Annotated in this window: 54 protein-coding genes and 1 pseudogene; 27 read left to right on the top strand and 28 right to left on the bottom strand. The window is 70.2% G+C overall.

Annotation, left to right across the window (positions count from 1 at the left end):
• On the bottom strand, positions 1-741 hold the full coding sequence (locus IEX91_RS09255) for an FAD-dependent oxidoreductase (protein WP_188878530.1): 741 nt from the start codon (positions 739-741) through the stop codon (positions 1-3).
• A gap of 84 nt (positions 742-825) precedes the next feature.
• Here IEX91_RS09255 and IEX91_RS09250 point away from each other — a divergent pair, with 84 nt between their 5' ends.
• A complete protein-coding gene (locus IEX91_RS09250; RefSeq protein WP_188878528.1) occupies positions 826-1,392 on the top strand; it encodes a type II toxin-antitoxin system RatA family toxin in 567 nt (188 codons plus the stop codon).
• A gap of 292 nt (positions 1,393-1,684) precedes the next feature.
• Here IEX91_RS09250 and IEX91_RS09245 read toward each other — a convergent pair whose 3' ends face one another.
• From IEX91_RS09245 to IEX91_RS09235, 3 genes are all read right to left on the bottom strand, one after another.
• The gene (locus IEX91_RS09245; RefSeq protein WP_188878526.1) at positions 1,685-1,882 is read right to left on the bottom strand and encodes a hypothetical protein; all 198 of its coding nucleotides are present in this window, start codon (positions 1,880-1,882) and stop codon (positions 1,685-1,687) included.
• Positions 1,883-2,456: 574 nt separating this feature from the next.
• Positions 2,457-3,323 (bottom strand): 2-oxoacid:ferredoxin oxidoreductase subunit beta, encoded by an 867-nt coding sequence (locus IEX91_RS09240; protein WP_188878524.1) that lies wholly within the window; start codon positions 3,321-3,323, stop codon positions 2,457-2,459.
• Positions 3,320-5,071 carry a 2-oxoacid:acceptor oxidoreductase subunit alpha gene (locus tag IEX91_RS09235; RefSeq protein WP_188878522.1) on the bottom strand — a complete coding sequence of 584 codons (1,752 nt, stop codon included), beginning with the start codon at positions 5,069-5,071 and terminating at the stop codon, positions 3,320-3,322. Before IEX91_RS09235 ends, IEX91_RS09240 begins: the two co-directional genes overlap by 4 nt.
• A 212-nt stretch (positions 5,072-5,283) precedes the next feature.
• Here IEX91_RS09235 and IEX91_RS09230 point away from each other — a divergent pair, with 212 nt between their 5' ends.
• Positions 5,284-5,802 (top strand): NUDIX hydrolase, encoded by a 519-nt coding sequence (locus IEX91_RS09230; protein WP_188878520.1) that lies wholly within the window; start codon positions 5,284-5,286, stop codon positions 5,800-5,802.
• Positions 5,803-5,840: 38 nt separating this feature from the next.
• On the top strand, positions 5,841-6,959 hold the full coding sequence (locus IEX91_RS09225; protein WP_188878518.1) for an aminotransferase class V-fold PLP-dependent enzyme: 1,119 nt from the start codon (positions 5,841-5,843) through the stop codon (positions 6,957-6,959).
• Here the strand turns inward: IEX91_RS09225 and IEX91_RS09220 are convergent.
• Positions 6,956-7,633, bottom strand: a complete 678-nt coding sequence (locus IEX91_RS09220; protein ID WP_188878517.1) for an acyl-CoA synthetase family protein — start codon at positions 7,631-7,633, stop codon at positions 6,956-6,958. The genes IEX91_RS09225 and IEX91_RS09220 overlap by 4 nt on opposite strands.
• Positions 7,634-7,772: 139 nt before the next feature.
• On the opposite strand from IEX91_RS09220, the gene IEX91_RS09215 reads away from it, so the two are divergent.
• A complete protein-coding gene (locus IEX91_RS09215) occupies positions 7,773-8,615 on the top strand; it encodes an aldo/keto reductase (protein ID WP_188878515.1) in 843 nt (280 codons plus the stop codon).
• A gap of 158 nt (positions 8,616-8,773) precedes the next feature.
• On the opposite strand, the pseudogene IEX91_RS09210 reads toward IEX91_RS09215, so the two are convergent.
• Both IEX91_RS09210 and gfcR read right to left on the bottom strand, forming a co-directional pair.
• A pseudogene (locus IEX91_RS09210) lies at positions 8,774-9,118 on the bottom strand (glutaredoxin family protein); the annotation flags it as partial.
• A 170-nt stretch (positions 9,119-9,288) separates the two neighbouring features.
• Positions 9,289-9,960 carry a transcriptional regulator GfcR gene (gfcR, locus tag IEX91_RS09205; RefSeq protein ID WP_188878512.1) on the bottom strand — a complete coding sequence of 224 codons (672 nt, stop codon included), beginning with the start codon at positions 9,958-9,960 and terminating at the stop codon, positions 9,289-9,291.
• A gap of 140 nt (positions 9,961-10,100) precedes the next feature.
• On the opposite strand from gfcR, the gene IEX91_RS09200 reads away from it, so the two are divergent.
• The 3 genes from IEX91_RS09200 to IEX91_RS09190 all read left to right on the top strand — a co-directional run bounded on the left by IEX91_RS09200 (position 10,101) and on the right by IEX91_RS09190 (position 13,204).
• Positions 10,101-11,312 carry an HAD family hydrolase gene (locus IEX91_RS09200; RefSeq protein WP_188878510.1) on the top strand — a complete coding sequence of 404 codons (1,212 nt, stop codon included), beginning with the start codon at positions 10,101-10,103 and terminating at the stop codon, positions 11,310-11,312.
• Between the two features lie 48 nt (positions 11,313-11,360).
• Entirely contained in the window at positions 11,361-12,599 is a 1,239-nt protein-coding gene (locus IEX91_RS09195; protein WP_188878509.1) for a mandelate racemase/muconate lactonizing enzyme family protein, read from the top strand.
• A gap of 233 nt (positions 12,600-12,832) precedes the next feature.
• Entirely contained in the window at positions 12,833-13,204 is a 372-nt protein-coding gene (locus tag IEX91_RS09190) for a hypothetical protein (RefSeq protein ID WP_188878508.1), read from the top strand.
• Here the strand turns inward: IEX91_RS09190 and gatB are convergent, their stop codons facing one another.
• Complete coding sequence (gatB, locus tag IEX91_RS09185) at positions 13,205-14,680, bottom strand: Asp-tRNA(Asn)/Glu-tRNA(Gln) amidotransferase subunit GatB (RefSeq protein WP_188878507.1); 1,476 nt, start codon at positions 14,678-14,680, stop codon at positions 13,205-13,207.
• Between the two features lie 148 nt (positions 14,681-14,828).
• Here gatB and IEX91_RS09180 point away from each other — a divergent pair, with 148 nt between their 5' ends.
• From IEX91_RS09180 to IEX91_RS09170, 3 genes are read left to right on the top strand one after another with little or no spacing between them, the layout of a single operon-like run.
• On the top strand, positions 14,829-15,173 hold the full coding sequence (locus tag IEX91_RS09180; protein ID WP_188878506.1) for a DUF7518 family protein: 345 nt from the start codon (positions 14,829-14,831) through the stop codon (positions 15,171-15,173).
• A gap of 18 nt (positions 15,174-15,191) precedes the next feature.
• Complete coding sequence (smc, locus tag IEX91_RS09175) at positions 15,192-18,767, top strand: chromosome segregation protein SMC (protein WP_188878505.1); 3,576 nt, start codon at positions 15,192-15,194, stop codon at positions 18,765-18,767.
• The gene (locus tag IEX91_RS09170) at positions 18,760-19,812 is read left to right on the top strand and encodes a segregation and condensation protein A (protein ID WP_188878503.1); all 1,053 of its coding nucleotides are present in this window, start codon (positions 18,760-18,762) and stop codon (positions 19,810-19,812) included. Before smc ends, IEX91_RS09170 begins: the two co-directional genes overlap by 8 nt.
• Here the strand turns inward: IEX91_RS09170 and IEX91_RS09165 are convergent.
• Complete coding sequence (locus IEX91_RS09165; protein WP_188878502.1) at positions 19,809-20,513, bottom strand: DUF7504 family protein; 705 nt, start codon at positions 20,511-20,513, stop codon at positions 19,809-19,811. The two genes, IEX91_RS09170 and IEX91_RS09165, sit on opposite strands and share 4 nt — an antisense overlap.
• Before the next feature lie 69 nt (positions 20,514-20,582).
• On the bottom strand, positions 20,583-21,284 hold the full coding sequence (locus tag IEX91_RS09160; RefSeq protein WP_188878501.1) for a phosphoribosyltransferase: 702 nt from the start codon (positions 21,282-21,284) through the stop codon (positions 20,583-20,585).
• Between the two features lie 132 nt (positions 21,285-21,416).
• Between IEX91_RS09160 and IEX91_RS09155 the strand changes: the two genes are divergently transcribed.
• The 6 genes from IEX91_RS09155 to IEX91_RS09130 all read left to right on the top strand — a co-directional run bounded on the left by IEX91_RS09155 (position 21,417) and on the right by IEX91_RS09130 (position 28,066).
• On the top strand, positions 21,417-21,647 hold the full coding sequence (locus IEX91_RS09155; RefSeq protein ID WP_188878500.1) for a hypothetical protein: 231 nt from the start codon (positions 21,417-21,419) through the stop codon (positions 21,645-21,647).
• A gap of 65 nt (positions 21,648-21,712) precedes the next feature.
• Positions 21,713-22,612: a PhzF family phenazine biosynthesis protein gene (locus tag IEX91_RS09150; protein WP_188878498.1), complete on the top strand. Its 900-nt coding sequence runs from the start codon at positions 21,713-21,715 to the stop codon at positions 22,610-22,612.
• Positions 22,613-22,720: 108 nt separating this feature from the next.
• Entirely contained in the window at positions 22,721-24,964 is a 2,244-nt protein-coding gene (gene ppsA, locus IEX91_RS09145; RefSeq protein ID WP_188878497.1) for a phosphoenolpyruvate synthase, read from the top strand.
• A 114-nt stretch (positions 24,965-25,078) separates the two neighbouring features.
• On the top strand, positions 25,079-26,149 hold the full coding sequence (gene mfnA, locus IEX91_RS09140; RefSeq protein ID WP_188878496.1) for a tyrosine decarboxylase MfnA: 1,071 nt from the start codon (positions 25,079-25,081) through the stop codon (positions 26,147-26,149).
• Positions 26,146-26,730: a YqaA family protein gene (locus tag IEX91_RS09135; RefSeq protein WP_188878495.1), complete on the top strand. Its 585-nt coding sequence runs from the start codon at positions 26,146-26,148 to the stop codon at positions 26,728-26,730. Before mfnA ends, IEX91_RS09135 begins: the two co-directional genes overlap by 4 nt.
• A 148-nt stretch (positions 26,731-26,878) precedes the next feature.
• On the top strand, positions 26,879-28,066 hold the full coding sequence (locus tag IEX91_RS09130) for a cytochrome P450 (RefSeq protein ID WP_188878494.1): 1,188 nt from the start codon (positions 26,879-26,881) through the stop codon (positions 28,064-28,066).
• On the opposite strand, the gene IEX91_RS09125 is transcribed toward IEX91_RS09130, so the two are convergent.
• Complete coding sequence (locus IEX91_RS09125) at positions 28,063-28,251, bottom strand: DUF5786 family protein (protein ID WP_188878493.1); 189 nt, start codon at positions 28,249-28,251, stop codon at positions 28,063-28,065. The genes IEX91_RS09130 and IEX91_RS09125 overlap by 4 nt on opposite strands.
• A 209-nt stretch (positions 28,252-28,460) precedes the next feature.
• Between IEX91_RS09125 and metG the strand changes: the two genes are divergently transcribed.
• Entirely contained in the window at positions 28,461-30,536 is a 2,076-nt protein-coding gene (gene metG / locus IEX91_RS09120; protein ID WP_188878492.1) for a methionine--tRNA ligase, read from the top strand.
• A 70-nt stretch (positions 30,537-30,606) separates the two neighbouring features.
• Here metG and IEX91_RS09115 read toward each other — a convergent pair whose 3' ends face one another.
• Positions 30,607-32,451, bottom strand: coding sequence for a S9 family peptidase (locus tag IEX91_RS09115; protein WP_188878491.1), 1,845 nt, complete (start codon positions 32,449-32,451; stop codon positions 30,607-30,609).
• 202 nt (positions 32,452-32,653) lie between these two features.
• Here IEX91_RS09115 and IEX91_RS09110 point away from each other — a divergent pair, with 202 nt between their 5' ends.
• The gene (locus tag IEX91_RS09110; RefSeq protein ID WP_188878489.1) at positions 32,654-33,697 is read left to right on the top strand and encodes a glycosyltransferase; all 1,044 of its coding nucleotides are present in this window, start codon (positions 32,654-32,656) and stop codon (positions 33,695-33,697) included.
• Here IEX91_RS09110 and IEX91_RS09105 read toward each other — a convergent pair.
• From IEX91_RS09105 to IEX91_RS09095, 3 genes are all read right to left on the bottom strand, one after another.
• Positions 33,694-34,332 (bottom strand): class I SAM-dependent methyltransferase, encoded by a 639-nt coding sequence (locus IEX91_RS09105; RefSeq protein WP_188878488.1) that lies wholly within the window; start codon positions 34,330-34,332, stop codon positions 33,694-33,696. The two genes, IEX91_RS09110 and IEX91_RS09105, sit on opposite strands and share 4 nt — an antisense overlap.
• On the bottom strand, positions 34,325-36,778 hold the full coding sequence (gene folP / locus IEX91_RS09100) for a dihydropteroate synthase (protein WP_188878487.1): 2,454 nt from the start codon (positions 36,776-36,778) through the stop codon (positions 34,325-34,327). The genes IEX91_RS09105 and folP overlap by 8 nt, the downstream gene beginning before the upstream one ends.
• 144 nt (positions 36,779-36,922) lie before the next feature.
• Positions 36,923-38,509 (bottom strand): formyltransferase family protein, encoded by a 1,587-nt coding sequence (locus tag IEX91_RS09095; protein WP_188878486.1) that lies wholly within the window; start codon positions 38,507-38,509, stop codon positions 36,923-36,925.
• 169 nt (positions 38,510-38,678) lie between these two features.
• Here IEX91_RS09095 and purB point away from each other — a divergent pair, with 169 nt between their 5' ends.
• The gene (gene purB, locus IEX91_RS09090; RefSeq protein WP_188878485.1) at positions 38,679-40,049 is read left to right on the top strand and encodes an adenylosuccinate lyase; all 1,371 of its coding nucleotides are present in this window, start codon (positions 38,679-38,681) and stop codon (positions 40,047-40,049) included.
• A 44-nt stretch (positions 40,050-40,093) separates the two neighbouring features.
• Positions 40,094-40,330, top strand: a complete 237-nt coding sequence (locus IEX91_RS09085; RefSeq protein ID WP_188878484.1) for a zinc ribbon domain-containing protein — start codon at positions 40,094-40,096, stop codon at positions 40,328-40,330.
• Between the two features lie 12 nt (positions 40,331-40,342).
• Here IEX91_RS09085 and IEX91_RS09080 read toward each other — a convergent pair whose 3' ends face one another.
• The 6 genes from IEX91_RS09080 to dapA are packed head-to-tail and all read right to left on the bottom strand — an operon-like array spanning position 40,343 to position 45,971.
• A complete protein-coding gene (locus tag IEX91_RS09080) occupies positions 40,343-41,416 on the bottom strand; it encodes a M20 family metallopeptidase (protein WP_188878483.1) in 1,074 nt (357 codons plus the stop codon).
• Complete coding sequence (dapF, locus tag IEX91_RS09075; protein WP_188878482.1) at positions 41,413-42,210, bottom strand: diaminopimelate epimerase; 798 nt, start codon at positions 42,208-42,210, stop codon at positions 41,413-41,415. The genes IEX91_RS09080 and dapF overlap by 4 nt, the downstream gene beginning before the upstream one ends.
• Positions 42,207-43,469 (bottom strand): diaminopimelate decarboxylase, encoded by a 1,263-nt coding sequence (lysA, locus tag IEX91_RS09070; RefSeq protein ID WP_188878481.1) that lies wholly within the window; start codon positions 43,467-43,469, stop codon positions 42,207-42,209. Before lysA ends, dapF begins: the two co-directional genes overlap by 4 nt.
• Complete coding sequence (locus IEX91_RS09065) at positions 43,466-44,314, bottom strand: 2,3,4,5-tetrahydropyridine-2,6-dicarboxylate N-succinyltransferase (RefSeq protein WP_188878479.1); 849 nt, start codon at positions 44,312-44,314, stop codon at positions 43,466-43,468. Before IEX91_RS09065 ends, lysA begins: the two co-directional genes overlap by 4 nt.
• Entirely contained in the window at positions 44,311-45,081 is a 771-nt protein-coding gene (gene dapB, locus IEX91_RS09060) for a 4-hydroxy-tetrahydrodipicolinate reductase (protein WP_188878478.1), read from the bottom strand. Before dapB ends, IEX91_RS09065 begins: the two co-directional genes overlap by 4 nt.
• Positions 45,078-45,971: a 4-hydroxy-tetrahydrodipicolinate synthase gene (dapA, locus tag IEX91_RS09055; RefSeq protein WP_188878476.1), complete on the bottom strand. Its 894-nt coding sequence runs from the start codon at positions 45,969-45,971 to the stop codon at positions 45,078-45,080. The genes dapB and dapA overlap by 4 nt, the downstream gene beginning before the upstream one ends.
• Before the next feature lie 275 nt (positions 45,972-46,246).
• Here dapA and IEX91_RS09050 point away from each other — a divergent pair, with 275 nt between their 5' ends.
• Together IEX91_RS09050 and IEX91_RS09045 are read left to right on the top strand one after the other, a co-directional pair.
• On the top strand, positions 46,247-46,888 hold the full coding sequence (locus tag IEX91_RS09050; protein WP_188878475.1) for a metallophosphoesterase family protein: 642 nt from the start codon (positions 46,247-46,249) through the stop codon (positions 46,886-46,888).
• A gap of 116 nt (positions 46,889-47,004) precedes the next feature.
• Positions 47,005-47,502: a LabA-like NYN domain-containing protein gene (locus IEX91_RS09045; protein ID WP_188878474.1), complete on the top strand. Its 498-nt coding sequence runs from the start codon at positions 47,005-47,007 to the stop codon at positions 47,500-47,502.
• On the opposite strand, the gene IEX91_RS09040 is transcribed toward IEX91_RS09045, so the two are convergent.
• The gene (locus IEX91_RS09040) at positions 47,499-47,681 is read right to left on the bottom strand and encodes a hypothetical protein (RefSeq protein ID WP_188878473.1); all 183 of its coding nucleotides are present in this window, start codon (positions 47,679-47,681) and stop codon (positions 47,499-47,501) included. The two genes, IEX91_RS09045 and IEX91_RS09040, sit on opposite strands and share 4 nt — an antisense overlap.
• Positions 47,682-47,767: 86 nt before the next feature.
• On the opposite strand from IEX91_RS09040, the gene IEX91_RS09035 reads away from it, so the two are divergent.
• From IEX91_RS09035 to IEX91_RS09025, 3 genes are all read left to right on the top strand, one after another.
• Positions 47,768-48,241: a PUA domain-containing protein gene (locus tag IEX91_RS09035; protein WP_188878472.1), complete on the top strand. Its 474-nt coding sequence runs from the start codon at positions 47,768-47,770 to the stop codon at positions 48,239-48,241.
• 112 nt (positions 48,242-48,353) lie between these two features.
• A complete protein-coding gene (locus IEX91_RS09030; RefSeq protein ID WP_188878471.1) occupies positions 48,354-48,740 on the top strand; it encodes a nascent polypeptide-associated complex protein in 387 nt (128 codons plus the stop codon).
• Complete coding sequence (locus IEX91_RS09025) at positions 48,737-49,462, top strand: tRNA (adenine-N1)-methyltransferase (RefSeq protein ID WP_188878470.1); 726 nt, start codon at positions 48,737-48,739, stop codon at positions 49,460-49,462. The genes IEX91_RS09030 and IEX91_RS09025 overlap by 4 nt, the downstream gene beginning before the upstream one ends.
• 237 nt (positions 49,463-49,699) lie before the next feature.
• On the opposite strand, the gene IEX91_RS09020 is transcribed toward IEX91_RS09025, so the two are convergent.
• The 3 genes from IEX91_RS09020 to IEX91_RS09010 all read right to left on the bottom strand — a co-directional run bounded on the left by IEX91_RS09020 (position 49,700) and on the right by IEX91_RS09010 (position 51,176).
• Complete coding sequence (locus IEX91_RS09020; RefSeq protein ID WP_188878469.1) at positions 49,700-50,014, bottom strand: transcription factor S; 315 nt, start codon at positions 50,012-50,014, stop codon at positions 49,700-49,702.
• Positions 50,015-50,063: 49 nt separating this feature from the next.
• Positions 50,064-50,321 carry a DUF5789 family protein gene (locus IEX91_RS09015; RefSeq protein WP_188878467.1) on the bottom strand — a complete coding sequence of 86 codons (258 nt, stop codon included), beginning with the start codon at positions 50,319-50,321 and terminating at the stop codon, positions 50,064-50,066.
• A gap of 81 nt (positions 50,322-50,402) precedes the next feature.
• Complete coding sequence (locus IEX91_RS09010) at positions 50,403-51,176, bottom strand: enoyl-CoA hydratase/isomerase family protein (protein WP_188878466.1); 774 nt, start codon at positions 51,174-51,176, stop codon at positions 50,403-50,405.
• Between the two features lie 105 nt (positions 51,177-51,281).
• Here IEX91_RS09010 and IEX91_RS09005 point away from each other — a divergent pair, with 105 nt between their 5' ends.
• Positions 51,282-51,779, top strand: a complete 498-nt coding sequence (locus IEX91_RS09005) for a DUF5797 family protein (RefSeq protein ID WP_188878465.1) — start codon at positions 51,282-51,284, stop codon at positions 51,777-51,779.
• On the opposite strand, the gene IEX91_RS09000 is transcribed toward IEX91_RS09005, so the two are convergent.
• From IEX91_RS09000 to IEX91_RS08990, 3 genes are all read right to left on the bottom strand, one after another.
• A complete protein-coding gene (locus IEX91_RS09000; RefSeq protein WP_188878464.1) occupies positions 51,766-52,536 on the bottom strand; it encodes a hypothetical protein in 771 nt (256 codons plus the stop codon). The genes IEX91_RS09005 and IEX91_RS09000 overlap by 14 nt on opposite strands.
• Before the next feature lie 101 nt (positions 52,537-52,637).
• Positions 52,638-53,720 (bottom strand): DUF5787 family protein, encoded by a 1,083-nt coding sequence (locus tag IEX91_RS08995; protein ID WP_188878463.1) that lies wholly within the window; start codon positions 53,718-53,720, stop codon positions 52,638-52,640.
• Position 53,721: 1 nt separating this feature from the next.
• Positions 53,722-54,147 (bottom strand): bis(5'-nucleosyl)-tetraphosphatase, encoded by a 426-nt coding sequence (locus tag IEX91_RS08990; RefSeq protein ID WP_188878461.1) that lies wholly within the window; start codon positions 54,145-54,147, stop codon positions 53,722-53,724.
• 124 nt (positions 54,148-54,271) lie between these two features.
• Between IEX91_RS08990 and IEX91_RS08985 the strand changes: the two genes are divergently transcribed.
• Positions 54,272-54,604, top strand: a complete 333-nt coding sequence (locus tag IEX91_RS08985) for an uS10/mL48 family ribosomal protein (RefSeq protein ID WP_188878460.1) — start codon at positions 54,272-54,274, stop codon at positions 54,602-54,604.
• Positions 54,605-54,668 lie beyond the last annotated feature (64 nt).

Below are 54,668 nucleotides of genomic sequence, written 5' to 3'. Positions count from 1 at the left end.
TCACTCGTCGTCGGCGACGCTCGGATGCATCGTCGGTTCGTCCGGGTGGCGCTCGGCGAACGCCGCACGCATCCGCTCCATCGAATCGCGTTCGCGTGCCTCGCGCTCGGCCTCGTCGATCTCCTCGACACCCGGCGGCACCTCGCGCCCCCGGCCGGTGAAGTAGCCCTCCGGGGCGACCCAGTCGTGGTAGTACGGTACCTCGGAGTCCTCGACGACCGTCAGGCCGACCTTCGCGCCGTGGCCGGCAACGACCGTCGTCTGGTGGGGTTCGGCCGCGAGCCGCCCCGCGACGTAGAGCCCGTCGACGCCTGTCCGACCGCGCTCGTCGACGTCGACGTACGTCTTCGATCCCTGCCGGTCGAGCGCGAGGTCGAAGGCGTCGAGGTAGCCCGGGTTGGACTTCGTCGCGGCGATCGCGTAATCGCCCTCGTAGACCGCCTCGTCGGTCTCGGCGACGAACTGCCCGTCGAGTTCGTCGAGCGTCGTCACCTCGCCGGTGACGCGCGCCGCACCGGCGTCCGCGACCTGCTCGTCGAGGAGGTCGAGGAACGTCCGGGGGTTCACGCCGCCCGGGAACCCGGGGACGTTTTCCAAGTGGCCGTTGCGCCGGAGGATGGACTCCCCGGCGTTCACTACGGTCGTCTCGAAGCCCGCGCGTGCGGTGTAGAGCGCGGCGTTCAGACCGGCGACGCCACCGCCGACGACGATCACGCTCGGTGCGTCCTCTGGATGGCTCATACTCCCGTCTCGGATCGCCCGCACCACAACGGTTCCGGAACGCCGACGCCACCACTTATGCCGCCCGCGCGTCCACGTCGTCGTGTGAAGACCGTCGAGGTCGCGACGACCGTCCGCGCGCCGCCGGAGGAAGTCTACGACTTCCTCCTCGACTTCCCGGGGTACGCGGCGTACTCGAAACACCTCGAGTCCGTCCGCGCTCACGGCGACGGCGGGCCCGGGACCGAGTACCGACTCACCTTCGCGTGGTGGAAGCTCGATTACACCGCTCACACGCGCGTCACAGGCGCGGAGCGCCCGACGCGCATCGACTGGCGCGTGACGCGCGACCTCGACGCCTCCGGGCAGTGGCTCGTCGACCCGATCGAGGAAGGCGACGACGACACCGCCGACGCGGTCGAGGATGGCGGCGACGGAGCGGCCGATGTCGACGTCGACGGTGCCGACGCCTGTCGCGTCCGCTTCGTCGTCACCTACGATCCCGGGTCCGCCGAGGGCGTCCTCGACCTCCCGCTGTTCGCCTCGCTCGACTGGGTGATCGAGAAGGCCTCCGAGCTCGTCGTCGAAGAGGGCCGTCGCGTCGTCGAGCGCGTCGTCGCCGACCTCGAAGGCCGACGCCGCGACGTCGAGTTGGACGTCTCCGTCTACTAACCCATCTTTTTCCGGGTCGGGTGCGCTCCGCGTCGTTCGAAAGGCGCTACGCGCCTTTCGTGATGAGGAGAGAGCTTCGCTCTCTCGAACCACACCCATCCCCGCAAAAACATGGGTGAAAAAGGCCGAGCGACGAAGTCGCTCGGTGGCTTCGCGAGTTCGCACCGCGAACGAGCGTGACCGGAGCGGCTTTGCCGCTCCGGAAACCCGCCCTTCGGGCGAGTACGCTAGACCGCGCCGCGACCGCCGGTATTAGATAGAGACGTACAACCTCTCAGTCACCGAGATCGACTTACCAACCATATAGCAGGTACGAGATCGATAGAAATGCGAGGACTGAGCCGGCGATAAACCCGACTAAACCGAGAGTGCCAGACCCAAGTGACCCGACGAAATTCCCGGATACGAAACCAGCGGTTGTGGAACCGATGACGAGGAGCGCACCGGTCTGCCACTCTTTGAGGAACCCGACGACGTCCTGTTCATTCATGACTAATTAGTCACTTCACGCCCATATCATTCCCCCGCCACATACGCGCATAGACCGAACGATCTACGCAGGCTAGCGTCCGCGAGCGAGTGGTCCGTCAGGACCCGAGCGACGTGGTTCACTCGCGGCGAAGCCGCGAGGTCCAAAGACCCCCAGAGGGGGGGGGTCTGACGGACATTTTGGCCGAGCTTTTGCCAGTGAGCCGTAGGCGAGCGCAGGAAAAGGTCGCGGGTAGATCGAACGGCCCGTTTACGACACAGAGAGACTACGCAAACCACGTACGCTAGCGTTCGCCGGGCGAGTGGCTTGAAAAGCCCGAACGAGGAGGTTCACCCGCCCGGAGGGTGAGGCGCGAGCGCGACCAACGAGGGACGGCTTCGCCGTCCCTCTGGCCTGCGGGCAACTCACGGGTCGCCCGCAGACACCGCGGCCCTTCGGGCCGCGACGGGAGCGCGCTGCGCTTTTGGTGGAGCTTTTACCGAGCGCGGCGAAGCCGCGCGTGGTTCGAAACGGCGAAGCCGTTTCGTCATCCCGCGAGACGCGACACGTCTCGCTTACGACAGAGTAAAAGGTCCTAGTAGAACTCCCGAACGAGGTCGGTCGCGCCCTCGGGCGCCCCGGACTCGTTGATGTCCGCCATGTTGCCCTCGACGCCGTGGGCGGTGTTGTAGTCGACGGCGTCCTCGTCCTCCCAGAGCACGCCGATGTACTCCTTCTCGCTGTCGAGGATCTTCTCTTTCGCGGCCTCGCGGTCGGTCGGGTCGTGATCCTCCTCGTCGAGGTCGACGATGGAGTCGCGGAAGTAGTCGTAGGTGTCGACGTCGTTGAAGGTCACGCACGGGCTGAAGGTGTTGACGATGGAGAAGCCGTCGTGCTCGATGGCCTTCTGGACGATCTCCTGGTGGCGCAGGGCGTTCGAGGAGAACGACTGGGCGATGAAGCTTCCGCCGGCGGAGAGCGCGAGCGCGAGGGGGTTGACCGGGGGCTGTTTGGGGCCCTCGGGCGTCGTCGCCGTCTCGAAGTCCGGTCGGGACGTCGGCGAGGCCTGCCCCTTCGTGAGCCCGTAGATGCGGTTGTCCATCACGACGTACGTGATGTCGATGTTCCGGCGGACGGCGTGGATGAAGTGTCCGGCACCGATGGAGTAGCCGTCACCGTCGCCGCCCGCGACGACGACCTCGATGTCGGGGTTGGCGATCTTCACCCCCGTGCCGACCGGCAGCGCGCGCCCGTGGACGCCGTGGAGGGCGTAGGAGCGCAGGTACGTGCCGATCTTGCCGCTGCAGCCGATGCCGGCGACGACGAACGTATCGTCGGGCGAGTTGCCGGTCTCGGCGAGTCCCTTCATGATGCCGTTCATGGTGCCGAAGTCACCGCATCCGGGACACCACGTCGGCTGTTTGTCGGTTTTGAAGTCGGTGAATCGAACGTCTGAGCTCATGCGATGACCTCCTTGATGTCGGCGGCGAGTTCGTCCGCGTTGAAGCGGACGCCGTTGTACTTGTTGATGCGATCGACGCGTTCGAGCACGTCCTTCTCGATGACGTCGGCGAACTGGCCGGTGGCGTTACACTCGACGACGACGGTCGTCTCCGCGCTCTCGACGGCGTCGGTGAGATCGGGACGCGGGAAGATGTAGGGGACGGAGAGGACGCGGACGTTCACGCCGTCCTCGTCGAGGAAGTCGAGGGCTTCGACGAGCGCGCCCTCGTTGGACCCCCACGAGACGACGAGGGTGTCCGCGTCCGGGTCCCCGTACTCGACGGGGCTGAAGTCCTCCTGCTCCTTCGCCGTCTCGACCTTCCGCGAGCGCTTATCGACCTGTTCGATGCGCTCGTCGGTGTCCTCGGTCCGGCGGCCGAGTTCGTCGTGTTCGAGCCCCGTGCTCATGTGGACGCCGCCCTCCGTGCCGGGGAACGCGCGCGGGCTGACGCCGTCGTCAGTGACGGCGTGAGGTTTGAACTGGTCCTTCTCGTTCTGCCACTCGGAGATCTCGGACTCGTCGACGACCTTCCCGCGGTCGATCTCCACCTCGTCCATGTCGAACTCCTCGGGGGCGAACGTCTCCTCGGTGACGGCCATGGCGAGGTCGGAGGCGATGTAGACCGGCGTCTGGTACTTCTCGGCGAGGTTGAACGCCTCGACGGTCTTGTGGAAGCAGTCCGCGACCGTCGTGGGCGCGACGACGAAGCGCGGGATCTCGCCGTGGCCGCCGTAGAGGAGCATGTTCAGGTCGCCCTGCTCCTGCTTCGTCGGCATCCCCGTTGAGGGGCCAGAGCGCATGACGTCCGCGATGACGAGCGGCGTCTCGGAGGTGGCGACGAGGCCGAACGTCTCGCTCATCAGGTCGATTCCCGGACCGCTCGTGGCGGTCATCGAGCGGGCGCCGGCGCGCGCGGCGCCGAGCGCCATGTTGATCGCGGAGAGTTCGTCCTCCGCCTGAACGACGTGCCCGCCGAACTCGTCGATGCGGCCCGTGAGGTACGTCATGACGTCCGTCGCGGGCGTGATCGGATAGCCGGCGTAGAACCGACAGCCGGCGGCGATGGCGCCCATCCCGATGGCCTCGTCGCCGTTCAGGAGGACGTAGTCGTTGTCCGTCGTCTCGAGCTCGTAGTCGAGCGCGCCGATGTCGTCGGCGTAGTGCTCGTCGACGTAGTCGGCGCCGAGGCGCGCGGCCTCCTTGTTGTTCTCGACGATCTTCTCGCCCTTCGAGCCGAAGCGCTTACGCAGCGACTCGTCGAGGTTCTCGATCGGGAACGCGGCGACCTCACAGACGGCGCCGAGCGCGACGACGTTGCGCATGAGCGCGCCGCCCGCGTCCTCGGCGAGCGACTTCAGCGGGATGTCGAGGCCCACCATCCCGTCGGGGACCTCGAAGTCGCTGAACTCCGTGCGTTCGCCGTCGTAGATGATGACGGAGTCGTCGTGGAGTTCGTCCATGTTCTCCTCGACGGTGCGCTCCGTGAGCGCGATCAGGATGTCGAGGCGATCAACGACGCTCTGTACCTTCTCAACCGAGGTACGGACCTTGTAGGCGGTGTAGCCACCCCGGATTCGGGACGCGAAGTCCTTCGAGGTGAAGACGTGGCGACCGGCGCGAGAGAGTGCCTGCGCGAACACCTTCCCGGTCGAGTCGATTCCATCGCCGGCTTCGCCGCCGATGGCCCAGTTCAGGTCGTCGTGCATGTATCCGACGGTTCAAAGCGGGCAAGCAAAAGGCTTCTGAAGCGGCAATCAAGGCGTGAGATGACCGAATACGGCCTCAATGGGTGGTCTCCGGACCGTCCGTCCATCAGGGATAATCGGGTACATCACGGATGCTCATTGTCAACCGCATAATCGGACGATTGGAGACGCGACCCCAACAGCTTTTGCCGACGAACCCGCTACGGAGCGGTATGTCGCGACAGGGGAGCGCGGCTGTCGGTGAAACCATCGAACAGCTGCGAGGTGCGTACGGAGGGTTCCCCGTCGTCGAGGATCGCACCACCGTGCCGCGCCGGGCGCTCGTGGAGTGCATGGCGAGCGCGAGCGAGGGGCGGCTCGGCGGTGCGCGCGCGTTGCTCGAACGCGACGGGCGGACGCTCTTAGTCCGCTACCGCGAGAACCCCGACGTCTGGGACCTCCCCGGCGGAAGCCTCGCTCGCCACGAGAACCACGAACAGACCGCGAAACGCCACGTCGCCGAGCAGGTGGGCATCGAATGTGCGCTCACGGGCGCGTTCCACGCGCGCCGTCAGACGTTCGCGCTCGTCGACGGCGGCGAGGGCACGAGCGGCCTCTGGGTCCACTTCGAGGGCGAACCGCTCGGCACCGAGATCGAGCTCGACCCGAGCGACGAGATCGTCGAGGCGCGGTGGTTCGACACCGCGCCCGACGCCGTCGCGGCGCCGCTCCGCGAGCGCCTCGCCGAGTAACCCCCAAGGTTTCTGTCCCGCGGCGGCGGAGTGTGCGTATGGATCCGGACGCGCTCCGCGCCGACATCCCCGCACTCGACGGCGTCACGTATCTGAACACCGGGGCGAGCGGGCCGTCGCCGCGTCGGGTCGTCGACGCCGAACGGGCCGCGATCGAGCGCCACGAGTACGAGGCGCACGCCACCGAGAACCCCTACGCCTCGGCGGCCGCGCTGTTCGACGACGCCCGTGAGCGTCTCGCCGCGTTCCTCGACACCGAGCCCGCGTCCGTCGCGCTCACGCAGTCCACGACGGACGGCGTGAACCGGATCGCCACCGCGCTCGACTGGGAGGCCGGCGACGTCGTCGTCCGAACGGACGTCGAGCACGCGGCGGGCGTCCTCCCGTGGCGCCGCCTCCGCGACGCCCGTGGCGTGACGACGCGCGTCGTCCCCACCACCGAGGGCCGGATCGACCGCGACGCCTACAGCGAGGCCGTCGCGGACGCCCGTCTCGTCTGTCTCTCCGCGCTGACGTGGACGCACGGCACGCGCCTCCCCGTCTCCGATCTCGTCGCGGAGGCGCACGACGCCGGCGCGGAGGTGCTCGTCGACGCCGTTCAGGTGCCCGGGCAGGCGCCGATGCCGGTCGAGTCGTGGGGCGCGGAGTACGTCGCCGCCGCGGGCCACAAGTGGCTCTGCGGACCGTGGGGCGCGGGCTTCCTGTACGTCGATCCCGACGCCGCCGAGCGCCTCGACCCCCTCCACGTGGGCTACCGGAGCGTCCGCGACCCGGAGGGGGCGGAGTACGAGTTCCACGCGGGCGCGCGGCGCCTCGAAGTCGGGACGGTCTCGCCGGGTCCGCACGCCGGCCTGATCGAGGCGCTCGACGTCGTCGAGGCGGTGGGCCTCGACGCGATCCGATCGCGGATCGAGGCGCTCACCGACCGCTTCAAGGACGGCCTCGCGGACGACCGACTCGTCGGCCCGCGCGAGTACGAGTCCGGCCTCGTCGCTTTCGAGAGCGACCGTCCAGAAGCGCTCGTCGAGCGCCTACGGGAGCGCGACGTCGTCGTCCGCGCGCTCCCCACGGGTACGGTGCGGGCCTCCTTCCACGCCTTCAACACCGCCGACGACGTCAATCAGCTCTTGGAGGCGATGGCCGCGGTCGAGGACTAAGCCGGGAGCACGCGGTCCTCGGGTGCGGACGCGTCGTCGGCGACGAGAGCGACGTCACCGGTCTCCCCGTCGTCGGGCAGGAGGACCGTCGCGCCGGCGCGGAGCGCGCCTAAGACGCCGACGACGGTCGCGTCACGGGCGAACGGCGCGCGGACGGCGACGACGTCGCTCTCGTCGAGCGTCGCGGCGGCGTCGGCGGCGCGTGAGAGCAGGGCCTCTTGGCTCGGGCCGTCCGCGTCGCGGAGCGCGGGCGCGTCACCGTCGAACGAGACCGGCGGGAAGGCGGGATTCTCGCTCCAGACACCGCCCTCGAAGTGGCCGTCCGCGGGGTTCTCGGGGCGCTCGCCGTAGCCGACGCGCTGGCCGCCCGGCCCGAGATCGTAGGTATCGAGCGTCGGGGTGGGGGCGATCACCGCCCGACCGTCGAACGATCGGGGCGGGTCGAACGTGACGGGCGCGGCGAGGAGGGTCGATCCGAGGAAGGCGAAGACCGCCTTCGGGTCCGGGTCGTCGGCGACGCCGACCGCGGAGCCACGGTGGACGCCGCGCGATCGGAGGTAGTTCCCGACCTTGTACGACGTCGCGCGGACCTCGCGGGCGGGGAGCGACGCCGGCGGTGCACGGAGCGTCGCGCTCGCCGGGAGGTCGGCGAGCAGTTCGTAGACCGTCTCCATACGCACCCTACGGCACCCGATACACAAAGGGGGTGCGTTCGCTCGCAATGCGGGACAGTACCGTGTCACACGATCGCCGTCGGTGGTGGGCCTCGCCGCCGCCCGAACGCCTTTGGCGCTTCCGGGATAGGTGTCGGACATGTCGGAGTTCACCAGCGACGACGTTCCGCGCGCGAACGGCATGCCCCGACTCGGACTCGGGACGTGGGAGAACACGGATCCGGACGCGTGCGCGAACGCCGTCGAGACGGCGCTCGAAACCGGATATCGACACATTGACACCGCACAAGCGTACGGCAACGAGGAGTCCGTGGGTCGCGGTATCGCAAACGCCGACGTCGACCGCGAGGACGTGTTCCTCGCGACGAAGGTGTGGATCGACCACGCCGATCGCGACGGCGTGATCGAGAGCACCGAGGAGAGCCTCGACAAGCTCGGCGTCGACTACGTCGATCTCCTCTACATCCACTGGCCGGGCCGGACGTACGACCCCGAGGAGACCCTGCCGGCACTGGAGGAGCTGAAGGCCGAGGGCACGATCGAGCACATCGGCGTCTCGAACTTCGAGCGCCGGCACGTAGAGGAGGCCCGAGAGATCATGGACGAACCGATCTTCGCCAATCAGGTCGAGATGCACCCGTTCCTCCAGCAGCGACAGCTGCGCTCGTTCATGGACGAGACGGACATCGAGCTCGTCGCGTACTCGCCGCTCGCACGCGGCGAGGTCTTCGGCGACGACGTGCTCGGCGACATCGCGGCCGACCACGACGCCAGCGAGGCGCAGGTCGCGCTCGCGTGGCTCCGCGAGAAGGGCGTCACGGCGATCCCGAAGGCCACCTCCGCGGACCACATCGCGGACAACTGGGGGAGCCTCGGCGTCGAGCTGAGCGACGCCGAGATCCGGCGGATCGACGCCATCGACGCCGCGGAGCGCCGCGTCGATCCCGGCTTCGCGCCGTGGAACGCGCTCCCGGATCAGTAACGCCGACGCCGTCGCTCCGGGCGACGTGAGCGGCTTCGAGAGACGGAGAGACGACGGAGACGTTAGAAGGGCGCGTCGAGGTCTTCGTCGCTGCCGCCGTCCGGTGCGGTCGTCGCGTCCTCGCTCGTCGCGCTGGCCTTCTCGTCCTCGCCGGCGTCCGCGGCGTTCAGCGTCGCCGCGAGGTCGCCTTCCTCGTCGAGTTGCGCGAGGACGTCGCTCCCGCCGACGAACTCGCCGTCGACGTACGTCTGCGGGATCGTCTCCCAGCCGGAGTGCTCGTTCAGCGCCTCGCGGAACGCCCCGAGGTTCTGGAGCGTGTCGACGGCCTCGAAGTCCTCGCGGTATTGGGTGATGAGACCGACCGCGCGCTTCGAGTAGCCACACTGGGGCATCACGGGCGTCCCCTTCATGAAGAGGACGACCTCGTTGTCCTCGATGGCCGCGTCCACCGTCTCTCGCACCTCGTCGTCGTCCAGCCCCTCGCTCATCGGATCGAACGTCATGCACACCGGTTGGTGGTGTGTGGGGAAAGGCGTTGTGCTGGGGGCGACTCGTCGCCCCCGAACGAGCGAACGGTGACACCGTGAGCGACAGGCGGCACCGAAGGTGCCGCCGAACGACGAGCGGGGAGGCACGACCCGCGAGCGGACGACGTAGTCGTCCCCGAACGGCCTTACTCGTCGGCCCCGACGTCGCCGTCGCCGTCGTTTCCGACGCGGATGACCTGCATGAGCGCGTCGACGGGAACGCCGTCGACGTCGCCGACGCCCTGTTTGTCGACGAGAACGGACGCGGCGATGGCGTGCCCGCCGCTCTCCTCGATGGCCTCGATTGTCTCGTTGATCGTGGTGCCGGAGGTGATGGTGTCGTCGACGATGAAGCAGTCGCGGCCCTCGACCTGCGCGAAGTTGCGGCTGAAGCTCCCGCCGAGGTCCTCGATGTCCCCCTCCTCCCACTGGTGCTTGCGGGGGGTGTACGTCCCGAGGTCGGTCTCGAGCTCGCGCGCGACGGCGGTGGCGAGCGGGACGCCGGCCTTCTCGACCCCGATGACGAGGTCGACGTCGTGGCTATGCTCCCGGAGGAGGTCGGCGAGCGCGGCGCCGACGGCGGAGAGGCGCGCGCCCGCCTCGCCGATCGCGCTCCAGTCGACGTGGACGTCCTGCGGGCCGCCGGTCGCCGCGCTCCCCGTCTCGGTCTCGGCGGCGCCGGTGCTCCGGCCGGCGCGCTCGACGAGCCAGCTCGCCGTCTCGCGCGAGACGTTCAGTTCGTCCGCGATCTCGCCCCGCGAGAGCCCGCGGGCGGCGAGGTCGCCGGCGCTGTCGATGAGGTCGTCGACGTTCTTCATGTCGTGCGGCTTCGGGGGCCGGTTGTATGGTCGTTTCGTTGCCGACAGACGAGCGACCCCCGGCACCGACGACGGGGCACGGCGCCGCGCGATGGGACGCGACCGGGGCCATTTATACGGCGACGGCGACGACACGGACCATGGAGCGGTACGACGAGCTGTACGCGCTGTACGAGACGTTCGACACCGACACGCTCCGCGCGTATCAGGACTTCATCGACCTCTTCCCGCCGGTCGACTCGCGGGTGGCGCTGGAGTACTGGGAGGAGGCGAGCGACGAGCTCGCACAGCGCCGGGACGCGGTGGCGGACGCGCACGGCGAGACGTACGCGTCGCTCGCCGCGCACGCGACGCGCGAGCAGGCGTTCACCGCTCTCGACCTCCACAGCAAGCACGAGCGGCCGGTGAACGTCCTCGTGCTCGACGTCGACGAGACGCTGCGTTCGGCGGGCAGCACGGACAACGAGATCCCGCGCGAGACACTCCACCTCCTCACCGTCTTCCACGAGCACGACGTCCCGATCGTCGTCTGTACGGGTCAGACGCTGGAGAACGTGAAGGGGTTCCTTAATCAGGGGCTCGGCAACGAGTTCGTCCACTCGGGGGACGTCTCCGTGGTCTACGAGGCCGGCAGCGGCGTGTTCACGCCCGGCCACGGATCGGAGACGAAGCGCCTGCTCTACGAGGACCTCGACGAGCGCGTCCGTGACGTCTTCGGGTACGTCCGCTCGCGCGTCCTGCCCGACGCGCCCGAGGGCGTCCGACGGGGGTGTCACCTGCAGGGCAACGAGTTCAACGTCACCCTGAAGCCGAACCACGAGACGGGGAGCGAGGCCGCCGTCGAGATCATCGACGACGCCATCGTTTACGTCACCGAACTCCTCGCGGCGGCGATCGACGGCGCGACGCCCGCGGACGTGCGCGCCTACTACGCGACGCGCGACCCGGAGATCGCGGCGGTCCTCGACGAGGCGGGCGTCCTCCCCGACGGAGAGGCCGTCCCGGAGGGGGTGGAGAACGTCCTCGGACGGGTGCAGCTCGCCTACTACGAGGGCGACGCGGCGGAAGTGACGGCGCGCGAGCTCGACAAGGTCGCGGGCGTCGAGGCCGCACTCGACGTGCTCGGGATCGACGACCCGTTCACGCTCGTGATGGGCGACTCGAAGAGCGACCTCCGCGTGATGGAGTGGGCGGCGGCGAACGACGCGGGGATCGCCGCGGCGCCCGAGCACGCCTCGATGCGCGTCCTCGATCACGTCCGGGAGACCGACGGCCTCACGTACGCGCAGGGCGCCGCCGGCAACGTCCTCCGGACGGTCTACGCCCTCAACCGACTCGCGGACGGAGACTAACAGGAAAGACTCACAAGATTTACCCTACGCCGAGTGAACCTCGCCACTATGGCGAAGGACTACCGAGACCTCCACGATCCGAACGCGGAGTACACGATGCGCGAGCTCTCCGCGGAGACGATGGGCGTCACGGCGGAGCGCGGCGGCGGGCGCGACGTCGAGATCACCGACGTGCAGACGACGATGGTCGACGGGAACTTCCCGTGGACGCTCGTCCGGATCTACACCGACGCCGGCGTGGTCGGCACGGGCGAGGCCTACTGGGGCGCGGGCGTCCCCGAGCTGATCGACCGGATGGCGCCGTTCGTCATCGGCGAGAACCCCCTCGACATCGACCGGCTCTACGAGCACCTCGTCCAGAAGATGAGCGGCGAGGGGAGCGTCGAGGGCGTCACCGTGACCGCCATCGCCGGCATCGAGGTCGCGCTTCACGACCTCGCGGGCAAGATCCTCGACGTCCCCGCGTATCAGCTTCTCGGCGGGAAGTACCGCGACGAGGTGCGGGTGTACTGCGACTGTCACACCGAGTCGGAGGCCGATCCGCAGGCCTGCGCCGACGAGGCCGAGCGCGTCGTCGAGGAGCTCGGCTACGACGCCCTCAAGTTCGACCTCGACGTCCCGAGCGGTCACGAGAAGGACCGCGCGAACCGCCACCTCCGGCCGGGCGAGATCCGCCACAAGGCCGAGATCGTGGAGGCCGTCACCGAGCGCGTGAAGGACCGCGCGGACGTCGCCTTCGACTGCCACTGGACGTTCTCCGGCGGGTCGGCGAAGCGCCTCGCGTCCGCGATCGAGGAGTACGACGTCTGGTGGCTCGAAGACCCCGTTCCCCCGGAGAACCTCGAGGTCCAAGAGGAGGTCACGAAGTCGACGCTGACGCCGATCACGGTCGGCGAGAACAGGTACCGAGTGACGGAGGAGCGTCGCCTCATCGAGAACCAGGCGGTCGACATCGTCGCGCCCGACCTCCCGAAGGTCGGCGGGATGCGCGAGACGCAGAAGATCGCCGACGTGGCAAACCAGTACTACGTCCCGGTGGCGATGCACAACGTCTCCTCGCCGATCGCCACGATGGCGTCCGCGCAGGTCGGCGCCGCCATCCCGAACGCGCTCGCCGTCGAGTACCACTCCTACGAGCTCGGCTGGTGGGAGGACCTCGTGGAAGAGGACGTGATCGAGGACGGCCGAATCAAGGTCCCCGAGACGCCCGGCCTCGGCCTCACGCTCGACATGGACGCCGTCGAGGCGCATATGGTCGAGGGCGAGACGCTGTTCGACGAGGCGTGAAACGGCTCGTCGAGCACGTGACTCTCCGATTCGCGGAGTTCGACGAAGTCTGAAAGGCTTCGTCGAGCATGCAGGACTTCGTCCTGCCCAGTTCGACGAGGCGTGACCCCACTCGTCGGGCACGCGAACCACCGATCCACGGGATTCGACGAGGCCCGAACGGCATCGTCGAACCGGACGAGACGCGGCGGCGTGGGCGAACGTTCTTCGTCGGCCGCGTCGAACGCCCGTGTATGGTCCACGTGCGTTACTTCGGCTACCTCGGGGGAGTCCTCCTCGCACTCACCGCCGCGTTCGTCGTCGGCTTCGGACTCGACGCGCTCCACGGACTCGTCGCCGTCCAACTCGGCCTGCTCGCGCTCGCGGGCCTCTGCTGTGTCGCCGGCGGCTTCGCGAACCCGCTCCGCGAGCGCGTCGGCGCGCTCCGGCTGGTGGGGTTCGGCGACGTCGTTCTCGGGGCTTCGATGGCGGTCAGCGCCCTCACGGTCGGCGAGGGCGTCCTCCCGCGGGTCGTTCCCGTCCTCGGCGGTCTCTGCATCGCCCTCATCGGCGTCAACTACGTCGCGGACGGGCGGTTCTTCGAGGTCGGCGGCGTCGAGGTCTGATTACTCCAGCTCCTCGCGTAGCAGGCCGTTGACCTGCCCGGGGTCCGCGCTCCCGCCGGTCTTCTGCATCACCTGTCCCACGAGGAAGTTGATCGCGCCCTCGTCGCCGGACTCGTAGTCGGCGACGGCGTCCGGGTTCTCCGCGATGGCGGCCTCGACCGCGGCCTGCACCTCGTCGCCGCTCGTCTTCCCGAGGTCCTCGGCCTCGACGATCTCGTCCGGCGTCTGGCCCTCGTCGAGCATCCCGCGCAGGACGACCTCGCGCGCGTTCTTCTCCGTGATCTCGTCCTCGGCGACGAGTTCGACGAGGCGCTCGAACTTACTGAGACGCCCGCCGAGGTCCGTCACCGCCATGTCCCGATAGTTGAGTTCGCCGAGGAGGTTGTCGGCGACCCACGTCGCCGCGAGGTCGGGGTCGTACTGCTCGGCCACGTCCTCGAAGAAGTCCGCGACCTCCTTCGTGGAGGTGAGTTTGCTCGCCGCCTCCGCCGAGAGGCCGTACTCCTCGCGGAAGCGCTCGCGGCGCGCGTCGGGGAGTTCGGGGATCTCCAAGCGCTCCTTCCAGTCCGAGACCTCGAGGGGCGGGAGGTCGGCCTCCTCGAAGTAGCGATAGTCCTTCTCGGCCTCCTTCGAGCGCATCGAGACCGTGATCCCCCTGCTCTCGTCCCAGTGGCGCGTCTCCTGCTCGACCTCCCGCCCACGCTGGATGGCGTTGCGCTGGCGCGTCACCTCGTAGGCGAGGGCCTGTTGAGCGCCCTTGTGACTGGAGATGTTCTTCACCTCGGTCCGGTTCGCCTCTTCGAGGAGGGACGCGTCGACGTCGCCGTCCAGCTCGTCCGCGGGGACCATCGAGATGTTCGCGTCGACGCGGAGGCTCCCGTCGCGTTCGGCGTCGTAGACGCCGAGGTATTCGAGGACCTCCTCCAGTTTGGCGAGGAAGGCGCGGGTCTCGTCGGGGGAGCGGAAGTCGGGTTCGGTGACGATCTCCACCAGCGGAGTCCCGGCGCGGTTGTAGTCGACTTTCGTGTAGTCGGCGGTGTCGATCTGTCCGCCGACGTGCTGGAGGCTCCCCGGGTCCTCTTCGAGGTGCGCGCGCGTGATGCCGATCTCGCGGCGTCGGTCCTCGACGCGGACCTCGAGCTCGCCGTCCTGACAGATCGGCGCGTCGTACTGGGTGAGCTGGAAGCCCTTCGGGAGGTCGGGGTAGAAGTAGTTCTTCCGGTGGAAGGTCGTCCGCTCGGGGATGTCGGCGTGGAGGGCCTTCCCCAAACGGACGGCGGCTTCGACCGCACCCTCGTTGAGGACCGGGAGGGCGCCCGGAAGGCCGAGACACGTCGGGCAGGTGTGCGTGTTCGGCTCGGCGTCCGCGGCGTCGGTCGAACACCCGCAGAAGATCTTGGTGTCCGTCTCCAGTTGCACGTGGACCTCCAGTCCGATGACGGCGGCGAGGTCCTCCGTGGCGGCCTGCGTGCTCATTACGGGTGGATTCGACGCCCGGCGGCTTAGTCGTGACGAAGGCACGCCCGCGCTCGCCGTACGCCCCGCACCCAGCAGCCAGTCGTCTGCCGTACGTCTGACGCGCGGCCGCCACACGCTTATAATCGGGGAGTCCCTGTGTGCGTCTATGTCGAACGATAGCGAGGACGTCGCCGCGCTCGAAAACCGCGTGAAGGAACTCGAGGCCACGGTCCGCGGGCTGACCGAGGAACTCGTCGACGCGAACGAGCGCATCCGAGAGTTGGAGAACTACCACGACGCCCACGAGAGCGCGGGTCGCCCCGAGAGCGAACCGCTCGCCGCCGGCGCGCCCGACGAGGGCGGCGCCGCGGAGCGGAGCGCCACGACTGAGGCCGCCGGCGGCGACGCGGACGCCGCAGACGCCGCGGCCGCCGAACCGGAAGACACACCCGCGGAGGGTGCCGAGGAGACCGACGAGGAGTCCGACTTCGACGACATCATCGTCGCCTGAGGCTCCGCGTCCCACCAGATGTACATCGACGAAATCGTTCTCGAGAACTTCAAGAGCTTCGGGCGGACCACGCGCATCCCGTTCTACGAGGACTTCACGACGATCAGCGGCCCGAACGGCAGCGGGAAGTCCAACATCATCGACGCCGTCCTCTTCGCGCTCGGTCTCGCGCGCACCCGCGGCATGCGCGCCGAGAAACTCACCGACCTCATCTACAACCCGAGCCACGACGGCGACGGCGAGGACGTGGGGCCGCGAGAGGCGAGCGTCGAAGTCGTCCTGAACAACGCCGATCGGACGCTCTCCCGCTCGCAGGTCGTCAACGCCGCCGGAAGCGACGACATCGGCGACGTGGAGACGATCACGGTGAAGCGCCGCGTGAAACGCACCGAGGACAACTACTACTCCTACTACTACCTCAACGGCCGCTCGGTGAACCTCTCCGACGTCCAGGACCTGCTCGCGCAGGCCGGCATCACCCCCGAGGGGTACAACGTCGTCATGCAGGGCGACGTCACCGGCATCATCAACATGACGCCCGGCGAGCGCCGGGAGATCATCGACGAGATCGCCGGCGTCGCCGAGTTCGACGCGAAGAAGGACGACGCCTACGAGGAGCTCGACGTCGTCGAGGACCGCATCGAGGAGGCGGACCTCCGCATCGCCGAGAAACGCGATCGACTCGATCAGCTCGAAGGCGAGCGCGAGACGGCCCTGGAGTACCAGGAGCTCAAAGAGGAGAAGTCCGAGTACGAGTCCTACCGCAAGGCCGCCGAGCTGGAGGAGAAACGCGCCGATCTGGAGGCGACCGAGGCCGACGTCGCGGAGCGCACGGCCGAGCTCGCGGAACTGCGAGACGAACTCGACACGCGCCGCGGGCGGGTCGCGCGCCTCGACGAGGAGCTCGACGAGCTGAACGCGGAGATCGAGCGCACCGGCGAGGACGAGCAGCTCGCCGTCAAGCGCGAGATCGAGGAGGTCAAAGGCGACATCAGTCGCCTGGAGGACAAGATCGAGTCGGCCGAGGAGCGCCGCGAGCGCGCGGAGAACGAGCGCCGCGAGGCGTTCGTCGCCATCGACCGGAAGAACGAGGAGCTCGACGACCTCGAAGGTGAGATCCGCGAGGTGAAAGTCGAGAAGGCCTCCGTGACGGCCGACATCGAGGAGGTGGAGGCGCAGATCGAGGAGGTGGAGGCGCAGATCGACGACGTCGACACCGAGTTCGACGAGCTGAAGGCCGAGCTGGAGGCGGAAAAGGAGGGGCTGGAGGCGGAAAAGGAGGCGCGAAACGACCTCCAGCGCGAGAAGGACCGCCTGCTCGACGAGGCGCGGCGTCGCTCGAACGACGTGAGCGAGGCCGAATCGGACCTGGAGGCCGCGCGCGCGGAGCTCCCGGAGTTCGACCAGCGCCTCGACGACCTGCGGGACGAGCTCGAAAAGGCGGAGGCGAACGAGGCGCAGATCGAGGAGGTCGTCGCCGACCTCAAGGCGCAAAAACGGGAGCGACAGGCCGACCTGAGCGACGTCGAGGACGACCTGCAGGAAGCGCGCGAGGAGTACGCGCGACTGGAGGCGAACGCCGAGGAGTCCGGTGATTCGTCGTACGGGCGGGCGGTCTCGACGATCCTGAACAGCGACGAAGCGGGCGTCCACGGCACCGTCGCGCAGCTCGGCGGCGTCGAGGGCCGGTACGCGACGGCCGCGGAGACGGCCGCCGGCGGACGGCTGGCGCACGTCGTCGTGGACGACGACGGCGTCGGGCAGTCCTGCATCGAGTACCTCAAGTCGCGCAACGCGGGGCGCGCGACGTTCCTGCCGCTGACGGAGATGCACGAGCGCTCGCTCGGGCGCGCGCCCGACGCCCCCGGCGTCGTCGACTTCGCGTTCAACCTCGTGGACTTCGACCGCCAGTACGCCGGCGTCTTCTCGTACGTGCTCGGCGACACGCTCGTCGTCGAGGACATGGAGACGGCGCGCGACCTGATGGGCGACTACCGCCTCGTCACGCTCGAGGGCGAGCTCGTCGAGAAGTCCGGCGCGATGACCGGCGGCTCCCGCTCGGGGTCGCGCTACTCCTTCTCGAAGTCCGGGAAGGGCCAACTCGAACGGGTCGCGGCACGGATCAACGACTTGGAGGACGAACGGCAGTCGATCCGGGACGACGTCCGGGCCGTCGAGGAGCGCCTCGACGGCGCGCGCGACCGGAAGTCGGACGCGCTGGACACCGTCCGCTCGCTCGAAACCGACATCGAGCGCGTGGAAGCCGAGAAGGAGGACACCGAGGCGCGGATCGAGGAGCTCGAATCTCGGATCGCGGAGCTCGAGTCGGAGCGCGCCGACGTCGACGAGCGGATGGGCGAGCTCGACGAGGAGATCGCCGAACGCGAGGACGAGATCGCCGAACACGAAGCGGAGATCGAGGCGCTGGAAGCGGAGCTCGCCGACTCGGAGATCCCCGAACTCACCGCGCGCCGCGAGGAGTTGGAAGCCGAGGTCGACGACCTCGAGGACCGGCGGTCCGCGCTGGACGGCGAACTCAACGACCTCCAACTCCAACACCAGTACGCCGAAAACGAGATCGACGATCTCCACGACGACGTCGAAGCGGCCCAGAACACGAAGGCGGAGCAGGCGGAGAAGATCGACGCCTTCGAGGCCGAGATCGAGTCGAAGCAGGAGACGCTCGCCGAAAAGGAGGCCGAGGTCGAGGAGCTGGAAGCGGAGCTCGCGGAGTTGAAGGAGGAGCGCGCGGCGCTCAAGTCGGACCTCAGGGAGGCCCAGCGCGCCCGCGACGAGCAGGCGCAGAAGGTCGAGGCCGTCGAGAGCCGCGTCGAGAGTTTGGAGAGCGCGGCCGAGCGCCTCGGCGAGGAGATCGCGGGGCTGGAGGACGCCGTCGGCGACTACGACCCCGCGGAGATCCCCGATATCGACGAGGTGGCGCAGACGGTGGCCCGCCTCGATCGGGAGATGGAGGCCTTGGAGCCGGTCAACATGCTCGCCATCGAGGAGTACGACGAGGTCGCGGCGGACCTCGAAGACCTTGAGGAGAAACGCGAGACGCTCGTGGAGGAGGCCGAGGGGATCCGCGAGCGCATCGAGAGCTACGAGTCGCAAAAGCGCGAGACGTTCATGGACGCCTACGAAGCGATCGACGGGCACTTCCAGCGGATCTTCTCGCGGCTCTCCGCGGGCTCCGGCGAGCTCGTCCTCGAAAACGAGGATGACCCCTTCGAGGGCGGACTGACGATGAAGGCGCAACCGGCGGACAAGCCGGTCCAGCGCCTCGACGCGATGAGCGGCGGCGAGAAGTCGCTGACCGCGCTCGCGTTCATCTTCGCCATCCAGCGGCACAACCCCGCGCCGTTCTACGCGCTCGACGAGGTCGACGCGTTCCTCGACGCCGTGAACGCAGAGCGCGTCGGCGAGCTCGTGGACGAGCTCGCGGAGAACGCGCAGTTCGTCGTCGTCAGCCACCGCTCGGCGATGCTCGAACGCTCCGAGCGCGCCATCGGCGTGACGATGCAGGGCGACAACGTCAGCGCCGTGACGGGGATCGACCTGACGAGCGGGGAGGAGGCCCCGGCGGATGACTAGCGAGACGCCTCGGGAAGGCGTCTCGGAGAGCGCGAGCGGCGAGCGCGGCGAACCGCGAGCGGACCCCGAGGACAGTGAGGCGCGCGCGGACGAGAACCGGCGACGCCGGCGCTCGGAAACACGGGTGACGCGCGTGCGTCGGGACCACCGCGACCCACGGACCGACGGGGGGAATCCGGAGGACGCGTTCACCATCTCGGGCCACGAGTCGTCCGACGACTCGCCCCCCTCTCTCGACGACGGCCCGGACGACCCGGGGCGGGACGGGAGCGACGAGACGGACGAGGAGGTCGAGCCGGTCGAGTTGCTCGTCCAGTTGGCGAAGGACGGCGAGATCGAGCCGTGGGACATCGACATCGTGGACGTGACGGACGCGTTCCTCGACAGGCTCGACGAGGCGGACCTGCGGACGTCGGGGCGAGCGCTGTTCTACGCCTCCGTGCTGTTGCGGATGAAGTCGGACGCCCTCCTCGAACCGGACGAGCCCGAGGAGCCCGAGGGGGAGGCGACGGGGTGGGACGACTGGGAGCCGGGAATGGACGAGCTCCCCGAGGACGCCCCCGGCGTCGACCCGATCGCGGCGTTGGAGGACGAGATGGATCGGCGCCTCGAACGCAAACCCCAGCGCGGGACGCCGGAGACGCTGGACGAGCTCGTGCGTTCGCTCCGCGAGGCCGAGCGGGGATCGTGGTGGAAGGAGTCGCGGACGTACGACACCGCAGAGAGCCCGCAGGGGTTCCAACGCGGCGTGCAGGAGCTCGACTACCGGAGCGGCGACGAGTTCCGGACCGACGCGGAACCGACGGCTGCGGACGTCACGGACACCGCGCACGGCGAGGACATCGAGGCGACGATCGACGACGTCGAGGACGCGCTCGCGGCGCACTACGATCGCGGGCGCGAGGAGGTGCTGTTCGCGGAGGTGGCGGACGCGGGCGACTCGCGCGTCGAGTCGTTCCTCGCGGTGCTCTTTCTCGCCCATCGGGGCCGCGTGACGCTGGCGCAGGACGACCTGTTCGGCGACCTCTGGGTCGTCGACGGTTAGTCGAGGGGGAACCAGTCGGTCTCGATCCCGGCGTCGGTCAGCTCCCAGCGCTGGCGGACTCCGCCGGTGTCGGCGTCGACGTGGACGGTGGCGTCGAAGAGCGGTTCGAGGGTGGCGAGGGGGTCGCGTCGCGGGTCGCTCGCGGTGTGGACGTGACCCATCCCACCGGCCTTCCGGACGGTGCTCGTGAGGAGGTGGACGAACCGGAAGAGCGCCTCGGAATCGACGGCGTCGAGGAAGGGATCGAGGGCGTCGAGACAGAACCGGAGCTCCCCGGGGTCGGCGTCGTCGTGGGCGACGCGGCGGACGTGGTCCTCGACGAGCGCGTAGAGCGCCGTGAGATCGTCGAGCGCGTCGACGGCGTCGTACCACGCGCGGGCGGCGGGCGACGGCTCGCTCCCCGCGGGCGCGCTGGCGGCCGCGGAGCGAGTCGGGATCGCGCTCGTCGCGTCGACGACGCCGAGACTGTCGGGATCGCGTTCGTGCGTCCCGGCGGCGCGACGCGCGAGCAGGTCGTCGACGGGCGCGTCGGTCGTGAGGAAGACGTGGCGGCGCTCTAAGCCGCCACCGCCGAGCAGTCGCTCGCAGGCCGCCGTCGATCCGCGGCCGCGATCGTCGACGACGAGGACCGCGCATCCCCGACGCTTGAGCGCGGCGAGTTCGCGCGAGAACGCCGTCGAGCCGGTGTCCGGGACACCCATTACTAATACCTGTTACTCTCCGGCCATTATTTAGAGCTTTCCGTGGCGTCGGGACGCGTCGCCGTGAGGTCAGGCGCCCTCGCGCAGGCGCCACTCGTCCTCGGCGGTCCGCACGAGCACGTCTCGTCGCGTCATCTCTTCGAGGACCTCCCCGAGGCGGTCCGGTTGGGCGATCTCCATCTCGATGCGCTCGATGTCGTGGTGCTCGGCGAGGAGGTGACGGATCCCGGCCTTCGTGTAGGGGCCGTCGCCGTCGGCGTCCATGGCGCCGCTGATGAGGTCGACCATGTCCTCGATGAAGTTCCACGGGTAGACGACCCAAGCCCACTGTTCGAGGCGCTCGCCGACGTAATCCGGGTCGAACGCGCTCGTACCGAGCAGCTGGAGGGTGGCGGTCCGGACCTCGTCGGCGCCGCGCTCGTCGACGTACTCGTGGGCGCGCTCGATGGAGCCGCCGGTGTCGGCGATGTCGTCGATGACGAGGACGTCCTTCCCCTCGACGGTGTCCTCGGGCATCGGATAGCGGACCTCCGGTTCGTCGCTCTTCTCAGCGGCGCCGACGTAGTGTTCCATCTTCAGGCTCGTGAGGTCGTTCAGCCCGAGGAAGTCGCAGAGACAGCGGCCGGCGAACCAGCCGCCGCGGGCGAGCGCGACGATGACGTCGGGTTCGAAGTCAGCCTCCTTCACCTGTTCCGAGACGTCCCGGCAGAGCCCGTAGATGTATTCCCAGTTCGTGATCGTGCACGTGAAGTCGTCCGGGAGGTCGCCCATGTGAGTATCCCGCCGGATCGGACGGCGCGGAGGACGTTAAGTGACCTGAAAGCCCCCCGCGTAGGCCCGACTGAAACGAACGATAATTATATATTGTCGGAGGGCATGTCTACCGTCGGCGAGGATGTGCCAATGAGTATCACACAACGGACTGGGCGGTGGACGCTCGACGAGAAGGCACCGGGAGTCTACCTCATCAAGCGGCGCGGCGACCTCCGCGCGAAGGTGGTGACGGCGGAGTCGGATCCGGACGACGCGCTCGACTACCTGCTCGACGACGGCGTGGGGGCCGTGTACGAGGTGGACTGCGAGGAGGCGGCGCGCGAGCGGTTCCGGAACTACGTCGAGGCGCGGGCGCGGTGAGGTGAGCGGGCGCGCCGGCGACGGGGAGCGTAGCGTTCAACTGCGCGGCGCGCGACGGGTGGTGCGTGCAGACCACACGCGCCCTCCTCTGTGATGCGTTCACCGATCGCCCGCTCGACGGCAACGCCGCCGGCGTCGTCCCGGACGCGGACGGGCTGAGCGAGGCACAACGACAGGCCGTTGCGCGGGAGTTGGGCGCGAGCGAGACGGCGTTCGTGACGGCGAGCGACGAGGCCGAGCGCCGCCTGCGCTACCACACGCCGACGACGGAGGTCGACCTCTGCGGGCACGCGACGATCGCGGCCCACGCGCACCTCCACGACGCGGGCGTCGTCGACGCCGGCGACCACACGGTCGAGACGAACGTCGGGGTCCTCGACGTCGAAATCGAGGAGTCGGGGACGGTCTGGATGCACCAGCGCGACCCGACGGTCCGGCGTTACGACGACTTCGACGCCGAGCGTGTCGCGGACGCGTTGGGCGTCGAAGCGATGTCGTTCGTCGACGACCTCCCGTTCGCGGTCGCGGACACCGGCCTCCCGTTCCTCGTCGTCGGTCTCGACTACCTCTCGACGCTGGGCGACGCCGACCCGGACGACGCCGCGCTCCGCGACCTCTGCGCGGACGTCGGCGCGGAGGGGGTCTACGCGGTCACGCTCGACACCCTCGAACGCGAGTCGACGCTGCACGCGCGGGCGTTCTGCGCGCCCCTCGGCGTCCACGAGGACCCCGTGACGGGAACGGCCGCGGGGGCCGCGGGCGCGTACCTCGACGGGATCGGGGCGTTCGGCGGCGACACCCCCGAGGAGATGCTCGTCGAACAGGGCCACTACGTCGATCGGCCCGGGCGCGTCCGCGTGCGCGTCGACGGCGGCGTTCGAGTCGGGGGGCAGACCGTGACGGCGCTCGACGGCGACCTGCACGTCCCGAGCGACGAGGAGGGCGACGACATCATCGAGGCCTAGCGCTCCCCGCGCCTCGCGGTCGAACTTTTTACTCAGTCTCGAATCCCGTATGAGTGTTACGGGACTCGAAACACCTATTTTCGGGTGTGCTGTCTATCCGCGTGCCTAATGCCAGTACGTTGGCTCGCAGATATCAGTGCCGAGGACGTGCCGAGCGTCGGCGGGAAGGGCGCGTCGCTGGGAGAGCTCACGCAAGCCGGGCTCCCAGTGCCGTCCGCGTTCGTCGTGACCGCCGATACGTATCGGACGTTCCTCGAGGGGTCGGGCGTCGCCGACGAGCTGTTCGCGGCCCTCGACGTCGATCCCGAGGACTCCGCAGCGCTCGCCGAGGCCGCCGCGACGGCGAAGGAGCTCATCCTCGAGGCCGAGATGCCCGAGGACGTCCGCGAGACCGTGCTCGCGGCGTACGACGATCTGGGGGACGACCCGTTCGTCGCCGTCCGCTCCTCGGCGACGGCCGAGGACCTGCCGGACGCGAGCTTCGCCGGCCAGCAGGAGACCTATCTCAACATCACGCGCGAGGACCTCCTCGAACGCGTGAAGCGCTGCTGGGCGAGCCTCTTCACCCAGCGCGCGATCTACTACCGCGAGGAACAGGGCTTCGAGCACGAGCGCGTCGACATCGCCGTCGTCGTCCAGCGGATGGTCGACGCCGAGAAGTCCGGCGTGATGTTCACGAGCCACCCCTCGACGGGCGCGCCGACGACGATCGTCGAGGCCGCGTGGGGGCTCGGCGAGGGCGTCGTCTCCGGGAGCGTCTCCCCGGACAACTACGTCATCGACCGCGAGAGCGGCGAGGTCGAGGAAGTCACGGTGGCGACGAAGAAGACCCTCGTCGAGCGCCATCCCGAGACGGGCGAGACGACGGAGCGCGAGGTCGAGGCGGAGCGCCGCGACGCGCGCGTCCTCGACGAGGCCGAGTTGGAGGAGCTGCTCGCGCTCGGCGAGCGCGTCGAGGAGCACTACGGCACGCCCCAGGACGTCGAGTGGGCGATCGCCGGCGGCGAAGTGTACATGCTGCAGTCGCGCCCGATCACGACGATCGACGAGTCGACGTCGAGTGACGCGGCGGCGTCCAACGGCGAGACGCTCGTCTCCGGACTCGGCGCGAGCCCCGGGATCGCCTCCGGCGCCGCGCGGATCGTCGGCGGTCTCGACCAGCTCGATAAGGTCGGACAGGGCGACATCATCGTCACGTCGATGACGACGCCGGACATGGTGCCCGCGATGAAGCGCGCCTCGGGGATCGTCACCGACGAGGGCGGGATGACCTCGCACGCCGCGATCGTCTCGCGCGAGCTCGGCGTCCCCGCGGTGCTCGGCACGGAGACCGGGACACAGGTGCTCAGCGACGATCAGCCGATCACGATCGACGGCGACCGGGGGACGGTGGAGGCCGGGACCGCCGAGCCCGACGAGGAGCGCGAACCCGTCGAGGACGCGCGCCCCACGACGCCCGTGAAACCGATGACGGCGACGGAAGTGAAGGTCAACGTCTCCATTCCGGAGGCCGCCGAGCGCGCGGCCGCGACGGGCGCGGACGGCGTCGGCCTGCTCCGCACGGAGCACATGATCCTCTCGACGAACGTCACGCCCGAGCGCTACGTCGAGACGCACGGCGAGCGCGCGTACACGGAAGAGCTCGTCGACAGCATCCGCACCGTCGCGGACGAGTTCTACCCCCGACCGGTGCGCGTGCGCACGCTCGACGCGCCGACCGACGAGTTCCGCCAGCTGGAGGGCGGCGAGGACGAACCCCACGAGCACAACCCGATGCTCGGCTACCGCGGCCTGCGGCGTTCGCTCGACGAACCCGAACTGTTCGAGCTCGAACTCTCGGCGTTCGCGCGCCTCTACGAGATGGGGTACGACAACGTCGAGGTGATGTTCCCGCTCGTGAACGACGGCCGGGACGCGCGGGCGGCGCGCGACGCCCTCGCGGACGCGGGCGTCGACACCGAGAAGCGCCGCTGGGGCGTGATGGTCGAGACGCCGGCCGCGGCGCTCTGCGTCGAGGACTTCTGCGAGGCGGGCGCGGACTTCGTCTCCTTCGGCACGAACGACCTGACGCAGTACACGCTCGCGGTCGACCGGAACAACGAGCACGTCGCCGACCACTACGACGAGCTCCACCCGGGCGTGCTCGCGCTCATCGAGACCGTCATCGAGACGTGTCGCGCGAACGGCGTCGACACCTCGATCTGCGGACAGGCGGGATCGAAGCCCGAGATGGTGGACTTCCTCGTCGAGCGCGGCGTCTCCTCGATCAGCGCGAACGTGGACGCCGTGCGCGACGTCCAGCACGAGGCGAAGCGCGTCGAGCAGCGCCTGATCCTCGACTCGGTCAGATGAGCCGGCGTCGACGCAGGCGCGGAGCGCGCGTCCACGTCGATCCGTCTCACCGCCACCGCGGCCGTCGCCGCACGGAACCGACGGCTTAAACGGCCGGCGCGCCCTCGCGTCGGTATGGACGCGACGCCGCAGGAGTTCGATCGCGTGCTCTCCTCGATGTGTACGCGCCCGCATCCCGCGGCCGCCCGTGCGGCACAGCGCTTTCTCGCCGACAACCCCGGCGATCCGGCGACCTACCCCGACGTCGCCGCGCTGGAGGAGCGCGCGCTCGACACTCTCGGTACCGTCGCCGGCCTCGACGATCCTGCGGGGTACGTCGCCGGCGGTGGAACGGAGGCGAACCTGCAGGCCGTCCGCGCCGCCCGCGACCTCGCGGCGAGCGACGAGCCCGTCGTCGTCGCCCCGACGAGCGTCCACTTCTCGTTCCAGAAGGCCGCGGACGTCCTCGGCGTCACCCTCCGCCTCGTCCCCACGGACGACGACCATCGCGCCGACCCGGACGCCGTGGCCGCGGCGGTCGGCGACGAGACCGCGCTCGTCGTCGCCGTCGCCGGCACGACGGAGTTCGGCCGGGTCGATCCCATCCCGGAGCTCGCGGCGATCGCGGCGGAGGCGGACGCGCGCTTCCACGTCGACGCCGCGTGGGGCGGCTTCCACCTCCCCTTCACCGAGCACGAGTGGCACTTCGGCCACGCCTCCCTCGACACGCTCACCATCGACCCGCACAAGGTCGGGCGGGCCCCGATCCCGGCGGGCGGCTTCCTCGCGCGTGATCGCGCGACGCTGGACGCGCTCGCCGTCGAGACGCCGTATCTTGAGACGACGGCGCAGGCGACGCTCGCGGGGACGCGAAGCGGCGCGGGCGTCGCGGGCGCGGCCGCGGCGCTCGACGCCCAGTGGCCCGATGAGTACCGCGAGAACCACGAGCGCGCGGCGGCGAACGCCACGTACCTCGCCGAGGGGCTCCGTGACCGGGGGTACGACGTCGTCCCGCCCGGGCTCCCGCTCGTCGCTTTCGACCTCCCGGAGAGCGCGTTCGACGCCGTCCGCGCGGAGGGCTGGCGGCTCTCGCGTACCGGGAGCGGCGAGGCCCGAATCGTCTGCATGCCGCACGTCACCCGCGCGATGCTCGAGGCGTTCCTCGAAACGCTCGACGCCGTGCGGGTCGGGGCGAGCGGTCGATGACGTCGCGACTCGCCCGCGCGACCGCCGGGACGCTGTTCACCGCACCCCTCGCGCTCCCGACGGACATCGCCGGGCTCCAGCACCTCGTCGAGACGACGACGGGACCGCTCGCGCTCCTCGTCATCGCCGTCTACTCCTTTCTGATCGCGGTCGTCCTCCCGCTCCCGAGCGAGGTCGTCCTCCTCCCGGCCGCGAGCCTCAATCTGGGCTTTAGCTACCCCGTCCAGCTCGCGCTCGTGATGGTGGCGAGCGGGCTCGGGAAGGCCGCCGGAAGCGTCGTCGCGCTCTACATCGGCCACGGCGCGACGCACTCCGGGCCCGTGATCAACCTGATCCGTCGCGCCGGCTACGAGCCGGTCGAGTGGTCGAAACACCGCGTCGTCGCCCTCGTCCAATCGTACGGGTACATCGGTCTCGCGCTCGGACTCTGCGTCCCCTTCTTCCCCGACACGCTCTCCATCTACGCCTTCAGCGTCCTCGAAAGCGACTACGTGAAGTTCGCGGCCGCCACGTTCGCCGGGAGCGTCGGCCGCCTCGTCGTCACCGTCCTCCTCTTCGAGGGGACGCTGGCCGTGGTGTGACCTTAGTCGTGGTTATACGAACTTCTCTCTCTTCGTCCGTCCTAGAACGGTTCGTACTCTCGCATCTAGTTCCCACAATCGGTATTCTTCGGAGAGTATCGATACGTACGTGGGGAAGCAATAAATACGGCGCTCGAAACACCACGGTATGGACGGGAGTTCCCCTTACGGTTCCGACGGCGGCACGCCGGCCGGGCTCCGCGAGGCCGGCGCGGCCCACGACCCGTTCGGGTGGTACGACGAGCGGCGCCGCACCGGCGCGGTGCACTACGACCCCGAGCGCGAGGTCTACGACGTCTTCACGCACGAGCACGTGAAAGCGGCGCTGCAGGACGACGACGCGCTGGTTCGAAAGCCGCTCTCGCGGGAGGAGGGCGCGCACACGCCGTTCGCGTATCTCGACGAGGCGATGGTGTGGTCGGACGGGCCGGAGCACACGGCGTCGAAACACCAGTTCTTCGAGTTCTTCCGACCCGATCGGCTACGTGCTCTCCGCGGGTCGATCCGGGAGATCGCCGACGACCAGTTCGAGGTCGCGCGGCGCGACGGCCCCGAGTTCGACTTCGTGGCGGCGTTCGCGCGGCCCGTCCCCCTACGGGTCGTCATGGACCTCGTCGGCGTTCCGCGCGACGATCAGGGGCGGGTGCTGACGTGGTTGGAGACGTTCCGCGAGGTGATGAACAGCGAGCACAGCGCCGCGGAGAGCGGGGAGGGGGAGCGGATGGCCGAGGCGGTCGACTACCTCGCGGACCTGGTGGCGCGCCGGCGGGCGGACCCGGCTGACGACCTCGTCTCGCGCCTCGTCGAGGAGACGACGCTCGACGACGCGACTATCGGCGCGAACTGCTTCGACTTCCTGCTCGCGGGGCAGGGGACGATGACCGAACACCTCTCGAACGCGCTCTACCTCCTCGACGACCACGACCTGTTCGCCGATTTCGACGAGTACGACCTCGACGTGGTCCTCGAAGAGGTGTTGCGCTACCGCGCGCCCCTCCAGGCTCGCGCCCGCGAGACGACGCGGCCGGTGACGATCGCCGGAACGACGATCCCGGCCGGCGAGACGGTCGTCCTCTGGATCGGGGCGGCGAATCGCGACCCCGCGCGGTACGACGCGCCCGAGGAGTTCCGCCCGACGCGCGATCCGGACCACCTCGCGTTCGGCACCGGGCCGCACACGTGCATCGGCGCGCCGCTCGCCCGCCTCGAAGCTCCGATCGTCCTCCGGGCGTTCGCCGAGCGCGTCGACGAGCTCGGAGTCGACCTCGACGCGGCGGTGCCGAAGGCGAAGGCGTCGAAGACCGGCTTCGAGCGCCTCCCGGTGTCGATCCGTTAGCTCTCCTCGTCGTCGTCCTTCATCTCCTGCAGGCGGTCCACGAGTTCGCCGCTGGAGACCCCCGTGTCGAAACTGACGCTCCCGTCGTGGTCGTTTTGGTGGACGTTCACGGCGTCCTCCTCGTCGTAGTCGGCGTCCGCGTTCTGGTTCTCCTGCTCGGACTCGTCGTAGCTACCGAATCCCATGTGTAACCTATCGGTATGCAACAGGTAAAGGTACGTCGTTCCGAGCGCCGAACACGGGGGCGGCACCGGTACCACCGCCTCCGGCGGAACGCGCTCCACCCTCCTAAGTCCCGCGTTCGAGCGCGCGGCGGCGCCGAGGCGCGTGATGGCGATCGATATCGCACCGCGAATCCGCGGGATTTAGGCCGACACGGTTCCGTGATACGGACATGACCCACGAGGAGTTCCCCACGGAACACCCCGCGCTCGTGACCTGCGGGCTCCCCTACGCGAACGGGGACCTGCACGTCGGCCACCTGCGGACGTACGTCAGCGGCGACGCGTTCAGCCGCGGGCTCCGGAGGCTCGGACAGGACGTCGCATTCGTCTCCGGTTCGGACATGCACGGCACGCCGATCGCGGTCAACGCCGAGAAGGAGGGCGTCAGCCCCGAGGAGTTCGCGCTGCGCCACCACGAACAGTACGAGGAGACGTTCCCGCGCTTCAACGTCGACTTCGACAACTACGGTCACACGCACGACGAGACGAACGTCGAGCTCACTCAGGCGTTCGTCCGCGCGTGGGAGGCCAACGACCACGTCTACGAGAAGGAGATTCAGGTCGCCTACGACCCCGACGCCGACCAGTGGCTCCCCGATCGGTACGTCGAGGGCGAGTGTCCCTACTGCGGCGAGCACGCCCGCGGCGACGAGTGCGACGAGGGGTGTCAGCGCCACCTCGAACCCGGCGACATCGTCGACCCCGTTAGCACGCTCACCGGCAACCCCGCCGAGTACCGCGAGCGCGAGCACAAGTTCCTCCGTCTCTCCGAGTTCCAAGAGTACCTAGAGGGGTTCATCAATCGCCTGGAGGGGACGAGCAACGCCCAGAACCAGCCCCGCGAGTGGATCGAGGGCGAGTTGCAGGACCTCTGTATCACCCGCGACATGGACTGGGGGATCGACTACCCGGACGAGGAGGCGAACGGCGCGGACGACCTCGTGCTCTACGTCTGGGTCGACGCGCCGGTCGAGTACGTCGCCTCCAGCAAGCAGTACTCGGAGCGCGTCGGCGATGAGACCTACGACTGGGAGGAGGTCTGGGCCGAGGGCGACTCGGAGATCGTCCACGTGATCGGGCGCGACATCATCCAACACCACACGGTGTTCTGGCCGTCGATGCTCAAGGCCGCCGACTACAACGAGCCACGCGCCGTCTGTGCGACCGGGTTCGTCAACCTCAACGGCGAGGCCTTCTCGACGTCGCGCAACCGCGCGATCTGGGCGGACGAGTACCTCGCGGAGGGGTTCCACCCCGACCTCTTGCGGTACTACCTCGCCACCGCCGCCGGCTTCGAGCGCGACGTCAACTTCTCGTGGGAGCGCTTCCAAGAGCGCGTCAACACCGAGCTCGCGGACGTCGTCGGAAACTTCGTCAACCGCGCGCTCCTCTTCGCCGCGCGCAACTTCGACGGCACGCCCGACGCCGAGCTCACCGACGAGACGGAGACCCGGATCGCGGCGGCGATGGACGACTACGAGGACGCGCTTAACGACTACGACGTGCGCTCGGCCGGCGAGACGGCCGTCGCCCTCGCGCGCTACGGCAACGAGTACATCCAGAACGCCGCGCCGTGGAAGCTCGACGACGACGAGGCGGCGCCCGTCATCCGCGACTGCGTGCAGCTCGTGAAGGCCGTCGCGGTCCTCCTCCAGCCGATCACGCCCGAGAAGGCCGAGGACGCGTGGGACCAGCTCGGTGCCGAGGGACGCGTCGCCGACGCCACCGTCGCCGACTGCCTCCAGGCGCCCCCCGAGACGTTCCCCGAGCCCGACGGCCCGCTCTTCGAGAAGATCGACGACGAGCGCGTCGCCGAGCTCAACGAGAAGCTCGAAACGCGCGTCGCGGAAGCGACCGCCGGCGAGGACGACGAAGCCGCGAACGACGAGACCGACGACGGCACCGCCGCGTTCGAAGCGCTGGCCGACGACCGCATCGACTTCGGGACGTTCCAGGACCTCGACCTCCGCGTCGGGCGCATCGAGGGCGCAGACGAGATCGAGGGCGCCGACGATCTCCTCCGCCTCAGCGTCGATATCGGGATCGAGACCCGACAGATCGTCGCGGGCCTCAAGCAGCTTCACGACGTCGCGGACCTCCCGGGAACGAAGGTCGTCGTCGTCGCCAACCTCGAACAGGCCGAGTTGTTCGGCGTCGAGTCCGACGGCATGGTGCTCGCCGCGGGCGAGGAGGCCGACCTCCTCACGACGCACGGCGACGCGGCGCCCGGGACGAAGATCAAATAGGATCGAGAGTCGCCCCCACGCGTCGCGCCCCCCGAGCGGGAGTCGCGCACGCACGCTCGGCCCGGCGGTCCTACCGGACGTGTTCGTCGAGGAAGTCCACGACGGTCCGGTACGCGGTGATGCGGTTCTCCAGCTTCGAGAACCCGTGACCCTCGTCGTCGAAGATCAGCTTCTCGACCGGGACGTGATCGCTCGCCTCCGCGGCGATCTGTTCGGCCTCCTCGACGGGGACGCGGGGATCGTTCGCGCCGTGCATGACGAGCAGCGGCGCCTCGATCCGATCGACGTTGTTGATCGGCGAGATGGATTCGAGGAACGCACGGTCTTCGCTCAGGCTCCCGTACTCCGCCTCGCGGTGCTCGCGTCGCCACTCGCCCGTGTTTTCGAGGAAGGTGACGAGGTCGGCGATGCCGACGATGTCGACCCCCGCGGCCCAGCGGTCGGGGTACTCGGTTAGCGCCGCGAGGACCATGAATCCGCCGTACGAGCCGCCGTAGGCAACGATCCGATCGCCGTCGATGTCGTCGCGTGCGGTGAGCCACTCGACGCCCCGATCGAGGTCCGCGACCGCATCCATGCGCTTCTCGACGTCGTCGAGGTTCATGTAGCGCCTACCGTATCCCGAGGACCCCCGGACGTTCGGCTCGAAGACCGCATAGCCGTTGTCGACGAAGTACTGGCGGAGCGCGAGGAAGGAGGGGCGGCGCTGGGACTCCGGACCGCCGTGGATGTCGACGATGACCGGGTGGGGACCCTCGCCCGCGGGGAGCGTGAGGAACGCCGGGATGTCGAGGGCGGCGGGCGACTCCGTCTCCCGGGCGGACGGGCGTGGCCCCTCGACGCCGGACGACTCGTACCGGACGAGGGTCGGCTCGCGGAACGTCGATCGCGGGATACCGGCCGTCGCGGCGGCCGTCCACCGCTCGCTCGTGCCCGTCTCAAGGGCGACGACGTGGACGTTCGTGTTCAGCGTCGGCGCGGAGACGGCCGCCGCGAGGCGATCGCCGTCCGGCCCGATCGAGAGCCCCATCAGCACGCCCTCGGGTAGGTCGGGATCGGGGAGCGGGACGCGCTCGCCCGCGTCGTCGATCCGGAAGAGGGAGAGGTCGCTGTACCCGTCGACGTTGCGCACCACGGCCATCGTCCGCGTCGCGGCGTCGACGACCACCGAGGAGACGTCCCAGTCGCCGCCGATCTCGACCGGCCCGAGGGCGCCCGTCTCGGGATCGAGTTCGCGCAGCGCGAGCGTGTCGCGGCCCGCATCCGTCGCCACATACAGCGTCTCCCCGTCGGGTCCCCACGCGACCGAGGCGTACCGTACCTCGCCCTCGTGGTCGGCCGTGAGGGGCACCACGTCCCCTGCGAGGTGCGTGAGGTGGAGGTCGTGGGAGCGATTCGAGTGCGTCTCGTGGACGAGGAGTCGATCGTCCGACGGACTCCACCCCGCGAGAGAGCAGAGGTCCGACTCCGACCCGTCGAAGACGAGGTCGGCGGCGTCGGCCGTCTCGTCGCGGCGCTGGACGTACGCGTCGAAGTGCCCCTCGTCGCGGCGGTTCGCCGTGAACGCGACGCGCTCGCCGTCGTGGCTCCACCCGCCCCAGCCGTGGATCGTCTCGGGGTCGTCCGTGAGCGCGACCTCGTCGCTCCCGTCGCCGGCGAGCCGGTAGAGCTGCGTCCGCTCGTTGCCGCCGCGGTCCATCCCGTAGACGAGTTCGTCGCGCGTCGGCGAGTAGGACGCGAAGCTCACCGACTCCTCGTGGAAGGAGAGCTGCGCCGGCCACTCGCGCGCGCCGTCGAGGCGCCAGACCTGCGTGACGCCCGTCATGTCCATCCTGAACGCCAACTGGCCGTCCGGGCCGAACGTCGGCCCGCCGGCGCTCCGGACGTTCAGGTACCGCTCGATGTCGTAGGCCATGCGGGGAGGTGCGCGGGCGCGTCGATAGGTCTTCGGGTGCCGATGCGGACCGGGAGAGTGCTCGCGTCGTGTCGCCGCCGACTGCCGCACCCCCCGGCGCCCGTCGTGCCCGCTCACGCCATCGTACCGGCCGCCCTCCCCGACGCCGTTCCGGAACAGGATGCAGCAAGGCTTTTGCCCCCGTCTCGCACACCCGTCAGACATGCGCGTCGCGCTCGTTACGGACCGGACCGTTCATCACGACGAGGAGCGACGCACCGCGGACGACGCCGCCGCGCGCCTCGACGCGCTCGCGTCGCTGCTCGACGCGAACGGTCACGACGTCACGGTGTTCTGCGCGCGGTGGTGGGACGGGGGGTTCCCGTCGTTCGACCACGACGGGATCACGTATCGCGCGATCGCGTCGACGCCGGGCGAGCGCTGGGCGACGCTTCGACTCGCCCGCGCGCTTCGCGGGTTCGACCCCGACGTCGTCCACGTCGCGGGCGCGACCCCCGAGCACGCCCTCGGCGCGCGCGTGACGTCGCCGGGCACGCCGGTCGTGATCGGCTACTACGAGCCGCCGCCCGGGTCGCGCGCCGACCGCTGGGCGCTTCGAGCGGCGGACGCGGCGATCGTCCCCTCGGCGTTCGTCGCCACGGCGGTCCGCGAGCTCGGCGTCGCGGGCGACGCGCTCACGCGCCTGCCGAACCCCGTCGAGATGGCGCGCGTCCGGGCCGTCGATCCCGCGGCCGACGCGGGCGACGTCGTCTACTCCCGGCGGCTGGACGACGCGGCGAACCTCGAATCGCTGTTGCTCGCGCTCGCGGAGTTCCGCGACCGGGAGTGGTCGGCGACCGTGATCGGCGACGGGCCGGAGCGCGCGCGCTACGAGCGCCAGGCCAGCGACCTGCGGATCGCGGACCGGATCGACTTCGTCGGCGCGTGCGAGCTCGACCGGCGGCTCGCGCTGTTCAAGGGCGCACACGTCTACGCGCAGACGGCGACGCGGACGAGCTTCCCGACCGACCTCCTGCGCGCGCTCGCCTGCGGCTGCGTCGGCGTCGTCGAGTACCACGCGAACTCGGCGGCGCACGAGCTCGTCGAGCACGCCGATCGGGGCCTATTGGCGACGAGCGACGAGGCGCTGGTCGAGTGCCTCCGGGAGGCGACGGCGACGGCGCGCGCGTCCGTCAACGAGGCGTACGCGGAGTACGACGCCAATCGGTTCCTCGCGCGCCACGTCGACCTCTACCGGTCGCTCTAGGCGCGCACGCGGACGAAGAGGAACTCGCCGCCGCCGTGTTCGTCCGGGACGCGCGTCTCCTCCTCGATCGCGAAGCCGGCGTCGCGGAGGCTCGCCAGCGTCTCCTCGGCCGCGGGGAAACTCCAGTGCATCTCGACGCCGCTCCCGAGCCAGTTCGGCGTGCCGCCCTCGTAGGCGTCCGTCCCCGTGGTGACGAGGGCGGGCGCGTCGTCACCGAGCACGCGGTGGAACTCCCGATAGACGCTCGGGTGGGCGTCGCGGGGCACGTGGATGATCGAGTGGAGCGCGACGAGGCCGTCGAAGACGCCGTCCGCGAACGGGAGCGACGTCATGTCGCCCTGAACGAGCCCGGCGGTCGGCGAGCGCTCGTGGGCGCGCTCTAACTGCTCGCGCGAGAGGTCGAGTCCGACGACGTCGAACGCGAGGTCGAACCGCGAGAGGACGGGGACCCCGGAGCCACACCCCGCGTCGAGGACGCGCGCGCCGTCCGGGAGGTCGCGGGCCACCGCGTCCACCTGATCGATCCCGGGTTCGCCGACCGCGGTGCGGGCCTCGCGGTGGACGCGTGCGAGTTCGTCGTACGCCTCGTGGACCGCGCGCAGGTAGGAGGCGCGGCCGTCGGCGTCCTCACGCATCGTCGTCCCCCGCGACGTCCGCCCCGCGGCGCGTCGCGTCGACGGTCCGGACCGCGGCGGCGTTCTCGGGGACGTCGTGGACACGGACGACGTCCGCCCCGCGCTCGGCGGCGATGGCCGTGCCCGCGACCGTCGCGGGCGCGCTGTCCTCGGGCCCCCCGATCGCGCCGAACATCGACTTGTGCGAGTGGCCGATGAGGACGGGACAGCCGAGCGCGTGGAACTCGTCGGTGCGCTTGAGGATCTCGAACTCCTCGTCGACGGTCTTGGCGAAGCCGAGACCGGGATCGACGACGATCTTCTCCCGGGGGAGGCCCGCCTTCTCCGCGAGCAGGACGCGCTCGCGGAGTTCGTCGATGACGTCCTCGACCACGTCGTCGTACTCGGGTTCCTCGCCGGGTTCGACGGGCGCGTTCAGCGAGTGCATCACGATCAGCGGCGCGTCGTACTCGGCGGCGACGAAGCGCATCTCGGGGTCGTCGAGCCCGGTGACGTCGTTGAGGACGTCCGCACCGGCCTCCAGCGCCGCGCGACCGACCTCCGCTTTCATCGTGTCGACGCTGATCAGGCAGTCGAGATCCGCGATCCGCTCGATGACGGGGACGATGCGTTCGATCTCCGTCTCGGCGGGAACCGGGTCCGCGCCCGGACGCGTCGACTCGCCGCCGACGTCGACGATGTCGGCTCCGTCCGCCACCATCTGCTCGGCGCGGGCGACGGCGTCCTCGACGGCCTCGTACTCGCCGCCGTCGTGGAACGAGTCGGGCGTGACGTTCAGGATGCCCATCACGGCCGTCCCCTCGTCCGTCCACGGGTAGTCGACCCCGCCCTCGTCGGTTTGGATGTCGAGCGTCTCGCGGAGCTCGTCCGCGTAGATCGACAGCCCGTACGGCTGGCCGTCGAGTTTCTCGCAGAGGCGTTTGAACTGCGCGAGCGTCGCCATCATGACGACGTCGAGGGTCCCGCGGGCCTGCTCGTTCAGCCCCGAGACCGCGCACTCGCCCCCGAGGCTCAACAGCTCCTCCTTGAGGTACTGCGCCTGGCGCTTCTGGACGTGCGTCTGGACGACCCGGTGGACGCCCTTCCCGCGCATCCGCCAGGCGCCCCCCGGGGTGACGTGCGCGCGTTCGAGGTGTGCGCGCGACTCCGCGAGGTCGTCGGCGCGCTTCGGGACGGACACCCGCGTCCAGCGCCGCCGGGCCTCCGCGACGGTGTAGAGCGATCCCGCGACGAGCACGCAGTCGTCCGCGTCGGCGGCCGCGAGCGCCCGGTCGAGCGCGGTCTCGACGGCGCGGCGCGTCGACACCTCGCCGGCGCCGGCCTCGCGGAACGCGGCCGCGAGCGCAGCCTCGTCCTCCGCCCGCCCGGTGTCGGGGCGACACGTCCAGACGTGATCGGCCGTCGGAAGCGCCCCGGCCATCCCGACGTGGTCCTTGTCGTTCATCGCGCCGACGACGAGGTGGAGGTCGTCGTAGTCGAGGTCCGCGAGCGTATCGGCGACCGCCGCGCACGCGTCGGGGTTGTGCGCACCGTCGAGGACGGTCAGGGGGTCGTCGCCCATCACCTCGAAGCGTCCCGGCCAGTGGGCCTTCCGGAGGCCGCGCGCGAGCGTCGCGTCGTCGATGTCGACGAGCTGGCGCGCGAGCGTCGCCGCGATCCCCGCGTTCGTCGCCTGATGCTCGCCGAACAGCGGGAGGCGCGCGTCGAGCGTCCCGCTCGCGTCCGTGATCGTCACGCCCGCCTCGCCGATCGACACGGGCCCCTCGTAGGAGACCCGCACGTCGTCGTCGGCCGACTCGCCGACCGTCACGATGTCGCCGGCGATCTCACGGACGGTCTCGCGGCCCTCACCCGTCGTCGCCGTGACGAGCGGCGCGTCGGCCGGCGCGACCGCCGCCTTCTCGCGCGCGATTTCCGCGACGGTGTCGCCGAGGACGTCCGTGTGTTCGAGCGAGACGCTCGTCACACAGGCCGCGCTCGGCTCGACGACGCTCGTCGCGTCGAACCGGCCGCCGATGCCGACTTCGAGGATCGCCACGTCGACGTCGCTCTCGCCGAAGTGCCAGAGCGCCATCCCCGTCACCGCCTCGAAGAACGTCGGCGACTCACCGGCCGCCGCGTGCTCCGTGACGTACGCCTCGATCGCCGCGGTGTACTCCGTGACCGCTGACTCCGGGATCTTCCGCCCGTTCACGCGGATCCGCTCGCGCAGGTCGTCGAAGTGCGGCGACGTGTAGAGACCGACGTCCAGGTCCGTCTCGCGGAGCGCGGCCTCCACCATCCGTGCAGTGCTTCCCTTCCCGTTCGACCCCGCGACCTGGACGTACGTCGGGCCCCGATGTGGGTCGTCGAGGGTCGAGAGCAGGTCCGCGATCCCCTCCGTCCCCGCCCGCGGACTGAACCGCCGGAGGTCGAGGAGGAAGTTCGCGGCCTCGTCGTAGCGCATACCGATACGTCCGCGCCGGCCGTCAAATGCGTGTCGGATGGACTCACCCCCGGTCCGCGACGCGGACGCCCGATCGCGCGCGAGCGTCGTAGCCGTTTCCCCGCGGACGCCGAGAGGGGGAGAGACGGGGGCGTGAGAAGCGCGTTAGCTGTGACGGAAGGTCCGGTTGCCCGTGAACGCCATGGCGATACCGTGTTCGTTGGCGGTCTCGATGACGGCCTCGTCGTTGTTCGACCCGCCGGGCTGGACGATGGCGTCGACCCCGGCCTTCGCGGCCTCCTCGACGGCGTCCGGGAACGGGAAGAAGGCGTCGGAGGCCATGACGGAGCCCTCGGGGCCCTTGTCCTCGGCGTGCTCCTCGGCCTTCATCGCGGCGAGGCGGACGGCGTCGACGCGCGAGACCTGGCCCATGCCGACGCCGACCGTCTCGGTGTCCTTGGCGAGGACGATCCCGTTCGACATCACGTGTTTGAGGACGCGCCACGAGAAGCACATCGTCTCGATCTGCGCCTCGGTCGGCTCGGCCTCCGTGACGACCTCGAGGTCGTCCGGCTCGGGGGCCCACGTGTCGCGCTCTTGGACGAGGCGGCCGCCGACGAGCGACTGATCCGTGTAGGTCTCGCTCACGACGTCCGGTCCGAGCTCGTCGCCGCCGACGTCGAGCACGCGGAGGTTCTCCTGGGCCGTGAGGACGTCCAGCGCGTCGTCGGTGTATCCGGGGGCGACGACGACCTCCTTGAACGAGTCGACGATCAGCTCGGCGGTCTCCTCGTCGCACGTACGGTTGAGGGAGACGATGCCGCCGAAGGCGCTCATCGGGTCCGTGGCGAGGGCGTCCGCGTAGGCCTCCGCGAGGGTGTCGGCGGTCGCACAGCCGGCGGGGTTCGTGTGCTTGATCGCCGCGGCCGCGGGACGCTCGAACTCCTTGATCAGGCTGAGCGCGCCGTCCGCGTCGTTGTAGTTGTTGTACGAGAGCGCCTTCGCGCCCTCGTTGAGCTGCTCGGCGGCGACGACGCTCGGCTCCTCGCAGGAGGCGTCGCCGTAGACCGCGGCGTCCTGGTGGGGGTTCTCCCCGTATCGGAGGTCGGCGGTCCGATCCGCACCCTCGATGCGGCGCAGCGGCAGTTCCGCCGCGGCGTCGGCCGTGACCGCCACCTCGTCGCCGACGAGTTCGGCCTCGCCCTCGGCGAACCACTTCACCGCGCGCGGGTAGGCCTTGAACTCGGCGTCGTGGAGCACGCGCTCCTTGAGCGACGCGACGTCGTCGTCCTCGTAGACCGCGACGGGCTCCTGCGTGACGACCGGACCTTCGTCGACCGCCTCGGTGACGACGTGGACCGTCGCGCCCGTCACGCTCACGTCGGCGTCGAGCACCTGCTCGTGGGCGTCCGCACCGGGGAACGACGGCAGGAGGCTCGGGTGGACGTTCAGCGTCGTCGGCGTCGCGTCGCGGAACGTCTCCGTCAGGACGCGCATGTAACCGTCGAGCGTGACGAGGTCGAAGTCGTACCCCTCGAGCGCGTCGAGGACGCGCTCCTCGTGGGCCTCGCGCAACTCGTCCGCGTCGCGTTCGACGACTTCGGTCGGGATGTCGCGCTCCGCGGCGGCCGCGAGCACGGGGGCGTCCGCGTCGTTCGTGACGATCACCGAGAACTCCGCGCCACCGGGCGCGCGGTCGGCGATGTGCAGCAGGTTCCGTCCACGGTTGCTAGCCATGCCAGCGAGCTTCATACGTGGCAGTCGCTACCGCCACGAAGAAAGTGGTTTCGGTTCCTGAGTCCGATATATACACGAACGGGCATAGATAGAGGCGAATAGACGCTCCTTTCGCCCCCACCTATACACACACGTGGCGATTCGGACCGGCACGCTTTTGGGTCGCCGGGCGGGAGTGACGCCCATGCCCGACCCCCTCGACGCCGTCTCGCCGCTCGACGGACGCTACGCCTCACGGACCGCGCCGCTCGCGGACTACGCGAGCGAGGCCGCGCTGATCCGCGCCCGCGTCCGCGTCGAAGTCGAGTACCTCTGCGCGCTCGCTGACCTGGACGTGACGCCGCTCGACCTCTCGGAGTCCGAACGCGCCGCGCTGCGCGAGGCCTACGAGTCCTTCGACGGCGAGTCGGCGCGACTCGTCAAGCGCATCGAGACCGAAGGGACAGAGACCTACGCCGCCACGAACCACGACGTGAAGGCCGTCGAGTACTTCGTCCGTGAGCACGCCCCCGAGCGCGTCCACCAGTGGATCCACTTCGCGCTCACCAGCGAGGACGTCAACAACCTCGCCTACCGCCTCCTCCTCAAGCCCGCCGTCACCGAGGTGCTCGTCCCCGCACTCCGCGCGATCCGCGACGAGCTCGTCGACTTCGCTCACGAGTACGCAGACACGCCGATGCTCGCGCGCACCCACGGTCAGCCCGCGACGCCCACTACCTTCGGCAAGGAGATGGCCGTCTACGCCGCCCGCCTCGGCCGCAAGCTCGCCGACGTCGAGGCCGCCGCCGACGGCCTCGCGGGCAAGCTCGCCGGCGCCTCGGGCGACTACGCCGCCCACCACGTCGCCTACCCCGACGTCGACTGGCGCGCCTTCTCCCGCGACTTCGTCGCCTCCCTCGGCCTCGACCACGTCGAGCCCACGACGCAGGTCAACCCCTCCGACGACGTCGCCGCGCTCTTCGGCGCGCTCCGCGAGACGAACACCGTCCTCCTCGACCTCGATCAGGACGTCTGGACGTACGTCTCCCAGCGCTACCTCGGCCAGGAGGCCGCGAAATCGGAGACCGGGAGCTCGACGATGCCGCACAAGGTCAACCCCATCGACTTCGAGAACTCCGAGGGGAACCTCTCGAAGGCCAACAGCGACCTCGACTTCCTCGCCGACTACCTCCCGACCTCCCGCCTCCAGCGCGACCTCTCCGACTCCACGGTGAAGCGGAACGTCGGCGCCGCGTTCGCCTACTGCCTCCTGGGGTACGTCAAACTCCAGGACGGCCTCGACAAGGTCGTCCCCAACGAGACCGTGATGCGCGAGGACCTGGAGGCCACCCCCGAGGTCATCGGCGAGGCCGTCCAGACGATCCTCCGCCGAGAGGGAGACACCGAGGCCTACGAACGCGTGAAGGAGCTCACGCGCGGCGAACGCGTCACGCTCGCCGACTTCCGCGACCTCTTCTGCGACCTCGACGTGTCCCCCGACGTCCGCGAGGAACTGCGCGCGCTCACGCCCGCCGGCTACACGGGCGTCGCCGCCGACCTCGCCCGCGACGCCTGACGCGTACAAGGCTTTTACCGTCGGCGGACGCACTCCCGGCCGCGATGTCCGACCCTGAGACCTCCCCGAGCGGTACCGACGACGACTACGGCTGTCCGAAGTGCGGCCACGACGAGGCCGCCACCGGCTCGATCTCCACCACCGGCTCCGGGCTCTCCAAGCTGTTCGACGTGCAGACGAACCGCTTCGGGACCGTCACCTGCGAGAACTGCGGCTACACGGAGCTGTACCGGGACGTCGGGAACAGGGGCAGCGACGTCGTCGACGTCTTCTTCGGCTGAGTGAGTCGCCGGTCAGCCGAGTAGCGCCCCGAGCGCGTCGGTGACGATCCGTGCGCCCGTCTCGACCTCGCGGAGGTCGACGTACTCGCGCTCCGCGTGCGCGACCGCGCCCTCCTCGTCCGCGAGCGAGCCCGGCCCGAAGACGACCGTCGGCGCGTCGCGCGCGAAGTACGAGGCTTCGGTCGCCGCGCCGAACGGCCGCGGATCGCCCGCGCCCGCCCCACAGAGCGCGCGTACCACGTCGGCGTCGCGCGGCGTGGCGAACGCCTCCAGGAACGGCGTCGTCCGGGCTTGGGGATCGACCGCCACGTCGACGTCCGCCGGGACGGCCGCGCGCAGGTGCTCGCGCAGGCCGGCGAAGAAGCCGTCCGCCGTCTCCGGCGGCACGGAACGCCGGTCGATCACGAACGAGCAGTCCGCGGGGATCTGGTTCGTCGCCGCCCCGCCCTCGATGGTCGTCGCCGTCAGCGTCGGCGCGCCCAGCGACGGATGACCGTCGGGACCGCGCTCGGCGTCGAACGTTTCGAGCGCTCGGAGCGCCGCCGCCGCGCCCTGGATCGCGGAGACGCCGGAGTCGGGTTCGGCGGCGTGCGCCGCCGTGCCGGCGCACGTCACCGTCCCCTGGAACCGGCCGCGCGCGGACGTACAGACGTCGAGCTCGGTCGGCTCGCCGACGACGTAACAGTCCGCATCGAGGGCGAGGTGGTGTGCGCCCGTCGAGTCCGTCTCCTCGTCCGGCGTCACCGCGAGCGTCAGCGTCCCGCGCGCGGGATCGGCGTCGAGGAACGCCGAGAGCAGGACCGCCAGCGGTCCCTTCGCGTCGCACGATCCGCGACCGCGCAGGACGTCGCCGTCGCGCGTCGGTCGGACGTGCGGGGGCACCGTGTCGACGTGCGTGTTCAACACGACGTGCGGGCCCTCGCGGGCGCCCGACTTCCGGGCGAGCGTGTTGCCCGCGTCGTCCACGCGCGCCTCGACGCCCGCGTCAGCGAGTTCCTCGACGAGCAACGCGCGCATCGCGTCGACGTCCTCGTGTGAGGGGACTTCGACGGCGCGTTCGAGGAAGGCGACTGGATCGACGCTCACGCGTCCGACACCTCGCCGGTCAGCGTGCGCTCGGTCGGGCCGCGCAGCGTCGTCGTCCCGTCCTCGCGCAGGCCGATCGCGAGGTCGCCGCCCGGTGGCGACACCGTCACCTCGCCCGTCTCCGGGATCGACCCGAGACGGGCGGCGACGGCGGCGATGGCGACCGCGCCCGTCCCGCAGGCCTGCGTTTCGCTCTCGACGCCGCGCTCGTAGGTGCGCTGATCGAAGCCGCCGCCCGCCCGGGCCGCCGCGAGGTTCACGTTCGCGCCCTCCGGGAAGACCTCATGGTGGCGGATCGGCGGGGCCACCTCGGCGAGCTCGACGCTACGCACGTCATCGACGAACGCGACGGCGTGCGGGACGCCCGTGTTCACCGCCGTCACGTCGTACCCGTCGAGTTCCTCGTCGACGAGCGCGGCCTCGCGGGCGAGCGGGACGTCGGCGGGGGCGAACGACGGCGTCCCCATCTCGACCGTGACGACGTCGCCCTCGACCGTGCAGCGCCGCGGGCCGGCGCCCGTCTCCAGGGTGAGAACGTCGCGGCCGGTGCGCTCGCTCACCCACTTCGCCGCACACCGCGCGCCGTTGCCGCACATCGCCGCGCGCGAGCCGTCGGGTTGGACGAGCGTCATCGTCGCGCGCGCGCCGCCGTCCTCGATCCCGAGGAACAGCGTGCCGTCGACATCGAGCGACCGACAGAGGTCGGTGCCGAACGCCGTCTTCTCGGGCGCCTCGTCGGCGTCGACGATCGCGAATGCGTTGCCGGTGCCGTGGTACACGTCGTAGCTGGTCATGGGTCTCGGTAGGTGCGTGCCGTGGCCTCGGCGTGCGTCACGTCCGCGAGCGTCTCGCGTCGCCGGGCGAGTTCGGGATCGCCGCCGTCGAGGGCGACGACCGCCGGCCGCGGACGCGAGTTGTACTGCGAGGCCATCTCGACGCCGTACGCGCCCGCGTTCCCGACGGCGAGCAGGTCGCCGCGCTCGGGCGCGGGGAGCTCGCGCGCTTCGCCGAGGACGTCCGTGCTCTCACAGACGGGCCCGACGACCGAAACTTCCTCGGTCGGTCTGGACTCGACGAGCGAGCGGATCGGGTGGTACGAGCCGTACATCGCGGGGCGGACGAGCGCCGTCATCCCCGCGTCCGCGCCGGCGATGGTGGTGCCGGCGACGCGCTTCACGGTGTTCACCTCGGTGAGGAGGACGCCCGCGTCCGCGACGAGGTAGCGCCCGGGTTCGACCGTCAGCGTCGCGTCCACGCCGCCGAGGGCGTCTCGCGTGCGCGCGCCGACGCGTTCGAGGTCGAGCGCGTCCTCGTCCTCTCGGTACGGGACGCCGAAGCCGCCGCCGACGTCCACGAACTCGAAGTCGCGGCCGCTCTCGCGCGCCACGTCCGCGAGCGTCGAGACGACGCGCTCGTGCTCGTCGAGTTGGTCGTTCGTGATGCCGCTGCCCGCGTGCGCGTGGAGGCCGACGACGTCGAAGCCGTGGTCGGTCGCGGCATCGAGGGCCGCGACGGCCTCGTCGGCGGGCACGCCGAACTTCGCGTCCTTCCCGGTCGAGACGGACTCGCTGTGGCCCGCGCCGACGCCCGGGTGGACGCGGAGGCAAAAGCGCCCCGCGAAGCCGCGCTCGGCGAGGCGGTCGATGGTGTCGCGCGCGCCGGCGGTGACCGTGAGACCGGGGCGTTCCGCGGCGACCCGACAGGCGTAGTCGAGGTCCTCGGCGGGGGGGTTGACGGCCGTGTAGTGGACGTCCGCGGGGCCGAAGCCGGCGTCGAGGGCGCGGGCGAGCTCGCCCGCGCTCGCGCACTCCGCGCCCGCCCCGGCGTCACGGAGCGTCCGCAGGACGTGGGCGCCCGCGTTGGCCTTCACCGCGAACAGCACCTCGGCGTCCGGGAACGCCGCGGCGAGGCGCGCGTAGTTCGCGCGGACCCGTTCGAGGTCGTCGACGTAGAGCGGCGTGCCGTACGCGTCGGCGAGGTCGGCCAGCGCGTCGGCGTCCCACGCCGAGAGCCGGCGGACGGCCGGGCCCGCCGCGTCTCCGTCCCCGCTCACTCCCGGAGCGCCTCCTCGCGCTGGCTGGCTTCGAGCGTGCTCGCTTCGAGATCGGTGGCGACGACGGCGGGCTTGTACGCGCCGCCGTCGAAGAGGTCGTGCTCGCCGATGGAGGACTCGACGAAGCGCGTGAACGCCCGGCGCTCCGGCGGGAGGTGGCCGTAGATGACCTCCTCGTCGACGAGGTCGTAGACGGGAATGCGCGGTGTGAGTAGGGTGTTCTCCCCGACGACGGAGTTCTCCCCGACGACGAAGCCGGAGGTGACGCGACAGCCGGCTCCCAGCGAGACGCCGTCCTCGACGACGACGGGCGCGTCCTCAACCGGTTCGAGGACGCCGCCGATGAGCGTGTTCGCGCCGAGCTTCACGTCGTCGCCGATCTGTGCGCAGGACCCCACGGTGTCGCAGGAGTCGACGAGCGTGCCGTCGCCGACGTGCGCGCCGATGTTCACGAACGCCGGGGACATCAGGATCGCATCACTGCCGACGTACGCGCCGCGTCGGATCGTCGTGCCGTCCGGCGTGTTCCGCGTGCCGCGCTCGCCGAGGTCCGCGGTGTCGCGCAGCGGCAGGACGTCGTGGTAGGTGACGCCGCCGTACTCGCGGGCCTCGGTCTCCCGGAGCGAGAAGTTCAGCAGGACGCCGCGCTTCACCCACTCGACGGCCTCCCACTCGCCCGCGTCCTTCTCCGCGGCGCGAACCTCGCCCGCTTCGAGCGCGTCGAGGAAGGTGTCGATCGTGTCCGCGTCCGCCGGATCGAGATCCGCGGGCCCGAGGCCGTCGGTCTGCACGCGTTCCCAGAGGTCCTCCACGTCCGCTTCGAGCGCGTCGTAGCTTCGGCTCACAGTTGGGTGGCGATTGTCTCGAAGCGGTAATAGTCCGCCGGTTGCTCGGCGAGCCACGCCGCCGCGTCCAGCGCGCCCTCCGCGAAGACGCTCCGGGAGCCCGCGCGGTGCGTCAGTTCGAGGCTCTCGTGGTTCCCCGCGAGGAGCACCTCGTGCTCGCCGGTCACGTCGCCCGCGCGGCGCGCATGGACGCCGATCTCGCCCGCCTCTCGGGGCGCCTCGCCCTCGCGGCCGTGGACGCGCTCGCTCGCGCCCTCGCGGGCGCCCTCGATTCGGTCGAGGAGTATCTTCGCGGTGCCCGAGGGCGCGTCGCGCTTCCCGTTGTGGTGCGTTTCGAGCAGTTCGACGTCGTACTCGGGGAGGTCCGTCACCGCGCTCTCGACGGCGTCGAGGAGCGCCTGCACGCCCCGCGAGAAGTTCGCGCCGACGAGGATCGGGACCGCGGTGCCCGCTTCCTCCAGCGCCGCGACGTCGGCCTCGGAGAACCCCGTGGTGCCCGTGACGAGCGGGACGCCGTACGTCGCACACGCGCCCGCGTACGCCACGGTCGCCTCCGGGCCGGTGAAGTCGACGACGGCGTCCGGGCGCTCCTCGTCGAGGAGCGCCTCGAACTCCGCGCTCGGACGGACGGGGACGCCCTCGACGTGCTCGCCGTCCGCGTCGCGGTTCACCGCGAACGCGACGTCGAGGCCGCGCTCGCGCGCGAGCGCGAGGACGGTCTGGCCCATCCGGCCGGTCGCGCCCGTGACGGCGAGCCGCGGCGTCATCGCTCGCCCTCCAAGTCGTCGCGGAGCGCCTCGAGCGTCGCGCGGGTCTCCGGCGTCGCGCGGGAGAGCGGATCGCGCAGTTCGGCGGGGCCGTACCCCCAGACGTCCATCGCCTCCTTCACCGGGATCGGGTTCGTCTCGTCGAAGAGCGCGCGGAAGAGCGGGCCGAGGGCGTGGTGGCGCTCGCGGGCGAGCGCGTACTCGCCGTCGAGGGCGTCGTCGACGAGCGCCGCCGTGCGCTCCGGGACGACGTTCGCGGCGACGCTGATGACGCCCGTCGCGCCGATGGCGAGCAGCGGGAGCGTCATCCCGTCGTCGCCCGAGAGCACCGCGAACTCCTCGTCGCGCGTTCGCTCGATGACCTCCGAAACGAGCCCGACGTCGCCGCTCGCGGCCTTGTAGCCGACGATGTTCTCGTGCTCGGCGAGCGCGACCGTCGTGTCCACGTCGACGGACCGCCCCGTCCGCGAGGGGACGTTGTAGACGATCTGCGGCAGGTCGACCGCGTCGGCGATCCGGCGGTAGTGGCGTTCCATCCCGGACGGCTCGGGCCTGTTGTAGTACGGCGAGATGAGCAACAGGGCGTCCGCGCCGGCGTCCGCGACCCGGCGGGAGAGCGAGACGGCCTCGTGGGTCGAGTTCGACCCCGCGCCCGCGATCACGGGGACGTCGACGGCGTCGACGACGGTGTCGACGACATCGACGTGTTCGTCGTGGGTCAGCGTCGCGGACTCGCCGGTCGAGCCCGCGGGGACGAGGCCGTCGACGCCGGCGGCTTCCAAGCGTCGGGCGTCGGCGGCGAGCTGCTCGTGATCGATGCGGTCGGGGTCGTCCTCGAACGGCGTCGTCATCGCGACGAACGTGCCGGTCGTCGGTGGCGTGTGGGACATGTGTGTGGTGTAGAGTGACTGCGGGTGGGAGTAAAACGATACGCGGTTCCGACCGCGGTAGCCCGAGACGGGACGCTACGCCCGCAGCGAGCCGGTTCCGGTTCGCGCGCGTTTAGCGACGCGCGGGAGAACGCCGTCGCTCACGGCGGTCGGCGACCGCGCGAGCGCGTGCGTTCCGGTCATACAGTCGTGTAACGGGCGCTGTTATAAGATTCTGTCGCCGCGTCGCGCGACTGGCGAGGATTTATGCCGGCGCGGCCGACACCACCGGGACGATGCTCGTCCTCGGCGACGCTCACGCGACCGACCCCGCCCGCAAGCGGGCGCTCTTCGCCGCCTACCGCGCCGCCGACGAGTCCGTCGCCGTCCAGTGCGGCGATCTCGAATACTACGACCTCCCCGTGCGCACGTATTTCGTCGCGGGCAACAACGAGGACTTCGACGTCATCGACGCGCTCCGTCACGGCCGCGTCCGCTCGCGCGACGTCGAGAACGCCCGCCTGCTCGCCAGCGACGCCGTCGACGTCGAGGGCGTTCGCGTCGCGGGCCTCTCGGGGAACTACGCGCCGACGCAGTACGACAAACCCCGCTCCGCGCTCGTCGGCGAGCGCCGCCGCCACTTCGTCCGCGCGGACGTCGAACGCGCGAAAGCCCTCGACGACGTCGACGTCCTCCTCACTCACCAGGCCCCCCACGGGACGCCCGTGATGGAGGAGTACGACGTCGGCTGTCGGCACGTCGACGACCTCGTCACGGCGCTCTCGCCCGACCTCTGCCTCGTCGGCCACCACCACGAGCACACCGAGTCGACGCTCGGCGACACCCGCGTCGTCACCGTCGACCCCGTCTGGGAGTCCTACTACGCCCTCGACCCCGAGACGCTCGCTCTGACGCGCCACGAGACGCCAGAGGCCTGAGGTGCGCGGTCCGCGGTCGAGTGAGAGTGGGTGCGTCGCCGACGTGCCCGCGGTCGCTCGCGTCCACGCCCGTGCGTAGCCTCTTTACGACAGACCGGCGAAGCGGACGCCAACAGATGGCCGAGATCCACCCCGCACAGCGCGTCGCCGTCCTCGCGGACGCGCAGAACCTCTATCACTCCTCTCACAGCCTCTACTCGCAGAACGTCGACTACTCGGGCCTGCTCGACGCCGCCGTCGACGGCCGCGAGCTCGTCCGCGCTATCGCCTACGTCATCCGCGCGGACTCCCCACAGGAGGAATCGTTCTTCGAGGCGCTACGCGACATCGGCTTCGAGGCGAAGATAAAGGAGATCAAGACGTTCGGGGACGGGTCGAAGAAGGCCGACTGGGACGTCGGCATCAGCCTCGACGCCGTCACGCTCGCGGAGAAGGTCGACGCCGTCGCGCTCTGCACGGGCGACGGGGATTTCTCGCGGCTCTGCCACCACCTCCGTCACGAAGGCGTCCGCGTCGAGGTGTTCGGGTTCCGCTCGTCGACCGCCGACGAACTCATCGACGCCGCCGACGACTTCACGGACTTGGCGGATCTGTCCGAAACGGTACTGCTCTAAACGGAGCGCCCGTCGCCGGCCGTACCGACGAGGAGCGCGCCCGCCGCGAGTCCGACGGACGCGATCGCGCCGGCCCCGAGCGTCATCGGACCCACGGTCTTCATCGTCAGCGTCGTCCACAACAGCAACGCCACCGCGGCCACGAGGATCGGGAGTCCCGCGAGCGTCTTCGTTTCCATCGTACTCTCGGTTTGGGTCGCCCAGCACATAAGCCCACCTCTCCCGTCCGAAGGGTACATCCCGCCGTCGCGCGGAGGTGTCCCGCATGGAGGATTCGGAACGACGGACCCTGCGGACGATCGCGGATTACCAGTTCCGCGCGGGCGCGGGCGAGGCGCTGTTCCCCGACGGGGAGGCGTACGACGTCGACCGCTCGAAGTCCGGGCGCCCCCGGCAGGTCTCGACGCGCGAGGGCGAACGCCTCGTCTCCCTCGGGACCGACGGGCGCTTCACGCTCGGACTCGCCGGCGGCGAGCGCCTGCACGACGCACTCAGCGCGCCCGCGTGCCGCGTCGTCGTCGGCGACGAGAGCGAGCCGTTCGTCCGCGAGGGGAAGAACGTCTTCGCCAAGTTCGTCACGGACGTCGACCCCGAGGGCCGCGCCGGCGACGAGGTCGTCGTCGTCCACGAAGGCGGCTCCCCGATCGCCGTCGGCCGCCTCGAACTCGACGCCGACGCCGTCCGCGACTTCGATACCGGGATGGCGGTCAAGATCCGGGAGGGCGCGGGCACGCAGTAGGCGGTGCGTCCCGGTGAGTCCGACCGGCCGTGACGGCCCGACGGCGACCGTACACCGCCGGACGCGCCCGCGACCCGCAGTGCTTTTGCCCCGGGCGGCCGGAGAGACGGACATGTTCGGAGGAGGCGGCGGGATGAACCCCCGGAAGATGCAGCAGATGATGGAACAGATGGGAATCGACGTCACCGAGATCGACGCCGAGGAGGTCGTCATCACGACGGCCGACGGGCGCGAGCTCGTCTTCACTGACGCCGACGTCACGCAGATGGACGCCCGCGGGCAGGAGACCTACCAGATCCTCGGGCAGCCGGAGGAGCGCGAGGCCACCGCGGCCGTCGAATCCGGCGACGCTGACGACGCCGACGCCGGCGAGCCCGAGATTCCCGACTCGGACGTCGAGATCGTCGTCCAGCGGACGGGCGCGAGCGAGGAGGAGGCCCGCGCGGCCCTGAAGGGCGCCGACGGCGACCTCGCGACCGCGATCGCCACGCTGGAGTGAGGGCGTTCCTCCTCGTCCGGGACGACCGCGAGTTCCTCTGTCACCCCGACGAGGAGCTCCACACCGACCTCGGCGTCGTCGAGACCCCCGCGGACCCCGAACCGGGACAGGTCGTCGAGACGCATCTCGGCGAGCCGTTCACCGTCCGCTCGCTGCGCGGCCCCGACCTCTTCGATCACCTCGAACGAACGGGCGCGCCGATGATGCCGAAGGACATCGGCGTCGTCGTCGGCGAGACGGGCGCGGCCGCGGACGACCGCGTCCTCGACGCGGGCACCGGAACGGGCGTCCTCGCCGCCTACCTCGGCCGCCTCGGTGCGGACGTCCTCACCTTCGAGGCCCGCGAGGAGTTCGCGGAGGTCGCGCGCGAGAACATGACGCTCGCGGGCGTCGAGGAGAGGGTCGAAGTCCGCGCCGGTGACGTCACCGAGGAGTTTGCCGACCTCGGGACGTTCGACCTCGTGACGCTCGACACCGCGGACGCCCCCGAGGTCGTCGCCCGCCTCCACGACCACCTCGTTTCCGGGGGGTTCGTCGCCGTCTACTCGCCGTTCGTCGAGAACGCCCGCGCGAGCCACGAGGCCGCCGTCGACGCGGGCCTCACCGGCGTCGACACGATCGAGACGATCCAGCGCGCGATGGACTTCGACGAGCGGGGGTCCAGACCGAGCACCCGCGGCGTCGGCCACACGGGCTACCTCACGTTCGCGCGAAAACCGTAGGCGCAGGCCGGCGCGTCGCCGTGCGGAGCGCGGGCGATAGAGGTCCACGATCGTGTCGCTGTGGTACGCTGTCGATCGGTCCGCAATCGCGTGGCCGTGCGAGCCACGATCGCGGTACCGTCGCGGTGTCGCCTCCGCACTCACCGAGCGACGGGACCGCTCGGGCGCCGCTCGTGGCGATCGTTACGAGCGCGAACCGCGAAGCGAATCCCCCGCGGGAGAGCCCCCGATCTTAGGTTAGTTGTCGTCTTCGCGCCAGCGGTGCTCGCACTCCGTACAGATGAAAAAGCGCGTCTCGGACTCGTCGGCGCTGCGGATCTGCTGCATGTAGTAGTAGGCCCGATCGTTGCCACACTCCGGACAGAAGGTCTTCGTGGAGGGGAGCCCGCGGTCCTCGGCGTCCGAGACGTCGACGATCTCCGACTCCTCTTGGCCCTCGGTGACCGTGTACTGGGCGGCGTCGCCCTTCGGCTGCTCGTGACCGCAGGACGTACAGACCCAGAAGTCGTCCTCCGCCCGCATCATCGAACCGCACTCGTCGCAGAATTCCATGCTACCCCCGTAGCTGACCCGCCCACATAAGCCTCCGTGTTCGGCGCCGTCAGCCCTCGCCCTCCGACTGACCCGGCTCCCCGACGGCCTCCGTCGGGAGGTTGTTGCGGATCGAGATGGCGAGCGACGCGGGATCATCGAACACCTCCTCCTGAATGCGCTCGACGACGTCCGCGGCGGGCTCCTCGCCGTCCGCGTAGACAAGCACGAGCCCCGTCACCTCCTCGACCGCGTTCTGTTTGCTGAGCGGGTACGGGAGCCCGTCGAGGGCGTCTTCGAGGTCCTTGAGCTTCACGCGTTCTGTCATGGCTTCAGGTACCGCTGGCCGCTCCTTAACTGTTTGTCGCGGGCCGCCGTTCGTTCTTCGCGGCGACGAAGCCGCCGCGCGCTACTCGAACACCGGTTCTCGCTCCCCCAAGAACGCCGCCATCCCCTCGCGTTGGTCGTGCGTACCGAACAGCGAGGCCCACGTGCGCCGTTCGAAGTCGAGGCCCGCGCCGAGGTCCGTCTCGTGACTCTTCGTGATCGCTTCCTTCGCGGCGGCGAGCGCGAACTGCGGGCGCGCGGCGAGGTCGGCGGCGAGGTCCGCGACGTACTCGCCGAGCTCGTCGTGCGCGACGAGGTCACCGACGAGGCCGAGGTCGTACGCGTCCTGCCCGTCGATCCGGTCGCCGAAGTAGATGAGCCGACGGGCCGTCTCGTCACCGACGAGTCGGGGGAGGCGTTGGGTCCCGCCCCACCCGGGGACGATCCCGAGGTCGGTCTCGGTCTGCCCGAGGACGGCGCTCTCCGCGGCGACGCGCAGGTCACAGGCGAGCGCGAGTTCGAGGCCGCCGCCGAGCGCGTAGCCCCCGATCGCCGCGATGACGGGCGCGGGGAAGGTCTCGATCGCCCGCGTGACGTCGTGGCCGAGGTCGGCGTACGCGTGGGCCTCCGCGGGGCCGTACTCCGCCATCTCGGCGATGTCCGCCCCGGCGGCGAAGGCGTCGTCGCCCGCGCCCGTGAGGACGAGCGCGCGAGCGTCGGCGGCCTCGGCGTCCGCGAGCGCACCGAGGAGGGCGTCGAGCGTCGCGCTATCGAGCGCGTTCAGTCGGTCCGGGCGGTCGATCGTGATCGTCGCGACGCCCGCGTCGTCGACGTCGAGCCGAACGGGATCGCTCATGGTGGCACGGACGGGGAGGTGGCCCATAACGATGGGGGCGAGATGAGCCGGGACGGCGATTCCGGAGGGGAAACGGCGAAATAGGGCCGCCGAATACGCGGGACCATGACCCTCTCGGAGGAGGCGGCCGAACGCCTCGCGGACATCGTGGAGCTCCAGCCGACGAAGAACAAGGCCCTCCAGGAGCGCTGGGGGATGGAGTCGGGGAGCGAGGTCCACCAGTACCTCGAATCGGAGCTGAAAGAGTACTACTACCGCGACGAGAACAGCCTCATCCGCGCGACGGCGGAGGCGCGAGCCACCGTCACCGGCGAGGAACCCGACTCCTTCGAGGTCCACATGACGGACTTCGAGCGACTCGTGTTCGGCGTCGCACCGGGCCCGGCGGAGGAGTCCGCAAGCGTCGTCAGCGTCCTCCACCGCCTCCGCGAGGCCCACGGCGACGACCTCGCGAACGACGACGGCGAGGAGCCGAGCGCGAAGGACGTTCGGCGCGCCCTCCAGTCGCTCAAGCGAAAGGGCGTCGTCGAGCTCATCTACCGGACCGTTCCGACGTTCCGCCTCGCCGTCGAGCGCGACGCCGTCGAGGTCAGCGGCGACTGACCGCGTAGGCGTAACCGAGCGACTCCGCGAGGTCCGACAGCGCCGCCAGCACCGCCTCGGTCGTCGACGCGTCGCCCGTCGGCACCGTCCCGGGCGGCTCGCTCGCGACCACGTCGTAGACGCGCCCGAGCGCCCGCTGAATCGGGTCGCGTGCCGTCGCCGTCATCGAGCGCCACTCGCAGTCGACGCCGCGGCCGCCGCGGGCCGTCTCGGCCGCGGCGAGGCGGTCGAGCGAGTGGGCGCGCCAGTCGCCGTCGCGCGTCGCGTACCGCAGCGACGTCGGCGTCAGCTCGTAGGCGGTCTCGTTCACGCGCCACGTGAGCAGCGGGCCCGCGGGGTACAGCGCCACGCCGTCGATCGCCGAGAGCGCGGTCCGCACGGCGTCGCGGTACGCGGGCGCGTCGGCGGCGTACACCTCGCGGACGTGGAATTCGTGTGGGACCGAGTGGTACAGCGGTGTCTCGCCGTCGCGGACGAACACCGCCCCGACGTCGAACGCGCGCCAGTTCAGCGGGTCGTCGCCGTCGATCGGGTCGCCGAGCGCCCGTAACGCGGTCTCGGCGTCGTCGGGGAGCGTCCCGATCCGTTCCTCGCCGCCGTCCAGCGCGCGCTCGCCGGCCGAGGCCGGTGCGAGCGAGCGGAACGCCCGCCCGGCCGTCGGCGCGTGGGCGTAGGTCGTCCGGGCTCGCGGCGACGTGGACGTGCGTCCCCCGCTCGGCGGCGGCCTCGACGACGGCGTTCTCGGCGGCGAACGCACTCCCGTTCCGCACGCCCGGACCGTGGGAGAGGCGGTGGCTCGGCTCGGCGTCGTCGTGCGGTGCGCGGAGCGCCATACCCGCCTCCTTCGCCCCCCGCTCACTACTTGGTATCGGCGCTCCGGTCGCCGAGTCCCGGGCGGTGACGCCGGCGTCGCTCGGCGAGCAGGCGTTTCACCGCGGACCCCGGGCCGCCCTCGATCGGCCACCCGCGCTGTCGCCAGCCGGGCGGTTCGGGGGCGAACTCGGCACACGAGCCCGAACACTCCGCGGCGGTCTGCTCGCGGTCCTTCGCGTGGCAGTACGGGACGTGGCCGTCGCCGGCACGGCGTAGATCGAACGCGCGGCAGTCCGGACGCATCGTATCGGCGTACGCGCGCCACCCGCGGCCGTAGGCGCGCTCGGCGATCCGGGCCCGCGTCTCGCGCTTCTCCGCGGGCGCGACGTACTCGAAGGTCGTCGGGTCGCCGTGGTCCGTGACGCGGACCCCGGACGCGTCCGGATCGAGCGCGCGGGGGTGCCACGCGACGTCAGCGTCGATCGCGGGGGCGCGCGTCGCTCCTGGAAGCCGTCCGTCCGTTCGGCCGCCGCCCGCGTCGTCCGTCGCCTCGACCGTCAAGACGCCCGCGGCGCTCGGCATCTCCGTGACGAGCGCGCGCGTGCGATCGGCGCGGGTGGCGACCCACACCTCGTCGGCGAGGCCGAGCGCGACGTCGCGTTCGAGCTGATTCGCGAGGGCGCGCGCGGCGGACGCGTCGAGGTCGGGTTTGTTCTCGATCGCGACGACCCGTCGCACCCAGTCGGGATACGGCGCGATCCGGCGGATCTCGATCCGATTCGAGCGTTTGCGCTCTTCGAGGACGCCGCGGGCGCTCGCGCGGTGGATCGCCTCCCGGACGTAGCGCCACGGGTAGCCCGGATCGGGGAGCGCGTCGCGGTAGTACGTCCAGTCGGCGGGCGCGTACCGGACGACGTCGAGGAGGTCGGCGTCGAGCTCGTCGGGACCGAAGGCGGCGCGCGCGCGCAGTCCCGCGGGGTCGGCTTCGACGAGCACGGTGTCCCAGCGCCGCCGCTGAGTGCCGAGTTGGCGCGCGACGAGAACGCGGCTGTCGGGATCGGCGGGCGTCCAGTGTCGCTCCGCCCACGCGCAGACGCGAAGTTCGAAGCCGAACTCCGCGCCGCCCATCTCAGAGGTCCGCCTCGTCGAGGAACTCGTGGGCGTCCTCGAGGATGTCGCGGGGGCCGTCCTGCGTGATCGTGTTCAGTGCCTGTTCGTAGTCGCGCCATTGGAGGTCCGAGTGCTCGTTCGAGAGCTCGGCGGAGGCCTCGAAGGATTTGGCGATGAAGAGGTGGACCGTCTTGTGGATGCGGTCCCCGTTCGCCTCGAAGACGTAATCGTAGTCGTCGCGAAAGCCGTCGATGAGACGGAAATCGCCGATCCCGGCCTCCTCCTTCACCTCCCGGATGGCGGTCTGTTGGAGTTCTTCGTCCCCCTCCACGCCGCCTTTGGGGAATTCCCAGTCCCCGGGGCGGCTCTTGAGAAGGAGGTACTCGCGCCGGCCCCGGGTGTCCCGGAACAGGATGGCACCGGCGCTCGTTGCTTCAACCGTCATTGTGTCCATTAAATCGGCGGCGGATTAAGAGAATGTCGGAGACTACCGGGGAGACGGGCGCGGCGAACAACCGCGCCGTTTTTGAGGGTGGACGTTGTTGCGTACGGTTACGCGCACCCCAGCCATGACTTTCGTCACAAGCCTCACTCTGGAGAGCGGGGACCGAGCGGCCCTCGACGGCGTCGTCGAGGACATCCGCGACACGGTCCGCCGCAAGGGTGCGGAGCTCAAAGGCCCGCACTCGGAATCGCCGACCCAACACTTCGTCCCGCAGTACAAGCGACTCGACGGCGAGCGCGACACGTTCGAGGCGTGGAGCTACACGGTGTATCGACGCCGCGTCGAGATCCGCGGTGCCGACGAGCTCGCACGAGACATCATGTCCTGGGACTTCCCGAACAGCGTCCACGTCACCGCCGACATCGAACGCGTCCAGCACGTCGGCTCCCCGGCTTGACATCCTCCCCGCGCTGAAGCGCGAGGATTCCCGACCGCCGTTGGGATATTGTGGTCTACGGCGT

Source organism: Halarchaeum nitratireducens (assembly GCF_014647155.1).
Taxonomy (GTDB): domain Archaea; phylum Halobacteriota; class Halobacteria; order Halobacteriales; family Halobacteriaceae; genus Halarchaeum; species Halarchaeum nitratireducens.
This window is presented reverse-complemented; position numbering and strand designations above follow the sequence as displayed.

Bases quoted from the DNA above. Each gene is read 5' to 3' on its own strand.
- IEX91_RS09255 (WP_188878530.1), bottom strand. From the start codon at position 741: ATGAGCCATCCAGAGGACGCACCGAGCGTGATCGTCGTCGGCGGTGGC.
- IEX91_RS09245 (WP_188878526.1), bottom strand. From the start codon at position 1,882: ATGAATGAACAGGACGTCGTCGGGTTCCTCAAAGAGTGGCAGACCGGT.
- IEX91_RS09240 (WP_188878524.1), bottom strand. From the start codon at position 3,323: ATGAGCTCAGACGTTCGATTCACCGACTTCAAAACCGACAAACAGCCG.
- IEX91_RS09235 (WP_188878522.1), bottom strand. From the start codon at position 5,071: ATGCACGACGACCTGAACTGGGCCATCGGCGGCGAAGCCGGCGATGGA.
- IEX91_RS09230 (WP_188878520.1), top strand. From the start codon at position 5,284: ATGTCGCGACAGGGGAGCGCGGCTGTCGGTGAAACCATCGAACAGCTG.
- IEX91_RS09225 (WP_188878518.1), top strand. From the start codon at position 5,841: ATGGATCCGGACGCGCTCCGCGCCGACATCCCCGCACTCGACGGCGTC.
- IEX91_RS09220 (WP_188878517.1), bottom strand. From the start codon at position 7,633: ATGGAGACGGTCTACGAACTGCTCGCCGACCTCCCGGCGAGCGCGACG.
- IEX91_RS09215 (WP_188878515.1), top strand. From the start codon at position 7,773: ATGTCGGAGTTCACCAGCGACGACGTTCCGCGCGCGAACGGCATGCCC.
- gfcR (WP_188878512.1), bottom strand. From the start codon at position 9,960: ATGAAGAACGTCGACGACCTCATCGACAGCGCCGGCGACCTCGCCGCC.
- IEX91_RS09200 (WP_188878510.1), top strand. From the start codon at position 10,101: ATGGAGCGGTACGACGAGCTGTACGCGCTGTACGAGACGTTCGACACC.
- IEX91_RS09195 (WP_188878509.1), top strand. From the start codon at position 11,361: ATGGCGAAGGACTACCGAGACCTCCACGATCCGAACGCGGAGTACACG.
- IEX91_RS09190 (WP_188878508.1), top strand. From the start codon at position 12,833: ATGGTCCACGTGCGTTACTTCGGCTACCTCGGGGGAGTCCTCCTCGCA.
- gatB (WP_188878507.1), bottom strand. From the start codon at position 14,680: ATGAGCACGCAGGCCGCCACGGAGGACCTCGCCGCCGTCATCGGACTG.
- IEX91_RS09180 (WP_188878506.1), top strand. From the start codon at position 14,829: ATGTCGAACGATAGCGAGGACGTCGCCGCGCTCGAAAACCGCGTGAAG.
- smc (WP_188878505.1), top strand. From the start codon at position 15,192: ATGTACATCGACGAAATCGTTCTCGAGAACTTCAAGAGCTTCGGGCGG.
- IEX91_RS09170 (WP_188878503.1), top strand. From the start codon at position 18,760: ATGACTAGCGAGACGCCTCGGGAAGGCGTCTCGGAGAGCGCGAGCGGC.
- IEX91_RS09165 (WP_188878502.1), bottom strand. From the start codon at position 20,513: ATGGGTGTCCCGGACACCGGCTCGACGGCGTTCTCGCGCGAACTCGCC.
- IEX91_RS09160 (WP_188878501.1), bottom strand. From the start codon at position 21,284: ATGGGCGACCTCCCGGACGACTTCACGTGCACGATCACGAACTGGGAA.
- IEX91_RS09155 (WP_188878500.1), top strand. From the start codon at position 21,417: ATGAGTATCACACAACGGACTGGGCGGTGGACGCTCGACGAGAAGGCA.
- ppsA (WP_188878497.1), top strand. From the start codon at position 22,721: ATGCCAGTACGTTGGCTCGCAGATATCAGTGCCGAGGACGTGCCGAGC.
- mfnA (WP_188878496.1), top strand. From the start codon at position 25,079: ATGGACGCGACGCCGCAGGAGTTCGATCGCGTGCTCTCCTCGATGTGT.
- IEX91_RS09135 (WP_188878495.1), top strand. From the start codon at position 26,146: ATGACGTCGCGACTCGCCCGCGCGACCGCCGGGACGCTGTTCACCGCA.
- IEX91_RS09130 (WP_188878494.1), top strand. From the start codon at position 26,879: ATGGACGGGAGTTCCCCTTACGGTTCCGACGGCGGCACGCCGGCCGGG.
- IEX91_RS09125 (WP_188878493.1), bottom strand. From the start codon at position 28,251: ATGGGATTCGGTAGCTACGACGAGTCCGAGCAGGAGAACCAGAACGCG.
- metG (WP_188878492.1), top strand. From the start codon at position 28,461: ATGACCCACGAGGAGTTCCCCACGGAACACCCCGCGCTCGTGACCTGC.
- IEX91_RS09115 (WP_188878491.1), bottom strand. From the start codon at position 32,451: ATGGCCTACGACATCGAGCGGTACCTGAACGTCCGGAGCGCCGGCGGG.
- IEX91_RS09110 (WP_188878489.1), top strand. From the start codon at position 32,654: ATGCGCGTCGCGCTCGTTACGGACCGGACCGTTCATCACGACGAGGAG.
- IEX91_RS09105 (WP_188878488.1), bottom strand. From the start codon at position 34,332: ATGCGTGAGGACGCCGACGGCCGCGCCTCCTACCTGCGCGCGGTCCAC.
- folP (WP_188878487.1), bottom strand. From the start codon at position 36,778: ATGCGCTACGACGAGGCCGCGAACTTCCTCCTCGACCTCCGGCGGTTC.
- IEX91_RS09095 (WP_188878486.1), bottom strand. From the start codon at position 38,509: ATGAAGCTCGCTGGCATGGCTAGCAACCGTGGACGGAACCTGCTGCAC.
- purB (WP_188878485.1), top strand. From the start codon at position 38,679: ATGCCCGACCCCCTCGACGCCGTCTCGCCGCTCGACGGACGCTACGCC.
- IEX91_RS09085 (WP_188878484.1), top strand. From the start codon at position 40,094: ATGTCCGACCCTGAGACCTCCCCGAGCGGTACCGACGACGACTACGGC.
- dapF (WP_188878482.1), bottom strand. From the start codon at position 42,210: ATGACCAGCTACGACGTGTACCACGGCACCGGCAACGCATTCGCGATC.
- dapB (WP_188878478.1), bottom strand. From the start codon at position 45,081: ATGACGCCGCGGCTCGCCGTCACGGGCGCGACCGGCCGGATGGGCCAG.
- dapA (WP_188878476.1), bottom strand. From the start codon at position 45,971: ATGTCCCACACGCCACCGACGACCGGCACGTTCGTCGCGATGACGACG.
- IEX91_RS09050 (WP_188878475.1), top strand. From the start codon at position 46,247: ATGCTCGTCCTCGGCGACGCTCACGCGACCGACCCCGCCCGCAAGCGG.
- IEX91_RS09045 (WP_188878474.1), top strand. From the start codon at position 47,005: ATGGCCGAGATCCACCCCGCACAGCGCGTCGCCGTCCTCGCGGACGCG.
- IEX91_RS09040 (WP_188878473.1), bottom strand. From the start codon at position 47,681: ATGGAAACGAAGACGCTCGCGGGACTCCCGATCCTCGTGGCCGCGGTG.
- IEX91_RS09035 (WP_188878472.1), top strand. From the start codon at position 47,768: ATGGAGGATTCGGAACGACGGACCCTGCGGACGATCGCGGATTACCAG.
- IEX91_RS09030 (WP_188878471.1), top strand. From the start codon at position 48,354: ATGTTCGGAGGAGGCGGCGGGATGAACCCCCGGAAGATGCAGCAGATG.
- IEX91_RS09020 (WP_188878469.1), bottom strand. From the start codon at position 50,014: ATGGAATTCTGCGACGAGTGCGGTTCGATGATGCGGGCGGAGGACGAC.
- IEX91_RS09015 (WP_188878467.1), bottom strand. From the start codon at position 50,321: ATGACAGAACGCGTGAAGCTCAAGGACCTCGAAGACGCCCTCGACGGG.
- IEX91_RS09010 (WP_188878466.1), bottom strand. From the start codon at position 51,176: ATGAGCGATCCCGTTCGGCTCGACGTCGACGACGCGGGCGTCGCGACG.
- IEX91_RS09005 (WP_188878465.1), top strand. From the start codon at position 51,282: ATGACCCTCTCGGAGGAGGCGGCCGAACGCCTCGCGGACATCGTGGAG.
- IEX91_RS08995 (WP_188878463.1), bottom strand. From the start codon at position 53,720: ATGGGCGGCGCGGAGTTCGGCTTCGAACTTCGCGTCTGCGCGTGGGCG.
- IEX91_RS08990 (WP_188878461.1), bottom strand. From the start codon at position 54,147: ATGACGGTTGAAGCAACGAGCGCCGGTGCCATCCTGTTCCGGGACACC.
- IEX91_RS08985 (WP_188878460.1), top strand. From the start codon at position 54,272: ATGACTTTCGTCACAAGCCTCACTCTGGAGAGCGGGGACCGAGCGGCC.